The 57,671-nt window shown below is 55.1% G+C and carries 51 protein-coding genes, 1 tRNA gene and 1 pseudogene (2 of these 53 cut by a window edge); 25 read left to right on the forward strand and 28 right to left on the reverse strand.

The window, feature by feature from the left end:
* A protein-coding gene (locus tag ACQE3D_RS21425; RefSeq protein ID WP_313730533.1) for a TonB-dependent receptor plug domain-containing protein crosses the window boundary here: on the forward strand, positions 1-51 show its 3' portion. Its footprint begins 1,935 nt before the window's first position; the window shows 51 of its 1,986 coding nt (coding positions 1,936-1,986); the start codon falls outside the window, past its left edge; it ends in the stop codon at positions 49-51.
* 80 nt (positions 52-131) lie between these two features.
* On the opposite strand, the gene ahcY is transcribed toward ACQE3D_RS21425, so the two are convergent.
* The 7 genes from ahcY to rpsU form a co-directional block, all read right to left on the reverse strand.
* Positions 132-1,424 (reverse strand): adenosylhomocysteinase, encoded by a 1,293-nt coding sequence (gene ahcY / locus ACQE3D_RS21430; RefSeq protein WP_313730532.1) that lies wholly within the window; start codon positions 1,422-1,424, stop codon positions 132-134.
* A gap of 14 nt (positions 1,425-1,438) precedes the next feature.
* Complete coding sequence (gene metK / locus ACQE3D_RS21435; RefSeq protein ID WP_313730531.1) at positions 1,439-2,599, reverse strand: methionine adenosyltransferase; 1,161 nt, start codon at positions 2,597-2,599, stop codon at positions 1,439-1,441.
* Between the two features lie 66 nt (positions 2,600-2,665).
* Positions 2,666-2,742, reverse strand: a tRNA-Ile gene (locus ACQE3D_RS21440).
* Between the two features lie 5 nt (positions 2,743-2,747).
* Positions 2,748-4,559 (reverse strand): RNA polymerase sigma factor RpoD, encoded by a 1,812-nt coding sequence (gene rpoD, locus ACQE3D_RS21445; RefSeq protein ID WP_313730530.1) that lies wholly within the window; start codon positions 4,557-4,559, stop codon positions 2,748-2,750.
* Between the two features lie 148 nt (positions 4,560-4,707).
* Positions 4,708-6,426 (reverse strand): DNA primase, encoded by a 1,719-nt coding sequence (gene dnaG, locus ACQE3D_RS21450; protein WP_313730529.1) that lies wholly within the window; start codon positions 6,424-6,426, stop codon positions 4,708-4,710.
* Positions 6,427-6,443: 17 nt separating this feature from the next.
* Entirely contained in the window at positions 6,444-6,893 is a 450-nt protein-coding gene (locus ACQE3D_RS21455) for a GatB/YqeY domain-containing protein (RefSeq protein WP_313730527.1), read from the reverse strand.
* A gap of 8 nt (positions 6,894-6,901) precedes the next feature.
* Entirely contained in the window at positions 6,902-7,135 is a 234-nt protein-coding gene (gene rpsU, locus ACQE3D_RS21460) for a 30S ribosomal protein S21 (protein ID WP_020483611.1), read from the reverse strand.
* A gap of 102 nt (positions 7,136-7,237) precedes the next feature.
* On the opposite strand from rpsU, the gene tsaD reads away from it, so the two are divergent.
* Entirely contained in the window at positions 7,238-8,248 is a 1,011-nt protein-coding gene (gene tsaD / locus ACQE3D_RS21465; RefSeq protein ID WP_313730526.1) for a tRNA (adenosine(37)-N6)-threonylcarbamoyltransferase complex transferase subunit TsaD, read from the forward strand.
* Positions 8,249-8,258: 10 nt separating this feature from the next.
* On the opposite strand, the gene plsY is transcribed toward tsaD, so the two are convergent.
* Positions 8,259-8,831 carry a glycerol-3-phosphate 1-O-acyltransferase PlsY gene (gene plsY / locus ACQE3D_RS21470; protein WP_313730524.1) on the reverse strand — a complete coding sequence of 191 codons (573 nt, stop codon included), beginning with the start codon at positions 8,829-8,831 and terminating at the stop codon, positions 8,259-8,261.
* Positions 8,832-8,920: 89 nt separating this feature from the next.
* Here plsY and folB point away from each other — a divergent pair, with 89 nt between their 5' ends.
* On the forward strand, positions 8,921-9,274 hold the full coding sequence (folB, locus tag ACQE3D_RS21475; protein ID WP_064031714.1) for a dihydroneopterin aldolase: 354 nt from the start codon (positions 8,921-8,923) through the stop codon (positions 9,272-9,274).
* Positions 9,275-9,277: 3 nt separating this feature from the next.
* Positions 9,278-9,769, forward strand: a complete 492-nt coding sequence (gene folK, locus ACQE3D_RS21480) for a 2-amino-4-hydroxy-6-hydroxymethyldihydropteridine diphosphokinase (RefSeq protein ID WP_313730523.1) — start codon at positions 9,278-9,280, stop codon at positions 9,767-9,769.
* Between the two features lie 2 nt (positions 9,770-9,771).
* Here the strand turns inward: folK and ACQE3D_RS21485 are convergent, their stop codons facing one another.
* A complete protein-coding gene (locus tag ACQE3D_RS21485; protein WP_313730522.1) occupies positions 9,772-10,497 on the reverse strand; it encodes a pteridine reductase in 726 nt (241 codons plus the stop codon).
* 8 nt (positions 10,498-10,505) lie between these two features.
* On the reverse strand, positions 10,506-10,793 hold the full coding sequence (locus ACQE3D_RS21490) for a hypothetical protein (RefSeq protein WP_313730521.1): 288 nt from the start codon (positions 10,791-10,793) through the stop codon (positions 10,506-10,508).
* Between the two features lie 178 nt (positions 10,794-10,971).
* Between ACQE3D_RS21490 and ACQE3D_RS21495 the strand changes: the two genes are divergently transcribed.
* Complete coding sequence (locus ACQE3D_RS21495) at positions 10,972-11,388, forward strand: hypothetical protein (protein ID WP_064031718.1); 417 nt, start codon at positions 10,972-10,974, stop codon at positions 11,386-11,388.
* A gap of 59 nt (positions 11,389-11,447) precedes the next feature.
* On the opposite strand, the gene ACQE3D_RS21500 is transcribed toward ACQE3D_RS21495, so the two are convergent.
* The gene (locus ACQE3D_RS21500) at positions 11,448-11,792 is read right to left on the reverse strand and encodes a DUF2782 domain-containing protein (RefSeq protein ID WP_064031719.1); all 345 of its coding nucleotides are present in this window, start codon (positions 11,790-11,792) and stop codon (positions 11,448-11,450) included.
* Positions 11,793-12,276: 484 nt separating this feature from the next.
* On the opposite strand from ACQE3D_RS21500, the gene ACQE3D_RS21505 reads away from it, so the two are divergent.
* From ACQE3D_RS21505 to ACQE3D_RS21570, 14 genes are all read left to right on the forward strand, one after another.
* Positions 12,277-13,395, forward strand: a complete 1,119-nt coding sequence (locus ACQE3D_RS21505) for a calcium-binding protein (RefSeq protein WP_313730519.1) — start codon at positions 12,277-12,279, stop codon at positions 13,393-13,395.
* Between the two features lie 137 nt (positions 13,396-13,532).
* Entirely contained in the window at positions 13,533-16,202 is a 2,670-nt protein-coding gene (locus ACQE3D_RS21510; RefSeq protein ID WP_313730518.1) for a glycosyltransferase family 2 protein, read from the forward strand.
* Positions 16,203-16,212: 10 nt separating this feature from the next.
* Positions 16,213-18,522, forward strand: a complete 2,310-nt coding sequence (locus tag ACQE3D_RS21515; protein ID WP_313730517.1) for a glycosyltransferase family 2 protein — start codon at positions 16,213-16,215, stop codon at positions 18,520-18,522.
* Positions 18,523-18,540: 18 nt separating this feature from the next.
* Positions 18,541-19,761 carry a glycosyltransferase gene (locus ACQE3D_RS21520; RefSeq protein ID WP_313730515.1) on the forward strand — a complete coding sequence of 407 codons (1,221 nt, stop codon included), beginning with the start codon at positions 18,541-18,543 and terminating at the stop codon, positions 19,759-19,761.
* A 203-nt stretch (positions 19,762-19,964) separates the two neighbouring features.
* Entirely contained in the window at positions 19,965-20,723 is a 759-nt protein-coding gene (locus ACQE3D_RS21525; RefSeq protein WP_313730514.1) for a phytanoyl-CoA dioxygenase family protein, read from the forward strand.
* Between the two features lie 37 nt (positions 20,724-20,760).
* Positions 20,761-22,623, forward strand: coding sequence for a glycosyltransferase family 61 protein (locus ACQE3D_RS21530; RefSeq protein ID WP_313730513.1), 1,863 nt, complete (start codon positions 20,761-20,763; stop codon positions 22,621-22,623).
* A 60-nt stretch (positions 22,624-22,683) separates the two neighbouring features.
* Positions 22,684-23,610: a sulfotransferase family protein gene (locus ACQE3D_RS21535; protein WP_313730512.1), complete on the forward strand. Its 927-nt coding sequence runs from the start codon at positions 22,684-22,686 to the stop codon at positions 23,608-23,610.
* Positions 23,611-23,665: 55 nt separating this feature from the next.
* Positions 23,666-25,033 carry a hypothetical protein gene (locus tag ACQE3D_RS21540; protein WP_427500996.1) on the forward strand — a complete coding sequence of 456 codons (1,368 nt, stop codon included), beginning with the start codon at positions 23,666-23,668 and terminating at the stop codon, positions 25,031-25,033.
* 36 nt (positions 25,034-25,069) lie between these two features.
* A complete protein-coding gene (locus tag ACQE3D_RS21545) occupies positions 25,070-25,819 on the forward strand; it encodes a hypothetical protein (RefSeq protein ID WP_064031728.1) in 750 nt (249 codons plus the stop codon).
* A gap of 21 nt (positions 25,820-25,840) precedes the next feature.
* Complete coding sequence (locus tag ACQE3D_RS21550) at positions 25,841-26,515, forward strand: acetyltransferase (protein ID WP_313730510.1); 675 nt, start codon at positions 25,841-25,843, stop codon at positions 26,513-26,515.
* Positions 26,512-27,444: a hypothetical protein gene (locus ACQE3D_RS21555; protein WP_313730509.1), complete on the forward strand. Its 933-nt coding sequence runs from the start codon at positions 26,512-26,514 to the stop codon at positions 27,442-27,444. The genes ACQE3D_RS21550 and ACQE3D_RS21555 overlap by 4 nt, the downstream gene beginning before the upstream one ends.
* A complete protein-coding gene (locus ACQE3D_RS21560; RefSeq protein ID WP_313730508.1) occupies positions 27,441-28,418 on the forward strand; it encodes a GNAT family N-acetyltransferase in 978 nt (325 codons plus the stop codon). The genes ACQE3D_RS21555 and ACQE3D_RS21560 overlap by 4 nt, the downstream gene beginning before the upstream one ends.
* A complete protein-coding gene (locus tag ACQE3D_RS21565) occupies positions 28,408-28,824 on the forward strand; it encodes a sugar 3,4-ketoisomerase (RefSeq protein WP_064031731.1) in 417 nt (138 codons plus the stop codon). The genes ACQE3D_RS21560 and ACQE3D_RS21565 overlap by 11 nt, the downstream gene beginning before the upstream one ends.
* Positions 28,821-29,927: a DegT/DnrJ/EryC1/StrS family aminotransferase gene (locus tag ACQE3D_RS21570; RefSeq protein WP_313730507.1), complete on the forward strand. Its 1,107-nt coding sequence runs from the start codon at positions 28,821-28,823 to the stop codon at positions 29,925-29,927. Before ACQE3D_RS21565 ends, ACQE3D_RS21570 begins: the two co-directional genes overlap by 4 nt.
* Before the next feature lie 92 nt (positions 29,928-30,019).
* On the opposite strand, the gene ACQE3D_RS21575 is transcribed toward ACQE3D_RS21570, so the two are convergent.
* The 9 genes from ACQE3D_RS21575 to pip all read right to left on the reverse strand — a co-directional run bounded on the left by ACQE3D_RS21575 (position 30,020) and on the right by pip (position 40,978).
* Entirely contained in the window at positions 30,020-31,357 is a 1,338-nt protein-coding gene (locus ACQE3D_RS21575; protein WP_313730506.1) for a TolC family outer membrane protein, read from the reverse strand.
* Between the two features lie 3 nt (positions 31,358-31,360).
* Positions 31,361-32,650, reverse strand: coding sequence for an HlyD family type I secretion periplasmic adaptor subunit (locus ACQE3D_RS21580; RefSeq protein ID WP_313730505.1), 1,290 nt, complete (start codon positions 32,648-32,650; stop codon positions 31,361-31,363).
* A gap of 70 nt (positions 32,651-32,720) precedes the next feature.
* Complete coding sequence (locus tag ACQE3D_RS21585) at positions 32,721-34,418, reverse strand: type I secretion system permease/ATPase (protein ID WP_313730504.1); 1,698 nt, start codon at positions 34,416-34,418, stop codon at positions 32,721-32,723.
* 195 nt (positions 34,419-34,613) lie between these two features.
* Positions 34,614-35,951 (reverse strand): hypothetical protein, encoded by a 1,338-nt coding sequence (locus ACQE3D_RS21590; protein ID WP_313730503.1) that lies wholly within the window; start codon positions 35,949-35,951, stop codon positions 34,614-34,616.
* 111 nt (positions 35,952-36,062) lie between these two features.
* Complete coding sequence (locus ACQE3D_RS21595) at positions 36,063-36,341, reverse strand: hypothetical protein (RefSeq protein ID WP_064031736.1); 279 nt, start codon at positions 36,339-36,341, stop codon at positions 36,063-36,065.
* 72 nt (positions 36,342-36,413) lie between these two features.
* Positions 36,414-38,426, reverse strand: a complete 2,013-nt coding sequence (gene tkt, locus ACQE3D_RS21600; RefSeq protein WP_313730502.1) for a transketolase — start codon at positions 38,424-38,426, stop codon at positions 36,414-36,416.
* A 151-nt stretch (positions 38,427-38,577) separates the two neighbouring features.
* Positions 38,578-39,225: a 3-hexulose-6-phosphate synthase gene (hxlA, locus tag ACQE3D_RS21605; RefSeq protein ID WP_064024493.1), complete on the reverse strand. Its 648-nt coding sequence runs from the start codon at positions 39,223-39,225 to the stop codon at positions 38,578-38,580.
* Positions 39,226-39,445: 220 nt separating this feature from the next.
* Positions 39,446-40,030, reverse strand: a complete 585-nt coding sequence (locus ACQE3D_RS21610; protein WP_313730501.1) for a UbiX family flavin prenyltransferase — start codon at positions 40,028-40,030, stop codon at positions 39,446-39,448.
* Positions 40,031-40,033: 3 nt separating this feature from the next.
* Positions 40,034-40,978, reverse strand: coding sequence for a prolyl aminopeptidase (pip, locus tag ACQE3D_RS21615; RefSeq protein ID WP_409521132.1), 945 nt, complete (start codon positions 40,976-40,978; stop codon positions 40,034-40,036).
* A 320-nt stretch (positions 40,979-41,298) separates the two neighbouring features.
* Between pip and ACQE3D_RS21620 the strand changes: the two genes are divergently transcribed.
* Entirely contained in the window at positions 41,299-42,021 is a 723-nt protein-coding gene (locus ACQE3D_RS21620; protein ID WP_313730499.1) for a glutathione S-transferase family protein, read from the forward strand.
* On the opposite strand, the gene ACQE3D_RS21625 is transcribed toward ACQE3D_RS21620, so the two are convergent.
* Positions 42,018-42,938 carry a LysR family transcriptional regulator gene (locus tag ACQE3D_RS21625; protein ID WP_313730498.1) on the reverse strand — a complete coding sequence of 307 codons (921 nt, stop codon included), beginning with the start codon at positions 42,936-42,938 and terminating at the stop codon, positions 42,018-42,020. The two genes, ACQE3D_RS21620 and ACQE3D_RS21625, sit on opposite strands and share 4 nt — an antisense overlap.
* Positions 42,939-43,222: 284 nt before the next feature.
* Here ACQE3D_RS21625 and ACQE3D_RS21630 point away from each other — a divergent pair, with 284 nt between their 5' ends.
* Both ACQE3D_RS21630 and ACQE3D_RS21635 read left to right on the forward strand, forming a co-directional pair.
* Positions 43,223-43,705, forward strand: coding sequence for a tautomerase family protein (locus tag ACQE3D_RS21630; RefSeq protein WP_313730497.1), 483 nt, complete (start codon positions 43,223-43,225; stop codon positions 43,703-43,705).
* 217 nt (positions 43,706-43,922) lie between these two features.
* Positions 43,923-44,438, forward strand: a pseudogene (locus tag ACQE3D_RS21635) (aldehyde dehydrogenase family protein).
* A 67-nt stretch (positions 44,439-44,505) separates the two neighbouring features.
* Here ACQE3D_RS21635 and ACQE3D_RS21640 read toward each other — a convergent pair.
* Entirely contained in the window at positions 44,506-45,384 is an 879-nt protein-coding gene (locus tag ACQE3D_RS21640) for a hypothetical protein (RefSeq protein ID WP_064024507.1), read from the reverse strand.
* Between the two features lie 311 nt (positions 45,385-45,695).
* Between ACQE3D_RS21640 and thiO the strand changes: the two genes are divergently transcribed.
* Positions 45,696-46,799 carry a glycine oxidase ThiO gene (gene thiO / locus ACQE3D_RS21645; RefSeq protein ID WP_313730496.1) on the forward strand — a complete coding sequence of 368 codons (1,104 nt, stop codon included), beginning with the start codon at positions 45,696-45,698 and terminating at the stop codon, positions 46,797-46,799.
* A complete protein-coding gene (locus ACQE3D_RS21650) occupies positions 46,796-47,809 on the forward strand; it encodes a quinone-dependent dihydroorotate dehydrogenase (protein WP_313730495.1) in 1,014 nt (337 codons plus the stop codon). The genes thiO and ACQE3D_RS21650 overlap by 4 nt, the downstream gene beginning before the upstream one ends.
* 117 nt (positions 47,810-47,926) lie before the next feature.
* Here ACQE3D_RS21650 and ACQE3D_RS21655 read toward each other — a convergent pair whose 3' ends face one another.
* The 4 genes from ACQE3D_RS21655 to ACQE3D_RS21670 form a co-directional block, all read right to left on the reverse strand.
* Positions 47,927-49,390, reverse strand: a complete 1,464-nt coding sequence (locus tag ACQE3D_RS21655) for a TolC family protein (protein ID WP_313730494.1) — start codon at positions 49,388-49,390, stop codon at positions 47,927-47,929.
* A gap of 80 nt (positions 49,391-49,470) precedes the next feature.
* Positions 49,471-52,596: an efflux RND transporter permease subunit gene (locus ACQE3D_RS21660; protein ID WP_313730493.1), complete on the reverse strand. Its 3,126-nt coding sequence runs from the start codon at positions 52,594-52,596 to the stop codon at positions 49,471-49,473.
* Positions 52,593-53,732, reverse strand: a complete 1,140-nt coding sequence (locus ACQE3D_RS21665) for an efflux RND transporter periplasmic adaptor subunit (RefSeq protein ID WP_313730492.1) — start codon at positions 53,730-53,732, stop codon at positions 52,593-52,595. Before ACQE3D_RS21665 ends, ACQE3D_RS21660 begins: the two co-directional genes overlap by 4 nt.
* Before the next feature lie 43 nt (positions 53,733-53,775).
* Complete coding sequence (locus ACQE3D_RS21670) at positions 53,776-54,591, reverse strand: oxidoreductase (RefSeq protein ID WP_313730491.1); 816 nt, start codon at positions 54,589-54,591, stop codon at positions 53,776-53,778.
* 101 nt (positions 54,592-54,692) lie between these two features.
* Here ACQE3D_RS21670 and ACQE3D_RS21675 point away from each other — a divergent pair, with 101 nt between their 5' ends.
* Positions 54,693-55,136: a winged helix-turn-helix transcriptional regulator gene (locus ACQE3D_RS21675; protein WP_064024519.1), complete on the forward strand. Its 444-nt coding sequence runs from the start codon at positions 54,693-54,695 to the stop codon at positions 55,134-55,136.
* A gap of 643 nt (positions 55,137-55,779) precedes the next feature.
* Here the strand turns inward: ACQE3D_RS21675 and pmbA are convergent.
* Positions 55,780-57,111 (reverse strand): metalloprotease PmbA, encoded by a 1,332-nt coding sequence (pmbA, locus tag ACQE3D_RS21680; RefSeq protein WP_313730490.1) that lies wholly within the window; start codon positions 57,109-57,111, stop codon positions 55,780-55,782.
* 51 nt (positions 57,112-57,162) lie between these two features.
* Positions 57,163-57,671, reverse strand: partial view of a metalloprotease TldD gene (tldD, locus tag ACQE3D_RS21685; RefSeq protein ID WP_313730489.1) — the final stretch only. The gene runs 931 nt beyond the window's last position; the window shows 509 of its 1,440 coding nt (coding positions 932-1,440); its start codon lies off the right edge, out of view; it ends in the stop codon at positions 57,163-57,165.

Below are 57,671 nucleotides of genomic sequence, written 5' to 3' on the forward strand. Positions count from 1 at the left end.
TTGAAAATGAATGGCCGAGAGTTTCGCCTAAAAGCCGAAATTCGGTTTTGAGCTACGCCGCCGGGAATCTACCGAATAATCAGACCACAAAAAAGGGGGCCTACGCCCCCTTTTTTATTACTATCCCGCTATTAATAACGGTAATGGTCCTGCTTGTAGGGTCCATCCACCTTGACGTTAATATAAGCTGCCTGCTCTGCGGTCAACTTGGTCAATTTCACGCCGATTTGCGCCAAATGCAGGCTGGCGACCTTCTCGTCCAACTTTTTAGGCAGCACATAGACTTTGTTTTCATAGGCCGAGGCGTTGTTCCAGAGCTCGATTTGCGCCAAAACCTGGTTGCAGAACGAATTGGACATCACGAAACTCGGGTGGCCGGTTGCGCAACCCAAATTTACCAATCGGCCTTCCGCTAACACAATGATGCGCTTACCGTCCGGGAAGATGACGTGATCGACTTGCGGCTTGATGTTTTCCCAGGGATATTGGCGCAACGAGGCAATATCGATCTCGGAATCGAAGTGGCCGATATTGCAGACGATGGCTTGGTCGCGCATCGCCTTCATGTGTTCATGGGTAATCACGTGAACGTTGCCGGTCGCGGTGACGAAGATATTGGCCAGGGCGGCAGCCTCATCCATCGTCACCACCCGGTAGCCTTCCATCGCGGCTTGCAACGCGCAAATCGGGTCGATTTCGGTAATCAAGACAGTGGCACCCAAGCCGCGCAAGGATTGCGCGCAACCCTTACCGACATCGCCATAACCGCAAACCACCGCGATTTTACCCGCCACCATGACGTCGGTCGCGCGCTTGATGCCGTCAACCAGCGATTCGCGGCAGCCGTACAGATTGTCGAATTTGGATTTGGTCACCGAATCGTTGACGTTGAACGCCGGCACCTTTAATGAACCCTTGGCGACCCGTTCGGTCAGCCGCAATACCCCGGTCGTGGTTTCTTCCGACAAACCTTTAACATCGGCCATCAGCTCGGGAAACTTGTCGTGCATCATATTGGTGAGGTCGCCGCCGTCGTCCAATATCATGTTCGGCCGCCAGCCGTTGGGTCCCAGAATCGTTTGTTCGATGCACCATTCGGCTTCGGCTTCGGTTTCGCCTTTCCAAGCAAACACCGGAATGCCGGCCGCCGCGATCGCCGCCGCCGCGTGGTCCTGGGTCGAAAAGATGTTGCACGACGACCAGCGAATTTCGGCACCCAGCGCGGTCAAGGTTTCGATCAGCACCGCCGTTTGGATGGTCATGTGCAAACAACCGGCGATACGCGCACCTTTCAACGGTTGCGACGCGCCATATTCGGCGCGCAGGGCCATCAAACCCGGCATTTCGGTTTCGGCGATTTGAATTTCCTTCCGGCCCCAGTCCGCCAGAGCCATATCGGCGACTTTGTAATCGTTTTGCGTCATTTCAATCTCCTTGATTAAACGCCGGCCGCATCTTTCAATGCTTCGGCCTTGTCGGTTTTTTCCCAACTGAAGCTGGCTTCGTTGCGGCCGAAATGACCGTAAGACGCCGTGGGACGATAAATCGGTTTCAACAACCCCAATTGGGCGATCAAACCTTTCGGACGCAAGTCGAAGTGTTCGCGAACGATTTGGACCAAACGCGATTCTTCAATTTTACCGGTACCGAAGGTTTCGACCGTAATCGAAGTTGGCTCGGCAACGCCGATCGCATAGGAAACCTGAATCTCGCAACGCTCGGCAAGACCGGCCGCGACGATGTTTTTTGCGACGTAACGCGCCATATAGGCCGCGGATCGGTCGACTTTCGACGGGTCCTTTCCGGAAAACGCGCCGCCACCGTGACGAGCCATACCGCCATAGGTATCGACGATAATTTTCCGACCGGTCAAACCGCAGTCGCCGACCGGGCCGCCGATGATGAATTGACCTGTCGGGTTAATGAAGTATTTGGTGTCTTTATGCAGCCATTCTTTCGGCAAGGTTGGCAGGATGATTTCATCCATCACCGCTTCTTCCAACAATTTCCCACCGACCTCCGGCGAATGCTGAGTCGACAGCACTACGGCATCAATCGCCACCGGCTTATTGTTTTCGTAGCGGAATGTGACCTGGCTTTTCGCGTCCGGACGCAGCCAAGGCAAGGTCTTGTTTTTGCGAACTTGCGCTTGGCGTTCCACCAACCGGTGCGCATAAGTAATTGGCGCGGGCATCAGCACATCGGTTTCGTTACTGGCATAACCAAACATTAAACCTTGGTCGCCGGCACCCTGTTCATGATTTTCGGATTCGTCGACGCCCAAGGCAATATCGGCGGACTGCTTGCCAATGGCATTCAATACCGCGCAGCTGTTACCGTCGAAACCGATATCGCCGTGGTCGTAACCGATTTCGCAAACCACCTTTCTGACCAACTCTTCGGTGTCGACCCAAGCGCTGGTAGTCACCTCGCCGGCCAACACAACCATTCCGGTCTTAACGAGTGTTTCGCAGGCCACCCGTGCCCTAGGATCTTGGGCCAGAATCGCGTCGACAATGGCATCGGATATTTGGTCGGCGACTTTGTCGGGATGACCTTCCGATACCGATTCAGAGGTAAAGAGATAGCTTTTGTTCACGGTGATGGACCTCGCAATAAACGTGGCGGACATAGAAAAGGCCGCGAGAACGGCCTAGGATATCAATGGTGGGCCCTGTAGGACTTGAACCTACGACCTGCCGATTATGAGTCGGAAGCTCTGACCAACTGAGCTAAGGGCCCCGGTATTATTCATCAAGGAAACAGCGAAGTTGTTCCGAACGGGATGGGTGACGCAGTTTTCTCAGCGCTTTAGCTTCGATCTGCCGGATTCGTTCGCGGGTAACGTCAAATTGCTTACCGACTTCTTCCAATGTATGGTCGGTATTCATATTAATACCGAAGCGCATACGCAACACTTTCGCTTCCCTTGCCGTCAATCCAGCCAATACGTTTTGAGTGGACTCGCGAAGGCCAGCGATTGTAGCAGATTCTATCGGAGATAACATCTTCGAATCCTCGATAAAATCCCCCAAATGCGAATCCTCGTCGTCGCCGATCGGCGTTTCCATCGAAATCGGCTCCTTGGCTATTTTCAGAACCTTGCGAATTTTATCTTCCGGCATCTCCATCCGCTCCGCCAACTCCTCCGGAGTAGCCTCCCTGCCAAGCTCTTGCAGGATTTGTCTCGAAACCCGATTCAGCTTATTGATGGTCTCGATCATATGCACCGGAATTCGAATCGTTCTGGCCTGATCGGCGATAGAACGAGTAATCGCTTGGCGTATCCACCAAGTCGCATACGTTGAAAACTTATACCCGCGGCGATATTCGAATTTGTCGACGGCCTTCATCAAACCAATATTGCCTTCTTGAATCAAATCAAGAAATTGCAAGCCACGATTGGTATATTTTTTAGCTATCGAAATCACCAACCGCAAGTTCGCTTCGATCATTTCCTTTTTTGCGCGCCGAGCTTTAGCCTCGCCGAGCGAGATATTCCGACAAATATTTTTCAACACCGAGATGCTCAAGCCATACCGAGCCTCGATATCGGCCAGTTTTTGTTGCACGGCGACAACATACTCGCGATGCTCGTTTAAAACCCCAGCATAGGCAGGATGTTGCTGGACATAATGATCTAACCAAGCGATATTGGCTTCATTTTCAGCAAACGCATTGATAAAGTCTTTGCGTGGCACCTTCGCCTTTTTAACGAAGACTTCCAGCACCGCTTTCTCTTCCTCCCGAATTTGAGCGATCAGCTCTTCGGAAATAGAAACCATTCTTTTCAAATATTGCGGAGTCCATTTGAACTCGCTAAAAATCTCGTCCAATGCGTCGAACAGTTTCTCGGTTTTGTCATGCCCGTAACCATGCTTCTTAATCGAAGCGGTTACTGATTTAAGCGCTTTTATGAGCTGATCGACTTTTTCCTTGACTTCATCGTAATCGACGACCTTAGATTCCTCTTCCGCTTCCTCCGTCGGCGCGTCAATATCGACAGCCTCGACTTCGATCTCCGCCTCGATTTCCGACAAATCAACGAAACCGGTTACTAAATCACCCAATCGCACACCAGACTCTTCGTCCTTGACCGAATCGAACGTCTCGATAAACGATTCAACGATAAAGCCGGAGCGGGAGATAGCCCCTACAACTTGCCGCTGACCCTCTTCTATTCGCTTGGCGATTTTTAATTCTTCTTCGCGGGTTAAGAGCTCAACAGACCCCATTTCGCGCATGTACAGGCGTACCGGATCAGTGGTTCTACCAAATTCACTATCCACCGACGCCAATGCCGCAACCTCGGCCACTTCCTCGTCGTCGTCCGCGGTGACAACCGCGTCCGAGGCAATCAACGAATCATCATCGTCTGGCGCAACCTCATAAACTTGAATGCCCATGTCGTTGATCATGCCGATAATATCGTCGATCTGCTCGGGATCGATGATATCGCTCGGCAGGTGGTCATTGACCTCCGCATAGGTCAAATAACCTTGCGCCTTGCCTTTCGCTATCAGCTGTTTAAGTTGAGATTGCTGTTGTTCTTGATTCATTCTTCACTCACAATACGTTTTCAGCACCAAGCGCCGCAGAACCGGTAATTATATCTCGAAAGCCTGCCACGGTCACCCCCTATAAAACCACTCCCCGATCCGTTTTTAAGCGCTACAGCGCATCATACGATTAGGCTTCCAGAGAGAATCAACCTTCCCGCAACAAACCGCGCAGCTGCTCTCTCTCCGCGTCACTCAAGCCCTCTTTGGCCTCCTTTTCGATCAGCCGATTCAACAACAGAGTCCGTCCTTGTTTCACAAGCTGATGCAGCGCCCCCTCGAACTCGGCAACTTCACCGCCCTCCGGCAAACCCAAATCGACAACTCCGAGAGCACCGACGATTTTTTCCTGATCAGTATTCCGGTACCGTTCAATTAAAATGGCGCTGCTTCCGGGTTTTTCAAGCGCAATCGTCGTCAACAGATCACGCAGCAACTCGGCACCAGGAAAATCCAACCCATTCAACGATTCATCCGGAATCTCAGCAGCCTTGGCAACATTTGGATATTGCAACAATAAAGCAATCACCTTGCGCGCCAAGCTCATTTGCTTGCCACCACCCCGCCTTACGGGATTGGGCATCGTCGTTTTAAGTGTAGCCGCGTTTTCAACAAGCTCCACCGCGGACAACTGGTACAACCGAGCCAACATCATGTCTTTGAAAAATCCCGGCTGCACCTTGTCGATCAAAGGCTTCGCCTTGCTCGCCAACCCCGAACGACCTTCGACGGTCGCCAAATCGAGCCCATCGGTGACATTCTCGAACAAGTAGTCGGAAAGGACTCGCGCCGTTGCAATTCGTTCCATGAATTTGGATAAATTTTCAGCCCTGATCAACGAATCGGGATCATGTCCTTGAGGCAATAACATAATTTTAATCTGCCTTCCGTCCCGCAAGCACGGTAAGGCCGCCTCAACCCCCTTCCAAGCCGCCTGACGGCCAGCATTGTCGCCGTCGAAACAAAAGACCAATTCGGAGGTATATCGAAATAATAAATCGACATGCGCCTTGGATAGCGCCGTACCCAACGCGGCCACGGAATTCACCACACCGAATTGAGTGAGCGCGATCACATCCATGTAGCCCTCGACCACAAGAATCCGCTCGGGTTTGCCGTTCTCGCTTAACAGTTCGCAGAGCCCATACAACTCTCTGCCCTTTGAGAACACCGACGTTTCCGGCGAATTCAAATATTTAGGCAGACTGTCATCCAAAACTCGTCCGCCGAATCCGATCACGCGCTTACGCTTGTCGCGAATAGGAAACATCAACCGCCCCCGGAAACGATCATAAGCCTTGCCATCGTCCTTAACGACCAACATACCCGCTTCGATCAAGGCTTCGCGAGGGAGCCGCCCGAGCAACGCATCCCAGCGATCCGGCGCATAACCGAGCATGAATGTCCTGGCCACATCGTCACCAACCCCGCGAGCACGCAGGTACTCGACAGCCCGACCCGCCTCCGGACTATTGCACAACTGCTCGACGTAAAACCCGGCGACTTTTTCCAGCACCTCGTAAACGGAAGTAAGATTGCGAGACTGCGTCGCATCGGACGACTGAAACTCCCTCGGCACCTCGACACCGGCAAATGCCGCCAAATCCTCGACTGCCTCGACAAAACCGAGATGACTGAAATCCATCAAAAAACTAATGGCGTTGCCGCTGGCACCACAACCGAAGCAGTGATAAATCTGCCGATTGCGGTTAACTGAAAAACTGGGAGTCTTCTCGGTGTGAAACGGACAACGGGCTACAAAATTCGAGCCCGTTTTCTTGAGGGGAACATGGGAGTCTATCAGGTCGACAATATCGACCCTGACCAACAAATCGTCGATAAACTGGCGGGGTATCCTGCCGGACATATTACCGCCGCAAAGGATTACGCAGTCAGCCGAGCCTTGATTCTCGCACTGACTTGAGCCATGTCGGCACGTCCTTGCATTTTGGGCTTGAGCACATTCATAACAGCGCCCATGTCCTTTATCGTTGCCGCACCGGTTTCGGCTATCGCACCGGCGACCAACGCATCGATTTCGTCATCGCTTAAAGGCTGCGGCAAGAAATCCTGGATAACCAGCACTTCGGCCTCCTCTATTTCCGCCAAGTCGGTGCGCCCGGCATCGCGAAATTGCCGAATCGACTCGCGCCTCTGCTTGAGCATTTTATCGAGCACGATCAACACCCGATCATCGCCCAGCTCAACCCGCTCGTCGACTTCGACTTGCTTGATGGCGGCCATAATCAGACGAATCACGCCCAACCTGGCTTTATCGCCGCCTTTCATCGCGGCTTTCATCTCTTCCTTGATACGCTCCTTTAAAGCATCCATGGCCAGACTTAAATTTGCGGACGACCGCGACGCAGATTTTTCAGCGCATAACGCTCGCGAGCCAGCTTTTTCAAATGACGTTTTACAGCGGCGGCGCCTTTGCGTTTACGCTCGGTGGTCGGTTTTTCGTAGAACTCGCGACGACGAACCTCGGCCAATACACCGGCTTTTTCACAAGCGCGCTTGAAGCGACGAATCGCGATATCGAAGTGTTCGTTCTCTTTAACTTTTACTGAAGGCATTAGCAATAATCCGAATTGTGTTAGTATCTGGTTGAAGCCTAGGGCATGCTACCCATGTGAAACGTTCGATTATACCGACAATTTCCATTTCTTCAAAAACTAATGTATGTCTTAGGGATAGAAACCTCGTGCGACGAAACAGCTGTCGCCGTTTATCACTCGAATCGAGGCTTGATTGCCCACACTTTGCACAGCCAGATTCCCACGCACCGCGAATACGGCGGCGTGGTTCCGGAACTGGCATCCAGAGATCACATCCGCAAGCTGGTGCCGCTGATCAAGTGCGTATTGGCAGAAGCCAATTTATCAGCTGACTCGATTAACGGGATTGCCTATACAGCCGGCCCCGGCCTGATGGGCGCTTTGCTGGTGGGTGCCGCCGCAGCCCGCGGCCTGGCCTGGAGCTGGCAAATCCCTGCAATCGCCGTTCATCACATGGAAGGCCACCTGCTGGCGCCAATGCTGGAGGCGGAACCGCCGGAGTTTCCGTTCGTCGCTCTGTTGATTTCCGGCGGCCACACGCTGTTAATCGAGGTGGAAGGGATAGGCCGCTACCGGCTGCTGGGCGAGTCACTGGACGATGCCGCCGGCGAAGCCTTCGACAAAACCGCTAAAATGCTGGGCCTAGCTTATCCGGGCGGACCCAAGTTGGCCGAACTGGCGACTTTTGGCCGGGAGCGCTTCAAGTTTCCAAGACCGATGACGGATCGCCCCGGACTGGACTTCAGTTTTAGCGGCCTAAAAACTTTCACGATGAACGCGTTGGCCGCTACCGAGCAAACCCAGCAAGATAAAGCCGACATCGCCTACGCCTTTCAACAAGCGGTCGCCGACACCTTGCAGATCAAATGCCGGCGCGCATTGCAGCAAACCGGGCTAAAAACCCTGGTCGTCGCCGGCGGCGTCAGCGCGAACCAAGCGATTCGAGCTCAATTGCAAACGCTAACCGACCGAACCGGCTGCCGCATTTATTTTCCAAGGCCGGAGTTTTGCACCGACAACGGCGCCATGATCGCTTACGCGGGTTGCCAGCGCCTATTGGCTGGCCAGCACCAAAACCTGGAGATTTTCGCCAGGCCGCGCTGGCCGATGGAAGAATTGCTAACGATCTAAGCGTTTGCGATCAGAATTCCCGACCCGCCAGCAAACGCTGAATATTGCTGCGATGCCGCCACAGCAACACAGAGGAAATCAGCGCGAAAGTGGCAATCAAGTATACGTCGCCAACGATCAACCAGACGTAGAATGGTGTCAATATGGCGGCGACCAGCGCCGACAACGACGAAATCTTACCGATTTTATAAACCAACAACCAAGTACCTGAAACCGCCAACCCCAATAACCACGCAACACCCAAGGTCACGCCCAGCGACGTGGCCACCCCTTTTCCACCCTTGAATCCGAAAAAGACCGGATACAAGTGACCGAGAAACGCCGCGAACACCACAGCCGACAGCACCATCGTGTCTACGCCGAGCGCCTTGGCGATCAGCACCGGAATCAAGCCTTTCAAGGCGTCGCCGGCCAACGTAATCGCCGCGGCCTTCTTACCGCCTATCCGCATCACATTGGTCGCACCGGGATTGCCTGATCCGTTCTCCCTCGGGTCCGCCAGCCCCATCAATTTGCAAACTATAATCGCGCTGGATACCGACCCGGTCAGATAAGCAAAAGGCACCAGCAACCATTCCATCATTCAAACAACCTCGTTTCGATACTTGTGTAGGCCGGCCGGATACTCGATACTGGCCGCTTTGAAGAAAATATCATAACCGGAAAGCAACGATGGACATCATCTTTTTAGGCGGTCTTGAGATCGATACATTGATCGGCATTTACGAATGGGAGCGAAAAATCAAGCAAAAAGTGGTGCTCGATATCGAGATGGGCTTCGACATCCGCCCCGCCGCCGCCAGCGACGATATCGCCCATGCCCTGGACTATAAAACCGTTTCCGACCGGGTTGTCGCCTTCGTCGAAGACAGCGAGTTCTTTCTGGTGGAAACTCTGATCGAAGAAATCGCCAAACTACTGCGCAGCGAATTCCCCATTCCCTGGGTACGCATTACTCTTAACAAAAAAGGCGCGATCAGCCGAGCCCGCGACGTCGGCATCGTAATAGAACGAGGCCAGAGATAGACCATGCCGACCGGATACATTAGCATCGGCAGCAACATCGACAAGGAAGTCCACATCCCGTCCAGCTTAAGGGCGCTGCAAGCCCAGTTTGGCGATCTGACGGTCTCGAGCATTTACGAATCGGAACCGGTCGGCTTCAGCGGCGATAGCTTTTACAATCTGGTCGCCAGCTTCGACTCCGACCTTCCGGCTAAAGCGGTGGCAAAACTGCTCCGCCAAATCGAACTGGATCACGGCCGCAGCCGCGACAGCCAAAAGTTCTCGGCCCGAACCTTGGATCTGGATTTGATTTTGTACGGCAGCGACATAATTAGCGACGGCCGCCTGCGAATTCCCCGAGACGAAATCGAACGCTACGCCTTCGTGCTGGAGCCACTGGCCGAAATCGCGCCTAACGAAACCCACCCGGTCTGCGGCCGCCGTTTCGGCGAACTGTGGGAGGCTTTCGACAAGACGCTAGCCAGCCAAACCAAACTAGGCCCGGCGGAATACTGAACTCAACGATTCAAACCGCGACCGCCGTCCACCGTCAGAACCTGACCGGTCACGTAGTCCGCGGTCAGCAAATACCGGACCGCCCCGGCAATATCGTCCGGGTCGCCACGCCGACCTAACGCCACCCGCTGAAGAATTTCGGCTTGGGCCGCTTCGGATCCGGTTTGTTCCGGCCACAAAATCGCCCCTGGCGCGACCGCGTTCACCCTGACCTCCGGCGCCAACTCCTTGGCCAGACAGCGCGTCATCGCTACCAGACCTGCTTTGGCGATACTGTAAACCGAATAGCCCGGCAAACCCGTTTCGGCATGTATATCGGCAATATTGACGATGCTGCCGCGCCGGCGCCTCAAACCCGCCGCCAGCGACTGGCACAAAAAATACGGCGCTTTCAGGTTAGCCGCCATCAAATCGTCCCAATCGCTTTCCGCGACCCTTCCGAACGGCGTCGGTAAAAACGCCGAAGCATTGTTCACCAACGCATCGACACCACCCAAATCAGCGACAAACTCGATCAGGTTGCCGCGCTGATCCGCCTCCGCCAAATCGGCCTTTACGGTGAAGGCCGAATCGGGTCGAACGTCGTTTAACGCCCCGGCGAGCTCCAACGCGGCGGCTTCCGACCGGTAATAATGCAGCACGACATTCCAACCGGCTTCGTGCAAGGAACTGGCGCAAGCAGCACCGATGCGGCGGGCCGCACCGGTGATTAAAACAGTTTTCGACACCGAAACAGTTATTTATCGACCGCGGACAAACTGGCGATCAGCTTGCCTCGAATCAAATAGCAGACCGCCAACGAGCACAACACCGGCAATTGGGTGAGCAGGAATTCGACCACCGAATGCTTAGGCACCATGCCGGCCAAAGGCACGACAATCAGCATTTTGGATAGCCACCACGTCAGCCAATAACCAATCAAGCCGATAATCGGCCAGTTCAACAAAGGACCGCCGTGATTTTTCGCGGTCATGTAAAACCAAATCAACGTCAAAATGCCGCACAACTTCGCCAAAAACAACATACCCCCTCCCCTTACTATTGTTATAAATTCGCAAATCAACCGACTCGCGCCCAATGTAATCAAAAGCACCCGGGACTTCAATGCCAAGCCCATCGGCGCCATAGGCCCGAATTTCAATCTTCCGGGCTTCGGACTTATAATCTGGACACTTTGACAATAAGAACATGAGGAAACACCCATGCGCATCCCCAAGTTACTCACCATTCTTGCGCTGACCGGCATCACTCAGCAGGCTTGGTCGCAATCCACTGAAAGCCACGGCGGGCACGGCGGCGGCTCGGCCGGCGGCGGTGGCGGAGACAACTGCATCAAGGCAAAAATCACTCGTTACCACCCCGAACATTTGGCAACGGTCGCGCCTGGCGCGGAATTTTCGTTCGCGGTATCGGGAAGCAACGGCCCTGGCCACATCCATGTCAGCATCCGGCAACAACCGGTCGACGTCGAAATCGAGGACAAAGACACCTTTTATTGGGTCAAAGGTCATCTTCCCGTAGATCTGAAAAATGCGGCGGTCCGGATTTCGGTCACCGCCAAGGCTAAGGCCGGCAAATGCGATGCGGAAGGCGGCTGGCTGCTAAAAGTGAGCGAATAACACCGCGTTCAGCGATTGTCGATGGCAGCCACCCTAATCGCCATCGACCACCCCGGCCGTCAATCCCATTCGAATAAGATCCACTGGTTGACATTGGTGTTCTTATCCAAATCGTTTTTCTTCACGTCCATTTCCCCGTCGCCGTTGGTGTCCAGCATGTAGTAGGGCGGCCCAACATCGGGTTGCACCTTAACCATGACCAATTTGCCGTTACGGCGATACTCGTGAATGATGTCCCGGCCCTTGCGGGTGATCGTAATATCCGGCGCCATTTCTTCACCCGACTGAATCGGCATCGGCAAATCGGGTGGCTCCGGCACAGGCGCCAATTCATCCGGCGCTGGTTCGGCCAGAACGAGTCCGGACGCGAACAAAATAAGGATCAAGCGAAATAGCTGGCGCATTGGAGCCTCTGAAATTTTCGGTGAGTTATCATGATAAACCATTTCGCCGTGCCTTATCGCGGAGCACTTTGATCAAAAAAATCATCAACGGACCGGCGTAGCCCGACGCGCCAATCACCTCGGCGCGCCTAAACGGACGCAAAGCAATATAATCTGCGAAACCACCCAAGCCGGGGTGCCTAACCAAACCACCGCTTCGTATGCGCACCAAACGATTCAGCCCTTTGACACCGGCTTTCGCGCTAACGCCAGCCTAAATTCGGCTAACCAGATTCGACACCGAATTTGCGATGGCCGTTAAAAAAATTTGGCATCGCCTTGCAAAAAAAAAAAGCGAATCTATACTGCCTGCACAGTTGTTTCGCTAGGAATGTTAGACAGTGCACTCCCGGAACCACGGCCCAGCCAAGCCGTTAACGGTAGTAGCGATTTAATGCACGCCATGCGACAGCCTAATTATTAAGAAAATACAAGGGGCTAACGAATGTCTTCAAATTACGATAACGACCAGAGCACCAGTGCATTGACCGAATTGCAAGATTCCGGTCTTGTCGACGGAGCGTTTTTATCCGCGCTGGACAGAGAGCGTGGCGACACCTTGAGTGTCATTGTCGATCCGGAAACCAGTCTCGTAGACCAAATTCCATCCGGCTCGGACGTGGTCTGGATTCAAGGCGGCGGCGACTTCAGCTTGGACGGCTTAAGCCGCTCGGTGATTCGAGACATGAACGCGCTGATTTTCTCGACCCAAACCAACGTCACCCTTGACCTGTCCAGCCTGTTCAGAGGCTCGGTGATATTCGGCGCGGGCGACGACTTCCTGACGTATTCCGGCCGCATTGCTCAAAACGTTCAAGGCGGCGACGGTAACGACTCCGTCATTGGCGGCACCGGCAGCGACACCGTTAAAGGCGGCGCCGGCGAGGACAGCGTCGTCAGCGGCAACGGCAAGGACATCGTCGACGCCGGCGACGGCGACGATACCGTCGATAGCGGCACCGGTAACGACAGCATCCTCTGCGGCGCCGGAAACGACAGTATCACCGCCGGCACCGGCAACGATACCATCGTCACGGGCCTTGGCGACGACACGATCGTCTCCGGCACCGGTAAAGACAGCATAATCGGCAGCTCAGGCAACAATTATCTGGATGGCGGCAGCGGCAACGACAAAATTACCGGCGGCGGCGGCAACGACGTATTGATCGGCGGCGACGGCAACGACAGCATCATCAGCGGCACCGGCAACGATACGATCTTTGGCGGCGCCGGCACAGACACGATCACGGTCGGAGACGGCAGCGATATCGTCGACGCAGGTACCGGCAACGATAAAATCGTCGTCCAATCCAGCGAAATCAACGACGACTCGACCACGATTACCATCGACGGCGGCGCCGGTAGAGACGTACTCGATTTGTTCGGCGTACACATCACCAGCGGCTCGGTCGACACCGCGGCCAATACCGCTACCGTGGTTCTGGCCGATGGCACGACCTTGGACATCAGCAATGTCGAGCGCTTTATTGGTAATTTCGATAGCGATGCGCACGCCGAAAATATCAGTCTGACCGGCCTGGGAAATTTCTTGGATAGCCTGTAATGACGCTTCCGACTAATTAAAACCCCATTGAAAGGTGCCGAACATTCGGCACCTTTTTTTTGCCTGACGAATTTTTTGCCTACATTGGCGCAGGTCGGATTGCGTCGGCCTTGCCCCCAAAAAAGTCCCGGCCTGTTTTGACGAGATCAACCCCACTGCCCCTGCTTTCCGCCGAAGCGATAGGCCTCGATGACCGCGACCGAACCGTCGGCGGCGAACCGTCGCATACCCTCGATTTTGTCGATACCGCCGCCCGATTGTTGCGCAGCGGCCACCCCTACCACGCATGGCGACTGATCGACAGAGTAACGCGCGTCTACCAACTTAAGTCGGTCGATTTGACGCTTTTGCAAGCCAAGGCGCTCGAGCACTGCCGACAACCCAATGCCGCGGTGGAATTATTGTTCAACGCGAGAAGGCGGTTTCCGGACAATGACACGTTGATCGCGTATTTGCTGGAACTGCTGGAAGCGCATCCCCTGCCGCCCAACCCCGCTTCGCGGCAGCTGGCCTGGGCGGCCTTGGCCAGACACGATCAACCGGTGGATGTATTACGGGCGGCGCGGATTCTGACCCGATTCAAGGATGCACCGGTCGGCGCTTGCCGCTTCGACGGCGAAACCCTCAGCGGTTGGCTGTTGAACGCCGAGCGGCAACCGCCGCTCAGCGTGGTTCTCGACGGCATCGATTACACGCTGAAACCGTTTCTGGCGACCCCGCTGTTAAACCGGAACGGCTTGGGCGGCGAACGCGACGGATTTTCCTTTAAACTCCCCAATCGCCCCCGACACATCCGGGTCCATTTGGCGAATAAAGATCTGGCCGGGTCGCCGCTGGTTTTCAGCGGCGCGTCCGATGTCGCGTCCAGCGGCGATGCCGCTTTGACAATAGCGGAGCAAGACGGCGCCGTTGACGTGATCGTGCCGGTCTATAAAGGTTACGCGGAAACCAAGGCTTGTCTGAAGTCGGTTTTAACCGCCGCCAATCGCACCGCCTACCGCTTGATTGTCGTCGACGACGCAAGCCCCGATCCTTTGTTGGCAACTTATTTGCGCAAACTGGCGGACCAAGGCCGTATCACACTAGTAAAACAAGCCGTCAACGCCGGCTTCGTCCAATCCGTCGATCGCGGCCTACGGCTCGGCCCGCATCGCGATGCGATACTGCTCAACGCCGACACCGTGGTACACGGCGATTGGCTGGACCGCTTGCGCGACGCCGCATATCTGGCCAACGATATCGGCACCGTCACGCCATTCAGCAACAACGGCGAACTGGTCAGCTACCCGACGCCGATGCGCGCTTGGGCCTTGCCCAAGCCGGCGGTGTTGCAACGTTTGGATCGTCTCTTCGCCGAACTGCCCGCCGACAGCATTGTGGATATTCCGGTTGGCGTCGGTTTTTGTTTATACATCAAACGCCAATGTCTAACCGAAGCCGGCGGATTCGATAGCCGCATGATCGAACGCGGTTACGGGGAAGACACCGAGTTTTGCCTACGCGCCGAACGGCGGGGTTGGCGTAACGTTTGCACGCCGCGAGTGTTCGTCGGTCACGCCGGTAGCGTGTCTTTCGGGACTGAAAAAGCCGATCTGGCGGCCAAGAATGTCGCCAAGATCTACGCTAGATACCCGGACCATTCGGATCAATACGACCGCTTCCTATCGGAAGATCCGTTGCGGCCGATACGGCTAGCCTTGCAGCGGCAATTTTTACCAATGCGGTCCGGCAAACGCGCGGAGTTGGCCCTACTGCCCACCGCCCAGCCCGACGATTTGCGAGGAGAATGGTTGGCGCAAGGCCTAAGCCAAACCGCCACGTTTACCCTGCAGGCGTCGCGCGCGGCGGACGGCGCACTGTCCCTCTCCTTGCAAAGCACTCGAACCGAAACGCCGCTGTCGTTGCACTACCGCTGGCCGGATGACGAGCAGCCACTGTGGCAAGACCTGTCCCGGCTGAACCTCGCCCGCATCGATATTTACGATTTGGCCGATTGGCCTTTTCAACTATGGCCGGGGCTGATCGAACTCGCTATTCCCTACCGGATCTTTTTAAGCGATTATGCCGCGTATTGCCCCCGGATCACGCTGACGCGAACGGACGCGGCGTTTTGCGGCGATCCTCCGAATATCACAGCTTGCGTCGAATGTATCGAACGCTATGGCAGCCGACTGCCCGACCTGAATAGTCCAGCGGATTTGCGCCAGGGTTCGCGGCAATTGCTGGCAAACGCCAGCGGCGTTTATTTGGCGTCGCGGGACGGGTTAAACCGTTTTCGGCGGCGTTTTCCGGAAGTTCGGTTTCGCTACCGAGCCCCAAACTGGGCAAGCGATCGCGACACCGCCGAAAACACCCCTCCGTTACCTCGGGACCGACACCTGCGCATCGCCGTCATACAGGCCGCGCCCGGTGGCGACGATTTCGAAGCGCTTTTGAAGATGTCCCGATGGCTGGCGGCTCGGCGGCTGAATGCGGAATTGATCGTATTCGGCGAAAGCGTGGATGACGGCGCGCTACTGGCAACCGGCCGGGCGTGGGCGGTCGGCGCGCTCGCCTACCGGGAAATTCCGAGGATGCTCGCGCTGCATCGGTGCTCGTTAATACTCGACGCCAGCCGCTGGCCGCAAATCGAACCCATAGCGTGGCGGCTGGCAAAAACCTGCGGTCTGCCAATCGCCGCGCCCGCCATCGGGACTTATGCCGATTTACTGGACCCAACGGCTGGCGACATACCATTGGCTCCCGACGCGACGGCCGAAAATTGGCTGAACGCCATACTCTCCGCCCATCCCGTTATTTCGCAATGAACGACCCGACATGAGTTTCCAAGGCGAATTAACCGATTTCAGCGACGGCTATTTGTCGGGCTGGGTCTGCGACGCCACGCGGTTACAGGAACGCGTCGTCGTCGAAATCCATGGCGACGACTATCCGTTGGCGCTAATCCACGCTCATTTTTGGATACCGCAATCGCAGACCATCGGGGATGGTTGCTACGGCTTTCGCGTCGCATTACCGGTCTCGAAATTGCGCGGCATTAGTCGCTTGCGCGCCAGAGTCGCCAATAGCGAATTCTGGCTGAACGGCACGATTTATCTGAACCGAACCCAAACTCGACCGACCTCGACACTGCTCGGCAGCGTCGCTAATACACGAGGATTGAAACTCACCGGCTGGGCCTGGAATTCCGCCAGACCGGATCAAGCGGTACGCCTGAGTGTTTTCGTGGACGATAAATTGATCGGGGAGGTCCACGCCGATCAGCGGCGGACGGATTTGATCGAGATGGGTTTAGGCAACGGCCGGCACGGTTTTAGTTACACCTTGCCGTTTGCCTATGCCGACGGCGACAGCCACGAAGTCCGGGTATTGAACGAACAAGGCCAAAACCTGCCTGGCAGCCCATTCACGGTGGCCACGGCCCCGCTATTGCTGGAGCAACTCGTCGAGGCGGACCGCGTGTTGTTGCCTGATCAACGGCGCCTGCTCGCGAAACAGTTCTTAAAATACCGAGATTATTTGCCGATGTCGGTGGATTTTTCGGCGTATCCGGATTGGGCCGCATGCTATCCGCCTGAAGCGATCCGGACTCCGCTCGACAGCCAACAAGACTTATTGATCGTGGTGTTTGGCGACGGTGATTTGCAAAAAACCTTGGATAGCTTGTCTGCGCAAAGCTGGCAGGGTTTCGAGGTATTGGCACAGGGCCAAGGCAACTTCGCCGATTCCCGCCTGACCGTGGTCGATAGCCGAGCGTGGCCCGAAGCCATCAGACATAAATTAAGCCAACACGACGGCTTGTTGAGCTTTATCGAGGCGGGCGACACTTTGCCGGAATCGGCGCTAGCCCGAATCGGCAGCGTGTTCGCCGATCCGGCGGTTCGGATAGCCTACAGCGATTGCCTGCTGCATCGTCAGCCGCCGACCATCGAACCCTGGTTCAAGCCGGACTGGGACCTGAATTTGTTCCTGAGCCAAGACCTGCTCCAGCATCTATTCGCGGTGCGAAGCGGGCTACTGCCGCAGGACTCGGTGTGGCTGGAACACCCTGAGTGCTGGCCGTGGCTGGCGGTCCGCGCGCTTCCCGACCGGGAGCGAACCGCGTCGGCGATCAAACACCTGCCGGAAGTGTTATACCACCGTCATCAAGCCAGTCGCTCCCCAGCATTGGACGAGGCGATTGCCGAGTGCCTGCCCGCAATCGCGCCAGGCAGCCGCATCGAAACCCGACTCGCCGAGAACGCGTTCAGAGTCATTCGCTGGCGGCAACCGGAAATGTGGCCCAAGGTCAGCTTGATCATTCCGACACGCGATCATCACGCCTTGCTAAAGAAATGTATCGACAGCTTGAAAAAAACCGATTATCCCGATCTGGAAATCATCGTCGTCGACAACGACTCGCAAGACAAAGCAACCCTCAAGTATTTATCCCAACTTAAAAAAGCCGGCATTCGCATCATTCCCTACCCGCATCGCTTCAATTACTCAGCGATTAATAACCATGCGGTTACCCTAGCAACAGGCGAAATAATCGGCTTAATCAACGACGATATCGAGGCGATCCATGCTGACTGGTTAAAAAACATGGTTACCCAGTTGCTAAGGCCGGACATCGGCGCGGTCGGCGCAAAGTTGTTATGGCCCAACGGCATGGTCCAACATGGCGGCGTTTTGCTGGGATTACACGGTTTAGCCGGCCATATCGGCAACTTGTGGGACGAATCCGATTTGGGATATTTCGGCTATAATCAGTTAATCCGCGAAGTTAGCGCGGTTACCGCCGCCTGTTTAATCTGCCGAAAATCGGATTATTTGGCATTGGGCGGCCTGGATGCCCAGGCGTTTCCGGTAGCGTTCAATGACGTGGATTTTTGTTTGCGGCTTGGAGACTCGGGCAAAAAAATCGTCTGGACGCCTGAAGCCAAATTATGGCATGCGGAATCGGCCAGTCGAGGACGGGACGATACGCCGGAAAAACGCGCCCGACTGGAGAAGGAAAAATCGGCATTGCGCGGACGCTGGGCGAACCGACTGTTTTTCGACCCCTACTATAATAACAATCTTAACTTGGACCGCTATTCGCACGATGGCTTGGCATTTCCGCCTCGAACTCGCCGGCATCGCTAGCCCCAACTGTCCTTTCCTATGAAAATCCTATTTATTCATCAAAATTTTCCAGCCCAATTCCTGCAAATCGCCACGCATTTAGCCAAGGACACAAAAAATCAAGTCATGGCGATTCGCCAAGCGCCGAATGTCGAAATCGCGAACATCAGTACTATCGCATACACTCCGTCTCGCAGTAGCAACCCGGATATTCATCCATTGATGAGCGAATGGGAAGCCAAAATTCTGCGAGCGGAAGCCACCGCCAAGGCCGCCGACCTGCTAAAAAGCCAAGGTTTCCAGCCCGATATCGTGATGGTGCATCCCGGCTGGGGCGAGGCGCTGTTGTTGCGCGATATCTGGCCCCATGCAAAATACTTGGGATATTTAGAATATTTTTACGCGGCGACCGGCCAGGACTTTAATTTCGATCCTGAATTCAAAACCGACGATGTCGAAAAGCTCGCTAAGTTGCGCTTGAAAAATACCGTCAATCTGCACGCGCTGCACGACATCGATGCCGGGATTTCTCCGACCCATTGGCAGCGGAGCACCTACCCCGCATGGGCTCAATCCAAAATCGACGTGATTCATGAGGGTATCGACACGAACTACTTTAGCCCAGATGCCACTCGAACCCTGACGATTCCAAACAAGGGCATAACGCTTGGCGGACAAGACGAGATCATCACGTTTGTCGCCCGCTATCTTGAGCCCACGCGCGGATTTCATGTCTTTATGCGTGCCCTCCCGGAACTATTGAAGCGTCGACCCGACGCGCACGTCATCATCATAGGTAGTGAAACCGGCGGCTACGGTCCCGGTCCCCACGGCCACGACTCCTGGCTGGCCATGCTGATGCGGGAAGTCGGTTCCCACTTGGACCCGAACCGGGTTCACATCCTCGGCCGCCTCGCCAAGGCGGATTACCGTAACGTTTTACAACTCTCGAAAGTACATGTGTACTTAACCTATCCGTTTTTATTGTCGTGGTCGCTGCTGGAAGTCATGGCGACGGGCCCCATCATCGTTGCCTCCGATACCGCACCGGTAAGAGAACTGATTCAGGATGGCAAAAACGGCTTGTTGTTCGATTTCTTTGATCAAGAGGGCTTGGTCAACCGAGTGGTCGAAGCGTTAAGCCTACCCAAACGAAAAGCTAACTCGCTTTCCAAAGCCGCCAGAAAAACTATAGTGACTCAGTATGATCTTGAGCAATGTTTGCACAAGTGGACCACCAAAATCATGGCGTCAATTTAAAAGCGCTTGAATCTATCGTGGATTATCGCACCACCAACTCAACTCTAGAGCGGACTTAAACTTGGAAGCAAGCACAACCGTTTGTTTCCGAAGAACTTGAATCCCCATTAATCGAGGACAATATAATGAGAGCCGAAGCAGAAAAACTCAATTTGGCCGTTCACGGCGTATACGAACGCCATAAAAACGAGACCGATATCGAAATGCACTTGGAAGAAGTCTCTAGAAACGGCTTCTCGGTAATAAAATCCGCTCTAACGGTAGAAGAAGTCGATTATACCCGGCAAAAGCTGGACGAAATCTATCAGCAGCAAGTCGACGAATTCGGGCTAGACAATCTGATTGCTCTAAAAGATCGGTATATCGTACGCTCCATGCTGGCCTACGACGATTTTTTTCTGCATAAAATTGCCTGTAATGAAAAAATCTTACCGGTGATTAAAAAGGCGCTAGGCAACAATATTAGCCTTTCCTCCCAAGTCGGTATATTAAACCCACCCGACGATACTCTTTATCAAACTGCTTGGCATCGCGAACTGCAATATCAACACTTTACGATTTCTCGTCCGATTGCGTTGCAATCGCTATTCTGTATCGATCCATTTAACGCGACGACCGGCGGCACGTTTTTCCTGCCCGGCTCCCATCTCCATGAGCCTTTTCCTTCGGACGAGTACGCTAAAAAGCATGAAATTCAAATCATAGCGGACCCAGGCGATGCCGTAATATTCGACGCGCTCGCTTACCACCGCGCCGGGGTTAACGTATCACCGAATATTAGAAGAGCCATTAACAATCTCTACACCCTGCCCATTATTCAACAGCAAATTAATTTCTCGCGCATGATGAACGGCCGCTTCAAAGACGACCCTTTTCTCGCGGGCTTATTAGGCTACCGCTGGGAAACCGCCGACTCGGTTCTTGCTTGGCGGCAAAGTCATTTAAACAATAAAAAAGCCTAACTCAAGAATTAGTATTCGATAAACACCATCCAATACCATGTATAAAAATTTTTTTGACATAAGCGCATACACCGATGAAGAGTTAGCTGTCATTGAGAAATTATTGGTATTCGATAAAAAAGCTTATTTAGAGAAGTTCCCCGATGTCGCCAATACGAAAACCGATCCTCTGATCCACTTTCTTACCCAAGGCATGTACGAAGGCCGTTTCCCTTGGTCGATAAATACTCAAACAGCTCAAGAACAGCAAGCGCGATTACTGTCGTCGCAAACGAGCCTTCGGGACATTTTGGGCTTTGACGAGGAATTCTACAAAAAGCAATACCCCGATGTAACGCAAAACCATTTCCGACACTTCATATTGAACGGCATCCGCGAAAATCGTTTGCCGTTCAATTTCAACGACAACGTGGATAGCGAAACCCTCACTTGGAATATCTTGTCGAGGTTCAATATTGCATGCGACAACTCGCTCGACCGGCAACTGCGTTTCGAGGTTAAAAACGGCCCCGCGCTATTGCAAGCCCTGTTCGACGAAGCCAGTAAAAAAGGCCTTGTACCGAAAACCTATCGCAATAATTATTGGTTGGCTCTAGCAATTGCCTTCTCCGCCTGCGGATATTTTGGAGCATCCGCACTTTGCTATAACTATTTTTTCAACTATTTCTTACCCATGCCGCACCTGAATAACTGGCGCGAAGGTGTATACGTCGTTGGAAAAATACACAAAATAGTTCAATTTTCTCAAAATCGTCGCTGGTTTGTTAAAAAGCTTTCCGCGGCATCCAGCATTTCGGTCCCAGACCCGCATTTTCTGAATCGGCCTAACAACACCATTGGCGAAGTTGAAATTCACCCGCTACCGACACCGTATTACTGTATATTGGAAAACGTGGTACTAATTGGCGGTAGCGCCATGATCATCGCTAATAGCCACGATTTACTTTACGACCATCTTGACGATACTACCGACAACACTTCCGAAATTAAATGCCATTACATACTTCATGCCGTCAATAATGTTTGCGCGGTAAAATATACTTACACGGACTTGTATGTACCCGAAGCGTTTTCGCTCATGCACGATCATGGTCACAATTACTTCCATTGGATAATTGAGGTTCTACCCCGATACTTATTAGCCAGAAAGAATGGACTCGCTTGTAATGCTACTTTTTTAATCGATGAAAAAATTGGCAAACTTCAGGAAGCCGTCATCCGTCTAATTTTAGGAAACGACGCCATAGTCATCAAGGTTGCGCGAAATGCCTCGGTGAAGGTTGGAAAACTCCATTGGGTATCGGACCTATCGATCAATACGGTTCGCACCCTGCAGCTACCTAAAAAAAGTGACATTTTAATTTCGCCCACAGCCGTCGAGTTATTAAAGGAACTCGCGGCCGATCATGCCATGCAAGGCATTGCTAAATATGAGCGGATATTAATTACTCGCACTAACGTCGAATTTCGCCGTTTAGTGAACCGCGAACTCTGCCGTGAAATGCTTATCCGCGAGGGTTTTTGGGATTTCGACCCTGGCCGCGCTTCGTTCGAAGAACAAATCCGCGTATTTTCTAATGCTAAAATCATTGTCTCGGAAGCAGGGGCCGCTCAAGCGAATCTGGTATTTTGCCGCCCTGGAACGATAGTCGTGGTTTTAGTGAATGGTTATAAGAACAGCAACTATTTCTATCTTGCCGAAATGGCCCAAATAGCGAAATTAAAACTGGTCTTCTTTGAATGCTTTAGACTGGACGGCTCCCACGAATTAGGCGTGCATGACGACATGATCGTGAATATCAGCGATCTAAGAAACCATATAAACAATTTAACCAACTCCGCAAACTCGTCTGGAAAACGTGAAAAACGTCAGTCCAAGCAGCCGACTATCCTTAATTGATAGAATTCACTCTGATCTATCAATTACTGGCTTTACAATCAATTCCATTTAAACTACCAAATGAAACGTGTTTTTATTGGCGGCATGGGTCGCTCGGGCACTACCATTACACTAAATGCACTGTATCGACATGGCGCCCTCTATGCCGTACCGATTGAAACCAAATTTCTGGTTGAAAACGACGGTTTTTACGACCTAATACAGGCGATTACCGATGATTTTTCGACCGCGGGCACGCCCATGGCTGTTAAACGCTTTGAACATTTGATGCGTAATCTAGTAACTGGCGTCGAACCCTCGGAGAGCTTCACAGCTCAAGCGAGGTTTTCATCGGATATTTTCGAGCACTACGAAGGAGCCGTCGATTGTTTGCTGGAAATGGTGTTATGCCGAAACTTTTATCCGCAAAGAGAGCCGGTACTCAACGCGATGCGGCATTTTATTGCCTATACTTTCGACCATGCCACCACCATTTCCGATAAGGCTGGCTGGGTGGAAAAAACGCCGGCAAACTTTTGGCGATTGGAGTTTCTGCGAGAGCTTTATCCGGATTGTTATTTTGTCCACCTGATTCGAGACCCGCGCATGATTATGTGGAGCCTGATGGAAAAGGGCTGGATATCCACCGAAGTTGCCAGAGCTGCGATACGCTTCGAGAACATGATTGCCGCGCTAGTGCTTAAACGGAGAGAGTTGCTTAAATCCCCCCGATTTATCGAGGTCAGACTGGAAGATTTAGCGAACCCGGAAACGCTCGGCGGCACGCTGAATCAATTGGCGAATCAGCTGGATCTTGAACCGTTTCCCTCTCCGGCAATCGCATCGGTCGCCGAAACCATTTCAACCTACGAAAAATCTCGGGATGCGCGCGGTCATAGCATTAGCTACTCGAAAGACGAGGCACTGACGATTAATCAACTACTCATGCCGTGGATTTTAGAATTGGGATATTCTCCGGTATTCCCGGCGAATTTGATTTCCGGATAATATACACCCAGCTAAGACAATAACTTTCCAATTTTCAAAACAGCAGGAATGATCAATGGTTGAGGATATTCAACAGTTTATCCGGTCACAGCAAGCGGCAATAAGAAAAAACGATCTCGAACAATTTCTGCAATCGATGACCCAGTTTTTCATCGAACTAGGAAGCTCTCAACCAATGCAAGGCCTACACTTGGTCTCTTCGAAATTCGACCAAATGTGTCAAGATGTCGGCCGCTTGTCAGCTTTCGAGCTGCTAACCAAAGCCGAGGAACTACCCAACGAGCCTCATCATATAATATTGGTTACCGAACTGTACTGCCTAGGCGGGCATCTGGAAATAGTTCGCGATATTATACGGACAAGCCAACTGCCAATATTACTAGTTGCCAGTAATATTAATAACCGCAAGAAGCCCGTGATGGCGACTATCTTGGACGAGTCCAATCTAATTGGGTTCATTAATGCCGACAACCAAAGTTTTCTGGATAAATTGCGCACGGTGCAGACCGCGTTAGCCAACCCTCACACCAATTCCGTTTACATGCTGTCGCACGGTTACGACGCGGTAGCCACGGCGGCAATCGCTTCGGATACCGATAAAACAGTGCTTTTTATGCACCACTGCGACCATTATCCAGCCTTAGGTTGTTACTTGGAGGGTGCGCACCATATCGATTTGCATAATGTCGGCTTTTTACGCTGCAGAAATGAATTCGACATCCAGCAAAACCGTTATTTATGCCTGAGTTCCGCAGGCTTTGCCTATCATCTAAACGCTCAAAGGAATTTTGCATCCCCCCGACTGAAAACCGCTTCTTGCGGCGGCTTGCATAAACTCAAAAGCCTACCTTATCATCTCGATTACCTGGAAGTCATTCTGCATGTATTGTTACACCACGACGCCATTCATTTTCATATCGGCCATTTGAGTGACGAGTATTTACAGAATATTTATAATACACTGAGTCGGAATGGGCTAGCCGATTCAAGATTTATTTACTTAGGCCCCGCGCCGAATCTACCGGAGATATTGACTCAACTGGAAGTCGATATTTATCTCCCAACATTACCGTTGTCGGGCGGCAAGGCGATTATCGACGCGATGGCGGCGGGAATCCCGATAGTGGCTCACCAAAATGCGCGCGACCGGCTATGGGGCAGCACCGACTTAATTTATCCGGGGGCACCCACCTGGGATTCTCTGGACAAATTGGACGACATCATTCAACGCATGGACGAGTCATTCTGGCTGGATCAATCTCGACAGAGCCGAGCGTATTTCGAACGCTACCACAGTGAAAGCCTATTCGTTTCGCAATTGGCGCAAGGTGGCGCGCAGATGGGTAGCCAGGATATTCCATCATTAAATCCCTACCGTCCGGAAATAGCCTATAGCTTGCTTTATTCGGGATTCCGGCAATGATTTTCCCGGCGGTTTGCTTTATTTTTCAGGATAGCCATGTCGGACAATAATCTGTTTGAAAACTTGAATTTCGATAAATTCCGCGAATTGGCGAAATCCGACCAATTAAGCCGACACGAGAAAGTCGGCTTTCCGGACAGTTACCGCGAAGGCAAGGAACCGCTGATTTTTTCCGACGTATGCAACAAGCTGCTCAATCTGCGGCAGCGCGGCAAAACAGTATTGGAGATCGGTCCGGGCTGCAGTCAACTGCCAGTGCTTCTGGAAAAACTGTGCGCGGACCAAGACCATCGGCTATTGCTGGCCGATAGCCAGGAAATGCTGGATTTGCTGCCGGATGCTCCAAATACGGTTAAATACCCCGGCTGCTATCCGAATTTACCGGCTTTATTTACGCAATATACCGGGCGCATCGATGTCATCATCTGTTATAGCGTCATCCAATATATTTTCCTCGAAGGCAATTTGTGGAATTTTGTTGACCTATCCTTATCGCTATTATCGGAAGGCGGAGAAATACTGTTAGGCGATATTCCCAATTCAACCATGCGCAAGCGTTTTTTCTCGAGCAGTGCCGGTATCGCTTGCCATAAAGCCTATGTCGGAAAGGACGAAACGCCCACGGTGACGTTCAATACTTTGGATCCCGGCGCGATGGACGATTCGGTGGTTCTGGCAATACTAGCGCGAGTTCGAGCCCAAGGTTTTCACGGCTGGGTGGTGCCTCAGGCGGCGGATTTGCCAATGGCCAATCGCCGCGAAGACATTTTGATCAAAAGACCTTAATTTGCCGAGATGAATACCGCCATGAAACAACGAAAACTGATTATTGTCGGCGCATCCGGATTCGCCGACATCGCCCAAGAATATTTCGAAGCCGATAGCCCATATAGCGTGGTCGGCTTTGCGGTGGAAAGCGCCTTTTTAACGGGCGACACCAAGAACGGTTTGCCGCTGATGCCGTTCGAATCCATGACGGAGCATTTTTCGCCAGCCGATCACGATGTATTCGTGGCGGTCACCTATACCCAGCTAAACCGTCTGCGCGCTCGCCTGACGCAGCAGGCAAAAGCCGCCGGATATCGATTGGCGTCTTACATCAGTACTCGCGCGTTCGTTTGGCCCAATGCCCGGATCGGCGAGCATTGTTTTATTTTCGAAGACAATACCGTGCAACCTTTTGTCAGCATCGGTAACGACGTTATTTTATGGAGCGGCAACCATATCGGCCATCATTCCTCGCTCGGCGATCATTGTTTTATCTCCTCTCACGTCGTCATCTCCGGTTTCTGCCACATTGGTGAAAACAGCTTTTTAGGCGTGAACTCCACGCTCGCGAACAATTTGACGATAGGCAAGGACAACTGGATCGGGCCGGGTATCGTGCTAACGCAAAACACCGAAGACGGCGCTTTGTACGGAGCGGCAATGCCTGCACCATCCAAAGTCAGCTCGCTCCGTTTTTTCAAGGTTAAAGCATGACGATGCACTGGCGAAAACTCGGCATCGTTTATGCGCCTCCCGGCGACCAGGATTGGGCAACCAGCCATGCGATGGTACCGACTCCATTGCAAATATCGCCCGAGGTGATCCGGGTTTTCGTGACTTTCTGCGACGCCAACGGTTTGGGTAGACCGGGTTTCGTCGATGTGGATGCCAACGATCCCACCCGAGTATTGCGGGTCTCCGAACGCCCGCTACTAGACCTGGGTACCCCAGGAAGCTTCGACGAGAACGGTTTGCTGACGTGCTCGGTGCTACCGATGGGCGGCCAACGCCTGTTTCTGTATTACGCCGGTTTCGAATTGGGTACCAAAATCCGCTACCGCCTGTTAACCGGGCTAGCCATCAGCGACGACGGCGGCGAAACTTTCCACCGCCATTCCAGCGTTCCGGTGTTGGAACGCTCCGACCAAGAGCGGCATATTCGCGGCGGCCCCTGGGCCTTGCTCGATCAAGGCGTCGTCCGGTTGTGGTACGTGGCGGGTAGCGACTGGATCGAGTTGAACGGTAAAAGCATGCCGGTTTACGATTTGCGTTATGTCGAATCCAAGGACGGCGTGCATTTCCCCAGCCACGGCCAGGTGCAGCTTCGTGTCGAGGAAGCCGACGAGCACGGCTTCGGCCGCCCCTGCGTGATCAGAAAACCCGGCGGCGGGTTTCGGCTATTTTACTCGGTGCGCCGGCGGTCTTTCGCCGCCTACCGATTAGGTTATGCGGAGTCGGCGGACGGGATACATTGGCGGCGCATGGATGCGCATCTGAACCTGGACGTTTCGCCCGGCGAATTCGATTCGGATGCGATTATGTACGCGGCGCCTATCCAGATTGGCGAGCAGCTCTACGTGTTTTATAACGGCAACCACTTTGGACGCGATGGCTTTGCCTGCGCGCGGCTGGAGCGGGAATGACGTTACAAGTGCGTGCTTACGGCGAAGCGGACGCCGAGGATTGGGATAGCTTTTGCGACGATTCGCTGCAATCCACGCTACTGCATACCCGGCGGTTTTTATCCTATCACGGTAGTCGTTTCGTCGACCAATCGCTGATCATCTACGACGAACATGGCTGGCTGGGCCTGTTGCCGGCTGCCTTGCAACCGGACGATGAAGCTTGCGTGGTCAGCCATCCCGGCGCGACTTACGGGGGCATCGTGCAGCAGGGCCAACTACGTGGGGAGCGGATGATAGAAGCCCTGCGGACCTGTTGCCGCTATTATCGAAGCCAATGCAAACAACGCCTATTGTACAAGGCGGTACCGGCCTTTTATCACCGCCAACCGGCGCAAGACGATCTATACGCGCTGTTCCGACTCAACGCGCACCGCTACCGCTGCGATCTCTCGAGCTCGATTGACCTGACGACGCCGCGCGGGCGGATCAGCGAACGGCGGCGGCGCAGTTTGAATAAAGCGCGGAAAAATCAGATAGGCTTATCCGGAGACATGGCCCTACTGGGCGAATTTTGGCAGGTATTAACCGAGAATTTGGCGCGAAAACATGGCACCGGGCCGGTTCATAGCTTGAGCGAAATCACGATGCTCGCCGAGCGTTTTCCCGATCAAATTCAAATCGTTTGCGGCACCCACCAAGACCAAGTCGTCGCCGGCGTTTTATTGTTTATCACCGCGACCTGTATTCATACCCAATATATCGCCGCGAATGACATCGGCTATCAATTTTCCGCACTGGACGCGGTGTTCGACTTCTGCATTACCAAGGCCGTCAGCGACGGAAAGCGTTGGCTCGATTTCGGTATCTGCAACGAACAGGCCGGCAAAGTGCTGAATGAGGGACTTTATAAATTCAAAACGGAATTTGGCGGAGGAGGAACCGTACATGAGTTCTTCGAGATCCCATTAACCGGAGAAGAAAATGTCGATTAACGATTGCAAAATCATCGAATTACCCCGCATCCCGGATGCCCGCGGCAACTTGACCTTTATCGAGGCGGGGCGCCATGTTCCGTTCGAGATCAAGCGTACTTATTACTTGTATGATGTTCCCGGCGGCGCGACGCGCGCCGCGCATGGTCATAAGACATTACAGCAACTGATGATCGCGATGTCGGGCAGCTTTGACGTAACCTTGGACGACGGCTTCGAAAAGAAACTGTTTCATTTAAATCGCTCCTATTACGGCTTATATATCGCCCCAGGCATGTGGCGCGACTTGGACAATTTTTCATCCGGCGCGGTCTGCTTGGTCCTGGCTTCGGAGTTTTACACCGAAGAAGATTATTACCGCGACTACGACGTCTTCCTGAAGGCCGCTAGAGAAAAGCGCCGATGATTCCGTTTCTGGATTTAAAAACGCCCAATCTGGCATTGCAAAACGAGTTGGAGCAAAGCTTTAAACGCGTCTTGGCCTCCGGTTGGTTCATTCTCGGCGAAGAAGTCGAGCGGTTCGAAGCGGAATTCGCCAGCTATTGCGAAGCCGAACATTGCGTGGGCGTCGGTAACGGACTCGATGCATTAGCGTTGGCACTTTCCGCCCAAGGAATAGGCGTCGGCGATGAGGTTATCGTGCCGTCCAACACGTTTATTGCAACCTGGTTGGCGGTTACCCGCACCGGAGCAACCATCATCCCGGTCGAGCCCGATGCTCGCACTTACAATTTGGACCCGTCGCGTATCGAAGCGGCGGTGACCTCGCGCACTCGAGCCATCATTCCGGTCCATCTGTACGGCCAGGTCGCCGATATGGATGCCGTTATGCGCATCGCCGATAAGCACCAGCTGTTCGTTCTGGAGGATGCCGCGCAAGCGCAAGGCGCGTTATATTACGGCAAAAAAGCCGGTAGCCTGGGCCATGCGGCCGCCACCAGCTTCTATCCCGGCAAGAATTTGGGCGCGCTCGGCGATGCCGGCGCCGTGGTCACCAACGATAGAGAATTGGCCGAAAAAATTCGGCGACTTCGCAATTACGGCTCCACGATCAAATACCAACACGACACACTGGGTCAAAACAGCCGCCTGGATGAATTACAAGCCGCTTTCTTACGTGTCAAACTCAAGGTATTGGATGAAAACAATCGGCAACGGCGGGAAATCGCACGCCGCTACCACGTCGGATTCGACAGCCTGATTCAGCGAGATTCAAATCTAATCCGGCCGTTTGTCCCGGACTGGGCGGATCCGGTTTGGCACTTGTACGTCGTATTAAGTCCCCAACGCGACGCCTTACAGCAGCATTTGCAGGCCGCCGGAATTGGCACGATGATTCACTACCCTATTCCTCCGCATCGCCAGGCTTGTTATCCTGAGTTTGCCGAATTTTCATTGCCGATTGCCGAGAAACTTGCTCAAGAGTGCCTGAGCCTACCCATGTGGCCAGGCATGCTCGACACCGAAGTGGACACGGTTATCGATGCCATCGCCGGCTTTCACCGCTAACACACGTCCGGTTCGAAGCTCTCGGTGCGGCTAGCCGAGAGTTCGCCGGAATTACCGGGATATACCCAAGCGTGATAACCAAAATCGCGCGGCTATTTTTCAGGGTTCGGGACTGAAGAAGCTTGCACCGGCTTCTCCAACCAAGTATTGACTTCCTGCAAGTTTTCCTCGCTGATAGCGCCGATGGCCTGTAAAAATCTGAAGCGATTTTTAATATACGCGTATTTGCTCTGCAACAAATCGCGCCTGGCTCGAAACTCGGTTTGCTGGGCGACTAAAACGTCACCGATGGTGGCAACACCGTATTTATAGGCACTCTGCATCGCATCGTGGGACTTTTGAGCGGATTCCAACGCCTTGATCGAAGCCTTAATCCGCCTGACGTTGGCGTTCGACGTCAAAAACGCATCGCTGGTTTCCTTGACCACGGTCCGTAACTTTTCTTCCTCGGCGTGGCGATTCAGTGCCAAGCGGCTTTCCGCTTCGCGAACCTGATGCATGGTCGTACCGCCGCTAAAGATCGGCACGTTGACGTTAATCGCCGCGACTTGAGTTTGGGTTTGATTGGACAGCAGGGTACTTTGATAACCGGTGTTGGTATCGTAGTAGTTAAGCTGTAGGTCGACCACCGGTAGGTGGCGGGATTTCTGGGCGACGAGGTCGTTGTCGGCCGCCTCGATGGCTTTCTGCTGCGCGGCCAGGGCCGGATTATCGTTTGTTGCCACGGCGATCCAGTCGTCCAACTTACCTTCCAATTCCTTGTATTCAATGTTTTCGCGCAAGGTTAGTAGACTGTCCGGCTCCTGGTTGGTCAACTCCCTCAAGTTTTGCTTAGCCGAGGAAACCAAGCTTTCGGCTTCGATTTGGTCCGCCTCGATTTTATCCAGTTGCGCTTCGACCTCGTAAACATCGGTGATTTTGACTAACTGCTTGGCAAACCGCTTTTGCACCTGCTGCAATTGCTGTTGAATCGCAAGCTTCTCGGTTTGAATGAAGCGAAGTTGATCCTCCGCTTCCAAAACGCCAAAGTAGCGTTCAACGACACTGAACATTAAAAGATTGCTCACATCGGTGCGCTCGAGTTCGTATTGCGATTCGGCTACCCGCGCCCGCCGCCAGGTCCAGAATTTGGCAAAATCGATCAGTGTCTGATTCAGCGACAGATAATAACGAGTGCCCGAATAACTCAAATCGCTATTTCGCACGTTCAACCGATTTTCCGACCAATTCGCGGTTCCGGTAACTTGCGGCAGCATTTGGCCCAAGGCTTGGCCGGTTTGCGCAGCGCCGATATCGACTTTGACGTCGGCCGACTTAAGCGACGGTGCCGCCTGCAATGCTTGCTGATACACCGTCAGCAAGTCGTCGGCGCATGCCCGACCCGCCAACGTAACAGCCAAGCCCAACAAGATCAACTTAGTCGAGCGCATCGCTCAATCCTCTCGGAAAGCCCGCGCGAACGCGTCGGTGATGGGTTGCATCAGATACTCCACGACGGTGCGCTCGCCGGTCCGGATCATCACCTCCACCGGCATGCCGGGTACCAATTCCAGGTTTTTCAGTTTTTGCAAGCTCTCCGGCGTCAATTCCACCTCGGCCTGATAATAAGCTGCGTCGGCCTTTTCATCGACGAAACGATCGGCCGAAATATGAATAACCTTACCTTCGGTAGTCGGCGTCAACGCTTGCTTAAACGCACTGAACCTGACCTCGGCGACCAAGCCCAAACGTATCCGATCGATGTCCAACGGCGATACCCGCGCATCGATGATCAAATCTTCTTGTTGCGGCACGATGTCGAGTATTGGACTGCCAGCCATCACCACGCCGCCCTGGGTATGTATCGCCAAACCCATCACCCGCCCGCCAACCGGAGCCTTGATCTCGATCCGGCTAACCTTGTCGGCGGTCGCCGCCAAGCGTTGATTAACGTCGAATAGCTGGGATTGAACTTCGCTCAATTTCTCGGACACCTCTTCTTGAAACTTCTTTTCGAGCTGCAGTATCTCCAGCTTGGTTTCGCCGATCTGAATTTCGGCGGCCGCGATCTGCGACGTTAACGAAGCGATGTCGCCCGAGTTACTGGCATGATTGCGTTCGGTGTCACGCAAGCGTTGTTTGTCGGCAAACCCCTCGGCCAACAACTCTTTTAAATCCTTCGCCTCTTCGCCGTAAGACTCGGACAATGCTTGCTTGCTCTGGCGCTGACCTTTAATCCCGACGATTTGCGTACTGAGCTGGTTGATCTTTTGTTTCAGAACCGAAATTTGCCCTTCGAAGGCCACACGCCTGGCTGAAAATAGCTCGGTCTCGCTAGTTCTGGCTTCCGCGACGCGGCTATCGTCCAAGCGGCTCAAATTGTCGGGGAATTCAATGCGGGCTTTCCGATCGCGCTCGGCTTCCAATCGGGCCAATTGCGCGGACAGCGTGATCGATTGGCCTCGAAGTACTTCCAATTGCGAGCGGGCTTCGGTACCGTCCAGCGTCAGCAAAATATCGCCTTCCCGGACGATGTCGCCGTCCTTGACGAAGATTTGATGCACGATGCCGCCGTCCAGGTGCTGCACGGTTTTACGGTGAGATTTGACGGTGATGACGCCGGAGGCCAACGCCGCCCCGTCGATCGGCGCCCAATAACTCCACAGCGCGAATAAACTAAACGCCACTAACAAAATGATGACGCCGATCAGGCGTATCGGCCTATCGTCGACGACCGGCGTCATTACGGCGCTCGGTTTGACGGACGGGGACAAATTCTTCACATCCATGGGCGGGCAAAGCGATCGATACCGGTCACGACGCTTGCGACTGGGCTTGTTGTTGCAAATGGGCGAGCACTTGGTCTCGCGGCCCGTAAACCGCCAACTTGCCTTCATTCAAGATCATTAACTTATCCACGTTGGACAAAACGCTGTTTCGATGGGTAATCAGAATCACGGTAGCCCCCTTTTGTTTCAGCAAAACCAGCGCTTGAGCCAGCGCCTGCTCGCCTTGTTCGTCCAAATTCGAATTGGGTTCGTCGAGCACGACGACGACGGGCTCGCCGTAAAGAGCCCGCGCCAGCCCGATACGTTGACGCTGACCGCCCGACAAAGCGCCGCCGTTTGCGCCGATGACGGTGTCGTAGCCGTTGGGCAAATGCAATATCAGGTCATGCACGCCGGCCATTTTCGCCGCCTCGACGACTTTAACTGCATCGACTTCGCCAAACCGGGCGATATTTTCGCCGATCGTGCCTTCGAACAATTCTATATCCTGCGGCAAATAACCTAGGTAAGGCCCCAATTCATTGCGATTCCAGGCATGGACATCGGCCTGATCCAGGCGGATCTTCCCGCCGGAGGTGGGCCAGATGCCGAGCAAGGCGCGAGCCAACGTCGATTTACCGGCGCCGCTAGCGCCGAGAACGCCGACGATGTCGCCGGCATTGATCGCTAAGCTTATCCCTTTGATCACCGGCGCGTTAGCGCCGGGCGGCGTTACGACGGCGCCCTCCAACTGAAAACTTCCGCGCGGTGTAGGTAAGGTCATTCGCGTGGGTTCGGCGGGAATCCGCTGCAAGATTTCATTCAACCGCCGATATTGACCGCGCGCATTGACAAATCCCTTCCAGTTGGCGATCAACATGTCGATAGGCGCGATCGAGCGCCCCAACAATATCGAACCGGCGATCATCAATCCTGGGGTGATTTCTTTTTGTATCACCAGATAAGCTCCCAAGCCCAAAATGAGCGACTGCGACGCCAGCCTGATTACCTTGGAAAACGCCCCGACCAAGCCGGCGCGCGAACTCGCGAGTCCTTGCAAAATCAAGACGTGGTTAGCGGCCGCCAGCCAGCGCTGTTTGATATTCTCAGCCATGCCCATCGATTCGATTACTTCGGCATTGCGGAGGTTTTTATTCACCAAGGCCCGTCCGGCTATCGCCACCTTGTTGGCCTCGTCCAAAGTCGCGGCGGTGACTTTTTCGTTGACGACGGCAATCAAGACCATCAAAACTGCCGTCGCGACTGCAAACCAACCATATAGCGGGTGAAAAATGAACATCACGCCGAGATAGATCGGCATCCACGGCGCATCGAAAAATGCGAACAAGCCATTGCCGGTCAAAAATTGACGCAACGCGGTCAGATCGTCTAGCGGCTGCGATGTCGCCCTCTGTCCGCCGGAATACAGCGCTTGTTTGTAAGCGACCTGAAACAATCGTTCGTTTAACAGCAGCTCCAAACGGCTACTGACCCTTACCAGTATCTGGGAACGGACCCATTCCAAACCGCTCATCGTCGCGAACAAAATCAACATGATCAAGCTCAACATCAGCAAGGTCGACAGATTTCCGGTCGCCACCACTCGGTCATATACTTGCAGCATATACAACGGCGAGGTCAACATCAACATATTGATAATCAAGCTAAAACCGGCGGCGGATAAAAAAGCCCCTTTACAGAGTTTAAGAGCAATTTGAATGTCGGTGGGTTGGGAAATGCTCACGACGCGTTGAAAGAATACTGGCCAAAGTTAGCCCTCCAAGAGTAGCATGATTTTGGCTGTTACCTAGGGAATGTTGTTTTTTACCTACGCAACGGGACGTCTCCGCCACTTGACGATAAAAAGCCGCCGAATTTCGGCGAAAAAAAACCGGCGTCCCGAAAAGAGTACGCCGGCTTTGGGTGCCGTCAAGCGGGATTAGCCCTGCTTGCGCAAGTACTTCTCGACACCGGTCGTTCTGGTATAGCTAACTTCGTCGGATTGTAACGCCTGTCTGGCTACGTATTTTGACACGCCTGACACGCTAGGCACCTCTCTATCCGCCACTTCCTGCTTGGCCATGTATTTGGCGACCCCAGTCACTTCGCCGGCGGCCTTTTCTTCGACGGCGTGTTTCGCAAGATATTTGGAAACCGTACTGACCACCACCTCGGGCTTGACTTCCAGCCGCTGCTTGGCGACATACTTGGCAACACCGGTCAATGTCGGCAATTGTTTAGCTAAGACGGATTGCTTGGCTAAATAACGCGCCACGCCGGTAACCGGCGCGGCCTGGCTTTGCAGTTGCAATTGTCTGGCCAAATATTTAGCGACACCGGTTGGCTTCGGCGCCAGTTCGGCCGCCGCGGATTGACGGGCCAGATAGCGATCCACCGCCGAACCTTCGACAATGACTTCGGCGGCAAATGCGATTTCCTCGGCTTGTTCCTGCTTCATCAATGCCTCCGCTTTTTCAGCTTGCAATTTGGCTTCCGCTTCGGCGTAGCGAGCCACCAAAGCCAACGCCGCGGCTTTACGCGCAGCCAACTCCTGTTCGGCAACGAATTTGGCGACCCCGGTTAACGGCGCCTGCTCTTTCAATAACTTGTCTTGCCGAGCCAGATATTTTTCGACGCCGCTCAAAACAGGTACATCCTTGGAAACCAGCGCCTGCTTAGCCAAGTACTTGCTAACGGAGGTTGCCGCCGGCACATCCTTAGCCGCCAAGTCTTTTTTTAGCACGTATTTAGCGACGCCAGTCACCGCTGGAGATTCGGCCATATTTTGCCGAATAACATATTTGGCAACCCCGGTTACCGAATGGTCTTCCCTATCGTGCATGGTGACGTATTTGGATACGCCGGTAATCGGCGCGGCCTTGGACTGGATTGATTCCTTGATCAGATACTTAGCGACTCGGGTAACCGGATGTTCAGCTTGCAGACTCAAATACTTTTCGACACCGGTCGGTACCGGCTCGGGCTCGACAACCTCGACGGCTTCGACGACCTCCTCCTCAATCACTTCTGCTTCGGCCTCCGCTTCCGGCTCGACCGCCGCCGGCTCAAGAGCCGCCAGATAGCGAGCCACGCCGGTCAATGCCGGTTCGTCGTCGGCCGTTTGCGGCTCCAGCCGTTGTAGGTAACGCGCCACGCCGGTCAATTGCGTGCCTCCGTCTTCGCTATTACCCTCGGAGGTACCGCCACCGCCGGGCTTATCGAAGAAAAAGCTCGGCAACAAGCCGAATAAGCTATTCATCAAACTATTATTTGCCATTTGAGAATACTCCTGAATGTTATCGTTGTTATTTTAATCGACCGGTCAACCTGAACTGGCCGGTTGGATTAACCCGAACCGCGCCGCAAGCCTGGCCCGCCGAACTGAGTATTACGACCCGGTGCCGCTAAACACGACTTTGGGTTGAAAGCTGGAGGCCGGATATTTGGGATCGGCTTCCGATTGCGTCTGCGCCTGCTGATTGACGCACGGCACCGCTGCGGCGCTTGTCGGAGCCGAGCTCGCGGTCGGCGCGGCTTCGGCAAGCGCCGGATCGCGGTAAACCACCTTGGGCTGAAAATCGGCCGCCGGATAGTCCTGGGCCTGCGCGGCCGCGGCGGTCAACAGTAACGCAACGAAAAATCCTCGTTTCAATTCCACGCTTTTCATAGTGCTCACCTTCCTCTTCCGTATGAATCGCCCCTGCCCGGCGGACAGGGACGTTTGACAAGTTACCGGCTATTAAAGCACGGCGTCCACATTAGCGACGACATTATCCACGGTAAAGCCGAACTCTTTGAAGAGTTGGCCGGCCGGGGCCGATTCGCCGAAGCGGTCCAGGCCAACCACTCGGCCTTGGCTGCCCGCGTATTTCCACCAGCTATCGGTCACGCCGGCTTCGACTACCACTCGCGCGGTCACGCTCGGCGGCAGTACGCTGTCTTTGTACGCCTGATCTTGCGCTTCGAACACGTTGGTCGACGGCATGGACACCACGCGGATGTTTTTGCCTTTGGCGCTCAACGCTTCGGCCGCTTTCGCCGCCAGTTCGACTTCGGAGCCGGTGGCGATGATGATGGCGTCCGGATTGCCTTCGCCGCTCAGGATGTAGCCGCCTTTGGCGATCGCGTCGATCTGGGCTTGGCTGCGCGGCATGTGCGGCAGGTTTTGCCGGGAGAAGATCAGGGTGCTCGGGCCGTCGGTGCGTTCGATCGCGGCTTTCCAGCTGACCGCCGATTCCACCGCGTCGCACGGACGCCAGACTTGCATGTTGGGGATCATGCGCAACGTGGCGGTTTGTTCGATCGGTTGGTGGGTCGGGCCGTCTTCGCCCAGACCGATGGAGTCGTGGGTGTAGACGAAGATGGTCGGCGCTTTCATCAGCGCGGCCATCCGCAACGCGTTACGGGCGTATTCCGAGAACATCAGGAAGGTGGCGCCGTAGGGTTTGAAGCCGCCGTGCAGGGCGATGCCGTTCATGATGGCGCTCATGCCGAACTCGCGCACGCCGTAGTAGGCGTAGTTGCCGTCGTGGCCCGCAGCGTTGATGTCTTTGCAGCCTTTCCACAGGGTCAGGTTGGAACCGGCCAGGTCGGCGGAGCCGCCCAAGAGTTCGGGCAACAGTGGGCCGAAGCCGTTCAGGGTGTTTTGCGAGGCTTTGCGGCTGGCGATGGTTTCGGCTTTGGCGTTGACGTCGGCGATGAAGGCGTTGGCTTTTTCGCTCCAGTCGCCGGGCAGTTGGCCTTTGACGACGCGGCGTTCGAATTCGGCGGCCAGGGCCGGATGCGCGGCTTGGTAGGCGGCGAATTGGGCGTTCCAGGCGGCTTCGCGTTCGGCGCCCTTGGCTTTGGCGTCCCATCCGGCGTAGATGTCGGCGGGGATTTCGAATGGGGCGTGCGACCATCCGAGTTTTTCACGGGTGGCGGCGACTTCGGCTTCACCGAGGGCGGCTCCGTGGCATTCTTCCTTGCCTTGTTTGTTCGGCGAGCCGAAACCGATGATGGTTTGGCAGCAGATGATGGATGGTTTGTCGGTGACGGCTTTAGCGGCTTCGATGGCTTTTTTCACGGCTTCGGGGTCGTGGCCGTCGACTTTGGGGATGACGTGCCAGCCGTAGGCTTCGAAGCGTTTCGGGGTGTCGTCCAGGAACCAGCCGTGGACGTCGCCGTGACCGCGGACTTCGCCGTCGATGGAGATGTTGTTGTCGTCGTAGATGGCGATCAGTTTACCCAGGCCCATGGAGCCGGCCAGCGAGCAGGCTTCGTGGGAGATGCCTTCCATCAGGCAGCCGTCGCCCAGGAACACGTAGGTGTGGTGGTCGACGATGTCGTGGCCGGGACGGTTGAATTGACCGGCCAGCGCGCGTTCGGCGATGGCGAAACCGACGGCATTGGTGATGCCTTGGCCCAAAGGACCGGTGGTGGTTTCGACGCCGTCGGTGTAGCCGTATTCGGGGTGACCCGGGGTTTTGGAGTGCAGTTGACGGAACTGTTTCAACTGGTCGATCGGCAGGTTATAGCCGCTCAGGTGCAACAGCGAGTAAATCAGCATGGAGCCGTGACCGTTGGACAGCACGAAGCGGTCGCGATTCGGCCATTTGGGATTGGTGGGGTTGTGGCTCAGAAAATCGTTCCACAATACTTCAGCGATGTCGGCCATGCCCATTGGCGCACCAGGGTGGCCGGAGTTGGCTTTTTGGACGGCGTCCATGCTGAGTGCGCGTATGGCGTTCGCTAAGTCTCGGCGCGAAGGCATTGGTGTATCTCCTTTAAATATCGATAATGACAGCGGGTGCTCTTGGCACCGCTTTTCAAAAACTGGGGTTTAAAACGTAAGAAAGGACGAGTGGCGTTAGCCACCCGTCCTTGCTACTTACTGTTAACGCTTAGGTCTTGCCAAGACAGTCTTATGCAGACGCGGCGTCAACCAGTTCGCGGATTTCTTTTGCCGCGGTCGCAGGGCATGCGGCACCGTAGATTGCCGCGCCGACCACGATGATGTTAGCACCGGCTTTAACGGTTTGATCGATAGTGGCTGGTTTGATACCGCCGGCAACGGAAACGCGAACGTTCAGGCCCAGGTTGGCAACTTCAGCCAAGTCTGTGAAAGGCGTTTGGCCGGCCGCTTGTGCGTCCAAACCGGTGTGAACACCCATGATTTGCGCGCCCAATTTCGCGGATTCGCGAGCGCATTCGCCTTTGTTAGGTACGTTGATCAGGTCGACTTGAACTTCGGCGCTATATTTTTTAGCCGCTTTGATCACGCCACCAATGGTAGCCAGACCGGAAACGCCCAATACGGTGCAGATGTCCGCGCCGGCAGCGTAGAAAGCACCGGCTTCGTATTCGCCGGCATCCATGGTTTTCAGGTCAACCAGCAGCAGTTGGTTAGGGAAACGTTGTCTCAATTCCTTGACCAGATTGATACCGTTGTATTTGATGCAAGGGGTACCGATTTCGAAGATATCGACGTAAGGTGCGACTTTGTCGGCCAACGCAACGGTTTGGTCGAAATCCAGTGAGTCCAACGCCATTTGAATTAATGGTCTTGCCATACTTATGTGCTCCGATTGTTATAGTTACAGTTATTGTTTTTAAGGCGACCCTTACAACAAAGCTCCCGTTTCCCAGCAAGATTCGAGAGCCTAGCAAGCCTTTGTTGACGGGCAAAATAATCGAGTGCGGCAACTCTAAATCAGAACCGGCACCCTGTCAATTCGCGACGGGCCAAATAAACGCAAAAAACTCCGGGAATCGATTGGATTTGATCGCGACTCAGCCTTCCAGGCCGATCCAGGGCTTATACAGACCGGCGGCATCGACGCCGAACATATCCAATATGCGGCCGACCCCCTCGTCAACCATTGCCCGCAGCGAATCGGATTTATTGTAAAACGCCGGCATCGGCGGAAATATGATGCCGCCCATCTCGGTAACCGCCGCCATGTTGCGGATGTGCGCCAAATTTAACGGGGTTTCGCGGGGCACCAGCACTGTTTTACGGCGTTCCTTCAGTGCCACGTCGGCCGCCCGCGAAATCAGATTGTCGCCAAAACCGTGCGCCACCGCCGCCAGGGTTTTCATCGAACACGGCGCAATGACAACTCCCTCGGTCTTGAAGGAGCCGCTTGCAATACTGGAGGCAATATCGTTGATGCCGTGCGTCACGTCGGCGAGCGCATACAGCGCCGCCCTATCCATGTCCAATTCGTATTTCAGATTGACCAGCCCCGCCGAGGAAATCACCAGGTGCGTTTCCCATTCCGGCCGTTCTCGGAGTATCTCCAGCATCCTGATACCGTAGATAGCGCCGGTTGCGCCGGTCATTGCGATCACCAAGCGTTTTTTCGTATCCGCCATGTTTTAGCCCAACAGCCCAGCCATCCGATCGGCCGCCGCCACCAAGGCGCCGATCATTTCCTCGCCGCGAGCAACGTGTCCGGCGTTGGGCAGCACGATATATTCGGCATGAGGCAATGCGCGATGTAAGGCCCAACCCGCCTCCAACGGACAGGTTAAATCGTTCTGCCCGTGGATGATCGAACAGGGAATCTCGCTCAAGAGTCCGCAATTCGCCAATAGCTGATTTTCAGAGAGAAAATAGCGATTTCGGGCGTAATGCAGCTCCATCCTGACTTGCAACACCTCACGTTCACCGGCCGGCTCTGCACTCGCGATGAACTCATTACCCAAAGCGACCTGGCCGCCCCAGTCCTGCCAACCTTTCGCCGCGCGCCGGGCAAGGCTCCCGTCGCCACCGAATACCGAGCTCAACAGATTAGGCAGAACCTCCTGTTTCTCCTTGGCATCGACACTATCCAGCAAACCTTGCCAAGCTTGCGGATAAATCCGATTGGCGCCATTGCCGAGAAACCAATCCATATCGGCCGCACGCGCCAAAAACACGCCCCGCAGCACCATGCCCGAGACCTTTTCGGGGAAACGCTGCGCATAAAGCAAAGCCAAGGTAGCCCCCCACGAACCGCCAAACAGCAACCACCGTTCCACGCGCAAGCGAATTCTGATCCGCTCGATGTCGTCGACCAAATCCAGCGCTGTATTCGCCGCCAACTCGCCAAACGGCAGAGACTGGCCGCAGCCGCGTTGGTCGAGCAAGACGATGTGATAGCGCTCCGGATCGAAGTAGCGCCGATGTTCCGGCTTGGTACCGGAACACGGTCCACCGTGCAGAAAGATCACCGGGATACCAGCGGGATTGCCGGATTGTTCGACATACACCCGATGCATCGAATCCGTGTCGAGAAAGAAGCTGTGAAAGGGCGATATTTCAGGGTAAAGCGTTCTCATCATTTAATTCAACGCTGTTAAACGAACCGAGTTAAGCGCTTGGCACTCGGCATGTGAAGGAATCGGCGCGCGCTCGGTTTTTGATTTCGTTGGCCGGGAAGTCATTTTTCGGGCATCGGCAGGATAAAAAGGCACCGACAGCGGCGACGGATTTTTGAGACAACCGATTGACAAGTGCCGCCATCTCAATCAAATCGAATCTGTGTAGTATAACATCAGAGAAACTCGCATCAGGCCTGTAAAACCGACTACTCCCAATGGCCCGCTACCCTCGGAAATGACCGACTACGAAATGCCCCAAAACCTAGACGAAACAACAAATGATTGTTCTTCATCAATTTCCCAGAGCCTGGCATATCCCCAACCCCGGCCAGTTTTGCACGAAGCTGGAAACCTATCTGCGGATGGCCGAAATCGAGTACCGGATCGTGGAAACGCTACCGATATACGCGCCGCTAGGCAAATTGCCCTACATCGACCACGACGGCCGCAAAATCGCCGATAGCCGGATCATCATCGCCCATCTGCAACAGAATTTCGGCAACCGGCCGGACCAAACCCTTTCCGACCGGCAAAAAGCCCAAGCCCTTGCCTGGCAACGGCTGCTGGAAGAGCATTTGTATTGGGTCTGCATGTACAGCCGCTGGCAAACCGGGGCGGAGAATTGGCGCATCAACAAACAGGCAATTTTTCGAAGCCTGCCGCCGCTCCTTGCCGACGGGGTCGCCAGCCTTTACCGCCTGCGGATCAAAAGCCAGATTCGCGGCCACGGCATCGGTCGCTTACCGGCCGCACAAATATTCGAGTTGGGCCGGCAGGACGTGGCCGCGTTGGCCGCTGCCTTAGCGGACCAACCCTATTTGCTCGGCGAGCAACCCGCCAGCGTCGACGCGTCCGCCTACGGCATCTTGATCAACCTACTGGCCTGCCCTGTTGCCTCGCCGGTCAAGGACTATGCGCTGGCGCAACCGGCCTTGACCGATTACTGCCGGCGCATGCAGTCGCGCTACTTTCCGGAACTGGGCGAGCCGCGATTCGTTTAAGCCGTCAACTCGACGCAAGCGGCGCGGATCTCGCTGCGCAACCAACGGTTGGCCGGCTCCTGGTCTTGCAACGGATGCCAGACCATGACCGTGGCGTAATCCGGCAAATCCAACGGTAACGGCACCCATTGCAGAGGCTGGTTTTGCGCGATTTGCAAGGCGGTACGCTTAGGAAAGGCCATGACCATATCGGTTTGGGCCACAATCAACGGCGCCGACAGAAAATGCGAAACCGTCAATGCCACCCGCCGCTCCAGACCGCGCTCGGCCAGCCAACTATCAACTTGGCCGCTACCGGAGCCGGCGCCAGACAGCATGATGTGCGGCAAGCCGATGTATTGCTCCAGCGTCAATTCCCGATTCACGACCGGATGACCGACCCGCGCCACGCAAACCATGCAATCGTCGAACAAGGCCAGACAATGCAGATGCTTCGGCGGATTCAGCATCACCTCGAAACCCAACACCAGATCGATTTCGCCTTGTTCCAACGCATCGAGCGGAAACCGGCTACTGGTACGTTTGAAACGAATGTCCACGCCCGGCGCCTGACGGGCGATGCGCGGTGCCAGTTTAGGCAAGAGCAAGGCTTCCACGTAATCGGTGGCGGCAATCGCGAACGCGCGCCGGCTGCCAGCCGGATCGAACGGGGCCGGCGCCCTGATCAAACCTTCCACCTCTTTCAGCACCACGGAGACCGGATCGACCAGTGCCAAGGCCCGCGCGGTAGGCACCATGCCGGCCGGGGTTTTCACCAGCAACGGGTCTTCCAACTGTTGCCGTAAGCGCTGCAGTACATGGCTCATCGCCGACTGACTGATGAACATTTTCTCCGCTGCCCGCGACACGCTACGTTCTCGCATCAGCCAATCGAAAGCGACCAGTAAATTCAAATCGAAGCTGCGTAAATCGGCCATGGTCGGAATACCCAAAACCGCGGAATGTTAACGACGCGCCGGGAAGACCGGCATCGAAAATATTCATCCGCGTATGAATATTCGCCATTTTACGCTTGGCTCCAGCCGGCCTAAAGTAATCCCCGACGCCGCCATTCGGCTTGCATCCCCCCAAGGATTTCGCAAACCTGGACTAACGACGCGTCGCCCGAGTTCGGATCGCCGCCGGCGCCAGGCGACCGAATTCGGATTTTAGCGGCCCCCAAACCGGCCCGTCCCAATACTTCAAATTCAGGAGAATCACCATGCCTTTGTGGAAAGTCTACCATCCGACCGGCGCCTTCAGTGCCGAAGACAAACAAGAACTCGCCGAGCGCATCACCGGCATCTACGCCGGCGTGCCCATCCCCAAGTTTTACGTCGTAATCCTGTTCGAGGCCATCGATAAGGGCAATTGCTACGTCGGCGGCAAACCGCATAACCAATTCGTTCGCTTCAAGGTGGACCAGATCGCCAGAACCATTCCCGGGCCTATCCTACGCGAATGGTGGATCCGCACCCTGGACGCCGTAGTCGCCCCGTATGTGAAGGAGCGCGGTTACGACTGGGAAATTTCGATCGACGAAACGCCGTTCGATTTGTGGTCGCTGCAAGGCGAATTGCCGCCGCCGTTCGAATCGGTCGCCGAAAAGCGCTGGGTGGCCGAGAACAAGGCCAGTCCTTACACGCTACAGGAGAAACTGCCGGTCAACCTGATGCTGACGCCGGGCCTGACCGATCGCGCCTAAACCGAATGCGGCCGGCTCCGCGCGGGCCGGCCTTTCGCCATCTTGAATCGGGACTCCACCTTGAGTTACCAATCCATCAACCTCGCCAGCGGTGAACTCATCGCCAGCTATCCCGCAATATCAGACGCGGAACGGGAGAGCGCCGTCGCCGGTGCCGAGCGAGCATGCCGAAGCACCGCTGGCTTCGGAAAAAACCTCGAACCTGCTGCTGGAGTAAATCGATCGGGCCCGCCAAGCCGGAGCGGCGATCGGATTGGGCGGCGACCGCCTCGACCGGCCCGGCTATTTTATGGAACCCACGGTGATTACGGGGATAGACGAACGCAATCCGGTGTTTAACCGGGAATTGTTCGATCCGGCCGCAGCTTTCCACGTCGTCGACAGCACGGCAAGCGCGATTGCGTTAGCGAATGCTACACCCTTCGGCCTCGGCACTTAGGTATTCATGGCCGGTATCGAGCGTGGGCGCGCCGTTGCCGCGCAAATCGACTGCGGCATAGTGTTCGTCAACCAACCGGCGCGGACCGCGCCGGAACTGCCGTTCGGCAGACTCAACAACTCCGGTTTCGGCCGCGAGCTAAGCGAACGCGGATTTTACGAATTCGTCAACGAGAAACCGGTCAATTTGGCACAGGCGGGCGCCCGCCTTTGGGGCCCGGTGGCTGACTCAGCGGAATATCAAGATGCCACCACGAACAAGTTGCAAGCCAAAGCCATCCTAATGCGCCGATAACCAATTGAGCATAAAAAAAGGGAAGGCTTTGACACCTTCCCTTTTTGGGTAACGCGGGGTTTACAAATTAAAATTTGAAACCAACGTAACCGCCAGTACTGAAACCGTCGGTTGGCGTACCATCAACTTTGCTCGTTGAATAATGGTAACGAACATCGGTACCCAGAGTGATACCTCTGAAAATATCGTATTCCACACCACCGCCGAATTGCATGCCGGCGTTCAACACGGAAACCGCGTTGGAAGGAACACCCAGAATATTGATATCAAGACCGACGGGGATGATCCATGGACGCAATTTGCTGTCGTGCATGAATTTGATTTTTGGTGAAGCGTTGATCCGCAAGCGAGAATCGGTGGACTGATGCGGACTTACAGTCGCATTTACCGCAGTCACGGTACCCAGTGTATTCAAGCCTTTACCAAACTCAGAGTACTCAACACCAATCTCAACGCCGAATGAAGTGTCATCCATCAAGCCGAATAAATCGTTGTTGACATTAAAGTCAAACGCACCGCCAAAGTAAAAGCCATCTGAATTCATATTGTTAGACAGCAATGCGCCATCGTTCAGAACGCTGTCGTTGTCTCCACGGGCGTGATCCAGTTTTTGCCAACCACCACGGACTGCAACCAAATTATCTTTGGCATGCGAGGTTTCGGGAGCTGATTTAACAGACGCCATCCAATGATCTAACTCTTGGATTTTGGCGGTTTCGGTAGAGGATTTAGCGGAAGAAGCCGTTTTAACCCGGTTCAACTCGGCTTGCATGGCTTGCATTTGTTCAGCCATTTGTTGCATTTGAGCTTCCAACGCTTCGGTTTTTCTAGCGGCGGCATCGGCCACGCGCTCGGCGCTGGCGCCCGCTGCTTGGGCTTGCGCGCCAACCAGTGTCAAAGTCGCCGCAGCAACGCCTAGCGCTAATTTGGTTTTGGTAAAACTCATAGTCGTTCCCCCCAAGGGTTGTTATTGTTAAGACTGCATTGGCTGGAATGCAACACAGGATTTCTTCACGCGGGCAATAATAGCAGCAAAAAACCAGCCGTACAAGTTTTACGTCTTTTTTTTGCGAATTAAAATTTAATTAGAATTCATTGATTTACATCAAAATCATAATCTATATTCAATGTTTGTCTATTTTTCACAACAGCCGTTTGTTTTTTTACACTCCGCGAAAGCCAACCCACCTATTCCGCGACGGGCCGGCTTCGTGATAACTTAAAAAAGATTCGCCCTTGCCAATCTTCCGCACCCGCATGACGCAAAATCTGGACATACTCATCATCGGCGGCGGCATCAGCGGCCTGCTGGCCGCGCGCGAACTCCGCCTGGCCGGACGCGATGTCGCCATCATCGACAAATCCCTCGCGGGTCGGGAAGCGTCCTGGGCCGGCGGCGGCATTTTGCTGCCGATTTACCCTTGGCGACAAGCCGACGCCATTTCCAAACTGGCGACAGCCAGTATCGAAACCTATCCGCAGCTGTGCCGCGAGCTGCACCAAGCGACCGGCATCGATCCGGAATGGCGGGATTGCGGCATGCTGATCAGCCAAAACCCCGACCATGCAGCCGCCACGGCGTGGTGCGAGCGCTACGCCATTCGCCATCAAACACCGCCGACAGACTTCGCCGCAGGGCTGCATGCCGACTGGCAGGAACCGTTATGGCTACCGGACATTGCCCAAGCCCGCAATCCTCGGTTGCTGAAATCGCTGCAAGCTTGGCTACGCCAACAAGGCGTCGAGTTTATCGAGAATGCCGACATTACTTCGCTGACGATACGCGGCCGCCGAGCCGCAAAAGTGCAAACCGCCGACCGCACACTGGCTATGCGGGAGCTCGTGGTCAGCGCCGGCGCCTGGACGGCCAACTTACTAAATGCTTTGCTACCCGAGCAAGCGCTGGATTTGCGCATTCAGCCGGTACGCGGGCAAATGCTGCTGTTCGAGGCCGAACCGGAAACCCTACCCTGCATGGTGCTCGACGGCGATCACTACCTGATTCCGCGCGGTGACGGCCGCATCCTGGCCGGCAGCACCGTGGAGCAAGCCGGCTTTGAGAAAGCGACGACCGAATCGGCCGGCCGGGCGCTTTTCGAATTCGCGACACGATTGCTGCCGGCTTTGAAAGACTTCCCGGTCGCTCATCATTGGGCCGGCTTGCGTCCCGGCAGCCCCGACGGAGTCCCGTATATCGGCCCCCATCCCGATATCGACAATCTGTACGTCAACGCCGGACATTTTCGCAACGGCTTGGTGATGGGCCCCGCGGCCGCCCGCTTGTTGAGCGATCTCATGCTGAACCGACCAACCGCGCTGAATCCCAGCCCCTACTTACCCAAACGCCTGCCGCCACCATGAACCTGTATCCCTTGCTACGTCCCTTGCTGTTTTCGCTGCCGCCGGAAACCGCCCACCATGCCACCCTGCAACTGCTGCAAGTTGCCCATGCCAGCGGCGTCAGCACCCTGACCCGGCCGGCCGCGCCGGACAAACCGGTCGATGTGATGGGCTTGCATTTCAAGAATCCGCTGGGACTGGCCGCCGGCCTGGATAAAAACGGTGATTACATCGATGCGCTGGCCGAGCTAGGTTTTGGCTTTATCGAAATCGGCACCGTCACCCCACGCCCGCAACCCGGCAACCCCAAGCCACGCCTATTCCGTCTGCCTGAACATCAAGCCATCATCAATCGGATGGGCTTTAATAATCTGGGTATCGACCATTTACTGGCACAAGTCGGCAAATGCCAGTATCGCGGCATTTTGGGCATCAATATCGGCAAAAACGCCGACACTCCTTTAGAGAAAGCTACCGAAGACTATCTGATCGGCTTGCGGAAAAGCTACACCGCGGCAAGCTACATCACCATTAATATTTCCTCGCCCAACACCAAGAACTTACGCCAATTGCAACAAGGCGACGAGATCAAGCAATTGTTAAGCGCGTTGAAGGAAGAACAACTGAAACTTCAGGCGGCGCAGGGCAAATACACACCCATCGCGGTGAAAATCGCCCCGGATTTAAGTGATGAGGAAATCAGCCACATCGCGGCATTGCTGTTGGAATTTGCTATCGACGGTGTGATTGCCACCAACACCACCATCGCCCGCGATAAAATTCAAGGCCATATTCACGCCGACGAAGCAGGCGGCTTGAGTGGTGCGCCGGTCAAGGATAGTTCGACTCGCGTCGTAAACGGTTTGGCGGCGGAATTACAAGGCAAACTACCGATTATTGCAGCCGGCGGCATATTGAGCGGCGCGGACGCCCAGGAGAAATTAGCCGCCGGCGCCAGCTTGGTGCAGATTTATAGCGGCTTAATCTATCGAGGTCCCGAATTGATTGATGAGATATTAAACGCCATCTAATTTGGTCGGACGCCCGATCTGACCTTATCGAATTTAACGGTTGGTAAGGTCATCTTATCCTTGTTTATCTTCCGCGCCTTCCCAAGTACCGCCCCCGCATGCCCTAACCGACGTCGATTAGCGTGCCGAGGCATTTTCGATGGCGTTTACCGGCGAATCAAGCACCCAACCGCCGCCGAAAGCCCGGTATAGCGACACCATCGCTACGCTGACCGCTGTTTCGGCTTTGGCACGTTCATCGCTGAGTTCCAGCTTGCTGCGCTGCGCATCCAGAACGGCGAGATAGGTAGCTGCACCGCGCTGATACAGCGCATCGACCAGCCGGTAAGCTTTTTCCGCCGAGGCTTCCGCTTCGGTCAATCGGCCTGAGCTATCCGCGGCGGAACGATGGGCGACGAAAGCGTTTTCCACATCTTCCAACGCCAGCAAAAAGGTTTTCTCGTAATTGGCCGCGACTTGTTCCAGCCGGGCATCGGCGGCGGTGATATAGGCGCGGATGCGACCGGCGTTGAAGATCGGCGCGGAAAGGCCCGAGCCCAGCGCATAAACGCTATCGGCCAGACTCGGAAAACCGCCGACCGCCAGCGCGCCGAGACCGCCGCTGGCCGACAGCACCAGCTTCGGATAAAGATCGGCCCGCGCCGAACCCAGGCTGGCCGCCGCCGCGCTGACTTCGGTTTGCGCCAGGCGCAGATCCGGCCGCTGTGTCAACAAATCGGCCGGCAGCAGGTTCGGCATGGCCGGCGCTTGCTTGGGTAACGGGCCAACAGCGGCCAAGCGGTTTCCTAGGCTCTCCGGCTGCTCGCCCAATAACACGCCCAAACGATGGATCAGGTTTTGCTCGGCGTTAACCAAACCCGGCAGCATCGCCTCGGTACCCTGCAACAAGGTTTGCTGACGGGCAAGGTCTGCCTCGTTAGCCAGTCCGGCTTTAACAAATGCCTGCAATGTCCGCAAGCGTTCGCGTTGCAAGGCAATATTGTTTTGCAGAATGCCTATGCGTTGCTGCACACCGCGCAGTTCCAGATAATTGGTCGCCACCTGCGCCAACAGACCGACTTGCGCCGCATGCAAGCCTTCCTGGCTGCCTTCGGCTTGCGCGGCGGCGGCTTCCGCTTCGAGATGCCGGCCGCCGAACACGTCGATTTCCCAGCGCGCCGCCAAGCCGCCGCTGACCGCATCTGCGGTCGGCGTAATCAATTTGATACCTTGCCCGCTAGGCACGCCGACGATTCGGTCGATGCGTTTTTCCCGGCTGCCGGACAGTGAGAAATCCAGGCTGGGATACAACGCCGCTTCGGCAACGGTGACCATCGCGCTGGCTTCGCGGACGCGAGCGGTGGCGATTTTCAGATCGTGGTTGGCGGCCAAGGCTTGGTCTATCAACTCGTTCAGCAAGGGATCGTTGAAACCTTGCCACCAAGTCTTTAGGTCAACTGCTTCGGTGGATTGGACTATAGGCGCGTGTTGCCAGATTGCCGGGCTATTGAGCGCTACTTGATCGCCGACGCGAGTCGGCGTACAGGCAATTAGACTAGCCAGGGACAGAATGGTTAGTGGTGTTAAATATCGATTATTCATTGCAAGACTCCGAGGTCTTATACGCCAAAATGTAGGTTGGGTTAGCGAAGCGTAACCCAACAAAATCAAAATGTTGGATTTCATTTTCCCCTCACCCCCAACCCCTCTCCCGCGAGGAGAGGGGCTTTTATGCCCCCGTCGGGAGAGGGCGCTTTGGCATCTCCACGCTCCACCCTAAACCAAGCCGCATACAGCGCCGGCAGGAAGAAAACCGTCAACACAGTCGCTACCGTCAGCCCTCCCATGATGGCGATGGCCTGCGGGCCAAAGAAGTCGTTGCGCGACAATGGGATCATCGCCAGGATCGCCGCCGCCGCAGTCAGCATGATCGGCCTGAATCGCCGCACCGTCGATTCGACGATGGCCGACCAGGTATCGAGCCCGGATTTTTCATCCTGATCGATTTGATCCACCAAAATCACCGAGTTGCGCATGATCATGCCGGCCAGGGCCAGGATGCCGAGCAAGGCCACGAAACCGAACGGCGCCCGGAACAACAGCAAGGCGAAGGCCGCGCCGATCACGCCCAGCGGCGCGGTGCTGAACACCATGAAAGTCCTGGACAGATTCTGCAACTGCATCATTAACAAGATCAGCGTGACGATCAGCACCAGCGGAATCCAGATCAGAATCGACTTCTGCGCGTTCACCGCGTCTTCCTTGGAACCGCCGGTTTCAATGAAATATCCGACCGGCAGGCTATCCTGAATCGGTTTAAGTTTCGGGACGATTTCCGCCGCCACATCCGGGGCCATCTTGCCGTCGGCCACGTCGGCGCGTACCGAGATAGTCGGGAAGCGGTTGCGCCGCCAGCGCACGCCGTCCTCGAACACGGTCTCGAATTTGACGAACTGCGACAGCGATACCGACTTGCCATTGGCCGTGCGCACTGCAACGTCCGGCAATTCGTCAGCGGCGGTGCGCAATTCGGGACTGGCCCGCCAGACGATGTCGATCAATTTATCCTGCTCGCGCAATTGCCCGACCGGGATGCCGGTGTAATGTGCCTGCAAGGCTTGCGACAGGCTGGCCGTCGATACGCCCAGGGCGCGGGCCTTGTCCTGATCTAGCATCAGTCGGAACGACGGCATACGGTCATGCCAATCGTCGTTGACATCCACGGTGCCGGGATGGTTACGCACGACTTCGGCCACCCGGTCGGCGATGTCGCGCACTATGTTAGGGCTTTCGCCAAGCACCCGGAACGCCAACGGATAATCCATCGGCGGCCCGACATTGAGGCGCTTCACCCGGCCCCTGACATTCGGAAAATCCGTCTCAAGAATCTGCCGGACGCGCTGCATCACCCGTTCGCGTGCCTGGTTATCCTTGGTCATCACCACCAATTCGGCCAGATTGGTATTCGCCAGTTGCTGCACGATTAACATAAAAAACCTCGGCGTGCCGCTGCCAACATAGCTGGCGACGTGTTCCACATCCTCGTCCTTGGCTAACAGCGCTTCCATGCGTTTGGCGGCGGCTTCGGTTTGCTCGAAGGCACTGCCCTCCGGCAGCCACAGGTTGACGATGACTTCCGGGCGGTTGGACAGCGGGAAGAACTGTTCGGGGACGTGGGTTAAAGCCACAACCCCTAGACCGAACAAGGCCAGCGTGGCGATAATGACTTTTTTGCGGTGCGCGACGCAGGCATCCACCCAGCGCCGCAAGCGGTTGTAGAACGGCGTATCGAACAAGTCGTGGATAGGGCCATCGGCGCTGGCATGCACCTTGAGGATCAAAAATCCCAAATACGGGGTGAACACCACCGCGCCGATCCAGGACAGAATCAGGGAAATGCCGACCACCTGAAAAATCGCCACGGTATATTCGCCGGCCGAGGATTGCGCCAAACCCACCGGCAGGAAGCCGGCGATGGTGATCAAGGTGCCGGTCAGCATCGGAAAGGCGGTGGCAGTGTACGCGTAAGTAGCGGCGCGCATCCGGTCCCAACCTTCTTCCAGCTTGCGGGCCATCATCTCGACGGCAATCATCGCGTCGTCCACCAACAGGCCCAACGCCAGAATCAAAGCCCCCAAGGAAATCCGTTGCAGATCGATGCCGCACAGCAGCATGACCAGCAAGGTAGCGGCCAGTACCAGCGGCACGGTCAGCGCCACCACGGACCCGGTGCGCCAACCCAAGCTTAAGAAACTGACCACCAACACGGTAGCCAGGGCTTCGAAAAAGGTTTGGCCGAATTCCGCCATCTGGTTTTTCACCACATGCGCTTGATTGGCGACCGGCTCCACGTCCATGCCCAACGGCAATTCGTTTTTGATGCCGGCCAGTGTGTCTTCCAAGGTTTTTCCCAGGTCGATCACGTTGCCTTTTTTGTTCATCGTCACGCCGAGGCCGAGGGCCGGTTTGCCGTTGAAACGCATCTTGAATTCCGCGGGATCGATATAGCCGCGCGTCACCTTGGCAAAATCGCCGACCTTGAAGGTGCGATTAGCGATACGTACCGCCATATTAGCGACGCTGTCCGCCGAGTCGAACGAGCCGGTCAGGCGTATCGGCAGATTGCGCTGCGCGGAAAATACCGTGCCGGCCGGCGCCATGCCGTTCTGGGCCTGCAAGGCTTGAGCAACCACCGCCGTATCCAGGCCCAGTTCGGCCAGCTTTTTGTCGGAAAACTCGACGAAAATCTTTTCGTCCTGTACGCCGATCAGGTCGACCTTCTCGACATCCTTGACCCGCAACAATTGTTGGCGGACCGAATCGGCCGCCAATTTCAGGTCGGCATAACTGAAACCTTCGCCGGAAAAGGCGTAAATCAGACTATAGGTATCGCCGAATTCGTCGTTGAAAAACGGCCCTATGCTGCCGGGCGGCAGCGTCATACGGATATCATCGACTTTCTTGCGCACTTGATACCAAAGCTCGGGAATTTCCTTGGGCGGCGTATCTTCGCGCGGGGTGACGAAAATCACCGATTCGCCGGGTTTGGAATAGCTGCGCAGGTAATCTAGGTCAGGCAGCTCCTGGATTTTCTTTTCCAGTCTGTCGGTCAACTGTTGCTCGACTTCCAGCGCAGTGGCGCCGGGGTAGAGGGTTTTGACCACCATGATTCGAAACGTGAACGGCGGATCTTCCTGCTGGCCCAGCTTGAAATACGCGAATAGCCCGCCGAGCACCACCAATGCCAGCATGAAGCCGGTGAAGGGGCGATGTTTTAGCACCCACTCGCTGAGGTTGAATGCTTTCATAGCTGTGCCTTATTTAGATTTTCCTGGCCACCGTGATTCTTAGGCAATCCCGATCCTTCCGGCAAGCGAACAGCTTGCCCCTCGGCCAGACGTTGCACGCCGGCGCTGACCAGCAACTGGCCGGCGGCGAGGCCCTCGACGGCAACGCGTTCGCCGGTCAGTGTTTCTCCCAGCCGCACCGGCACGGAATTGACGGTGGCCGCCTGCTCGTCGACCAACCAGACTAAGCGATGATCGGGCTGATTTTGCGGGGTATAGACGGCGGAAAGCGGGATGGCGATACCCGACGCAGTATTAGCCGCGATATGAACGGTCGCGGTCATGCCCAATTGTGCGGCGTCCAGCCCTTCCAGCAAGCTTGCCTTGACGCGATAGGTGCGACTGGCAGGGTCGGCGGCCGAGGCGATTTCGCGGATTCTGGCCTTCAGCAGCCGTTCGTCGTCTAACCACAACGACACATTAACGACTTGTTGGCGCTTGATTTCCGCCAGCCTGTGCTCGGGCACGTCGAAATGGATTTCCTTTTCGTCGAGCTGGGCCAGCGTCACCACGGCCTGGCCGGCCGCCAGCACTTGCCCGGCCTCGACAGCCAACGCCGTGACCACGCCATCGCGGTCGGCATGCAATTCGGTATAGCTCAGCTGGTTGTTCGCCTCAGCCAATTTCGCTTCCAGAGCCGCCGTCCGCTCCCGCGCCGTGGTATAAGCGGTTTCGTGCCGCTCGAACTCCGGCGGACTGATGACTTGCTGAACCAACAGTTCGCGGTATCTCACCAGATCGTCGCGCAAGAACGTGCTGTCGGCCTGCGCGGAAGCCAGCTGAGCTTTAAGGCTCTGCACGGCGAGGCGGTAATCGTTGCCGTCCAGTATCGCTAGCAACTGACCCTTACCCACTGGGTCGCCAACATCAACTTTGCGCTCCAGCAGTTTACCGGCCACCCGGAAGGATAAGGGCGTCTCGATTCTGGCCCGGACTTCCCCGGCAAAACTTCTGGCACCGGCGACGGTGTTCTGCTCGATTCGAAACACCTTTACCGGGCGGACAACCGCTGACGTTGGTTTGTCCTGGTCGCTGCATCCGGCGCTTATCATCAGCGGCAGTAACAATCCGGCTAGAAGCCTGTGCTTAGTCGTCATGGAATTCTTCGATAAATGAATCATGTCGTTATCCTTCAATGATTCAGACTATCGGCAGCTGGTTAAACTGGCGCAAGCTCTTGTCTACCAAGGCTTCCGGGAGGAAACGGCGCAGAAAACGCACTTGGGTTGCCTGTTTTCCGGCGGTATAGCGCCTTTTGGGAGCCGCGGCAGTCGCGGCTTTCAACACCGTATCGGCGACCACCTCCGGAGCATCGCCCGCGTTCACGCCCTTGCGCATCAGCGCTTCCATGCCGGTACGCACCGAGTCGTAGACGGCCAGCGGTTGATCGGGCTTGGTTAAGCTGGATTCGAACGCGGTGCGGGTATATCCCGGTTCAACCAAAACAACCCGGATGCCGAAGCTGCGCAGTTCGTGGTCCAGCGATTCGGAATAGCCTTCGACCGCATGCTTGGTCGCGGCATACAGTGCGTTGTAAGGCGCTGGGATAAAACCAAGGGCTGAGCTGATATTGACGATTCTGCCTTTTCCTTGGTTGCGCATGGTCGGCAACACGGCATTGGTCACGCGGGTAATGCCGAACAGGTTGACGTCGAACAAGGCCTGAGCCTGAGCGGTTGACGACTCTTCCGCCCCTCCGAGCAAGCCGACGCCGGCATTATTGACCAACAGGTCGATGCGGCCGGCCTGCTTCAATACCTCGGCTACCGTGTTGTTTACCGAAGCTTCGTCGGTCACGTCGCAACTCAGCATGGTGATGCCGTCGACGCTTGCAGCTGCCTTGCGGCTGGTGCCGAATACCCGGTAACCCGCTTTTTGCATGGCCTTGGCCGTTACCAGTCCAATGCCCGAGGATGCACCGGTGATCAAGGCTACGGCATGGTGTTTAGTGTTCATATCGAATCTCCCGTGGTGTGGATTGTCTGTCGCTTAAGTGTTACTATCATTTCGATAGCAATGTTACTATCATTTTGAAATTAAGTCACTACTAAAAACGTATGAACGACAAAAATATTTGCGCGGACCCTTGTCCGATCGCTCGCTGCCTGGCTTTTCTGGGTGACGCCTGGAGCTTGTTGATTCTGCGGGACGCCCATTTCGGCCTGACCCGCTTCGACCAATTTCGAAAAAGTCTCGGCATCGCACCGACGATGCTGACCCGGCGCTTGGCGACGCTAACTGAGGAAGGCATGCTGGAAAAGCGGCTGTATTCGGAGCGGCCGCCGCGTGAAGAGTATGTGTTGACCGATGCCGGCCGGGATTTTCTGCCGGTGCTTGTCATGATCGGGGCTTGGGGGCACCAGTATCGCGGCGGCGGACCGCTGGTGCGGATTCAGGATGTCGAAACGGGGGAAGATATTAAGCCGGTGACCATCGACGCGGTCACGGGGGCAAGGATAGGAACTCGCCCGCTACGCTTTGTGTTGCCTGATGTCGACTGATCGATTAAAGCGTCAAATGGGTAGCGTCACTATTTGCTTGATGTCGCCGGTTTTATTAACCCAACCCAATTTATCGCGGGTATACCGTTCGAGCTGAGCTCGGCTAAGCCCAGGCTGGCTAGCCCTTCGACGGGTTCGGGGCGAACGGTATTTTAAGGGCCGGGTTAATAACGCTAACGCAGCGCATCAACCGCCACCTCGAATGCAGACAACGATGCCGGCGATGGGGACAATACCTGCAACGGCGGCGACACTCTGGGCATCATTTCTGAAGAGCCGGCACGATCCGCCCGTCGGCGACATGCTGTTCGGCCATATCCGCGGGCAGGTAGGCCCAAGTCGGCTCCGAATATAGCGGTGGCGTGATTCAACGTCCACTGCTCGGACGCTAAGCACCCCGGACTGCCGGCTTGACGCAGCCATCGTCGCGAAATTATCGTCACGGTTCATCGGTGCCTCTTGCTACAGGCCACGAATAACGAAACAAATGAGTTAACGGCATGACTGAAATTGCGCTCAATAACGTCTTAGCCCCGCCAAACCGTCTTGATAGCGTTTCCGGTTAAAAGAGCCTACAAGCTCTTCCGCCCAATTTCATATTCGCCAGGGACGAACGTCACCCTAAAGCCATTGGCATTAAGATTTATTCACCCGCTATGGCCATCTGCTCCAACAGGATAGAGCCGACTCGCAGATTGCCGCGCAGATCCACGTCGTTGCCGATCGCAACGACGTTGCGCAACATGTTTTTCAGGTTCCCGGCGATCGTGATTTCCTGCACCGGATATTGAATTTGGCCATTTTCGACCCAGAAACCCGACGCACCCCGCGAGTAGTCGCCCGTCACCCGGTTGATGCCCTGCCCCATCAACTCGGTGACCAGCAAACCGGTATCCAGCAAAGCCAACATACCGGCGAAATCGCGTTCGCCCGGTTCGACGATCAGATTATGCACGCCGCCGGCATTGCCGGTGGTGCGCATACCCAGTTTGCGCGCCGAATAAGTACTCAGTACATAGGATTCCAGGACGCCGCCACGCACAATGTCACGGGCCTGAGTGGTCACACCCTCGGCATCGTAACTGGCACTGCCCAACGCGCCTGGCAGCAAGGGTTCTTCATGAATGCGGACGAAATCCGGCATTACTTGAGTGTGCAGGGAGTCGAGCAAAAACGACGACTTACGGTATAAATTGCCGCCGCTGACCGCGCCGATCAAGGCACCTATCAAACCCGACGCCATTTCCGCCGCGAACAATACCGGACATTGCCGCGTGCTCAGGCTGCGGGCGCCCAATCGGGCCACCGTCCGTTGCGCCGCCTTGCGTCCCACCAACTCCGGCGCTTCCAAGAATTGCGGATTGCGCGCCACGCTATACCAATAATCGCGCTGCATGCCGTCGTTGGCACCGGCCAGCACCGAACAGCTCAACGAGTGCCGGCTGGATTGATAACCTTGCAAAAAACCCTGCGAATTACCGAACACCCGCGTTCCGGAATGACTGTTGACGGTGGCGCCTTCCGAATTGCTGATCGCCGCATCGTACTCGCGCGCCGCGTTCTCGCACGCCACCGCCAACTCGATGGCTTGCGAGGCTTCGATTGCCCAAGGGTGGTAAATATCCAGATCGACCGCCGATCGCGCCAAGTCCTCCGGGTCAGGCAGGCCGGCGAAATCGTCGGCACTGGCGTAGCGGGCGATGCTGCAGGCCGCCTTAACCGTTTCGGTCAACGACGCGGCGGAAATATCGTTGGTGCTGGCCGAACCTTTTTGCTTGCCAAAGTAAACCGTGACACCGATTCCCTGGTCGCAGTGATACTCGATGGTTTCGACTTCGCCCAAGCGGGCCGATACCGATAAACCGTTGTCGATGCTGAAGCCCGCCTCCGCGGCATCGGCGCCTTGGCGCTTGGCTTCGTCCAACAGTTGCTGAACGACATCTTTTAAGCGATTGATTTCTTGTTGATTTTGCAAGTTGAGTATCCTTGAAAGCTGGTTTCGGCCGAAGATCGGTTCGGGATCGGCTTAAACGCCGGTCCCGCCGACGGTCAAACCGTCAATTTTCAGGGTCGGCTGACCAACGCCGACCGGCACGCTCTGCCCGTCCTTACCGCAGGTGCCGACGCCGCTATCGAGTTGCATGTCGTTACCGACCATGGAAACCTTGGTCAGCACGTCGGGACCGTTGCCGATCAAGGTTGCGCCCTTGACCGGCCGGGTAATTTTGCCGTTTTCGATCAAGTAGGCTTCGCTAGCCGAGAACACAAATTTGCCGGAGGTAATGTCAACCTGTCCGCCGCCGAAATTGCGGGCATACAACCCCTTGGACACCGAGCGGATGATTTCTTCCGGATCGCTTTGCCCCGGCAGCATGTAGGTATTGGTCATCCGCGGCATCGGCAAGTGGGCGTAGGATTCGCGGCGGCCGTTACCGGTCGGCTTGACCCCCATCAAATGGGCGTTCAACCGGTCCTGCATGTAACCGCGCAGGATGCCGTTTTCGATCAATACCGTATTCTCGGTCGGCGTGCCTT

Source organism: Methylomonas sp. MS20 (assembly GCF_050275925.1).
Taxonomy (GTDB): domain Bacteria; phylum Pseudomonadota; class Gammaproteobacteria; order Methylococcales; family Methylomonadaceae; genus Methylomonas; species Methylomonas koyamae_A.

Coding starts and splice junctions, on each gene's coding strand:
- ahcY (WP_313730532.1), bottom strand. CDS start 1,424: ATGACGCAAAACGATTACAAAGTCGCCGATATGGCTCTGGCGGACTGG.
- rpoD (WP_313730530.1), bottom strand. CDS start 4,559: ATGAATCAAGAACAACAGCAATCTCAACTTAAACAGCTGATAGCGAAA.
- dnaG (WP_313730529.1), bottom strand. CDS start 6,426: ATGTCCGGCAGGATACCCCGCCAGTTTATCGACGATTTGTTGGTCAGG.
- ACQE3D_RS21455 (WP_313730527.1), bottom strand. CDS start 6,893: ATGGATGCTTTAAAGGAGCGTATCAAGGAAGAGATGAAAGCCGCGATG.
- rpsU (WP_020483611.1), bottom strand. CDS start 7,135: ATGCCTTCAGTAAAAGTTAAAGAGAACGAACACTTCGATATCGCGATT.
- tsaD (WP_313730526.1), top strand. CDS start 7,238: ATGTATGTCTTAGGGATAGAAACCTCGTGCGACGAAACAGCTGTCGCC.
- plsY (WP_313730524.1), bottom strand. CDS start 8,831: ATGATGGAATGGTTGCTGGTGCCTTTTGCTTATCTGACCGGGTCGGTA.
- folB (WP_064031714.1), top strand. CDS start 8,921: ATGGACATCATCTTTTTAGGCGGTCTTGAGATCGATACATTGATCGGC.
- folK (WP_313730523.1), top strand. CDS start 9,278: ATGCCGACCGGATACATTAGCATCGGCAGCAACATCGACAAGGAAGTC.
- ACQE3D_RS21490 (WP_313730521.1), bottom strand. CDS start 10,793: ATGTTGTTTTTGGCGAAGTTGTGCGGCATTTTGACGTTGATTTGGTTT.
- ACQE3D_RS21495 (WP_064031718.1), top strand. CDS start 10,972: ATGCGCATCCCCAAGTTACTCACCATTCTTGCGCTGACCGGCATCACT.
- ACQE3D_RS21500 (WP_064031719.1), bottom strand. CDS start 11,792: ATGCGCCAGCTATTTCGCTTGATCCTTATTTTGTTCGCGTCCGGACTC.
- ACQE3D_RS21505 (WP_313730519.1), top strand. CDS start 12,277: ATGTCTTCAAATTACGATAACGACCAGAGCACCAGTGCATTGACCGAA.
- ACQE3D_RS21515 (WP_313730517.1), top strand. CDS start 16,213: ATGAGTTTCCAAGGCGAATTAACCGATTTCAGCGACGGCTATTTGTCG.
- ACQE3D_RS21520 (WP_313730515.1), top strand. CDS start 18,541: ATGAAAATCCTATTTATTCATCAAAATTTTCCAGCCCAATTCCTGCAA.
- ACQE3D_RS21525 (WP_313730514.1), top strand. CDS start 19,965: ATGCACTTGGAAGAAGTCTCTAGAAACGGCTTCTCGGTAATAAAATCC.
- ACQE3D_RS21530 (WP_313730513.1), top strand. CDS start 20,761: ATGTATAAAAATTTTTTTGACATAAGCGCATACACCGATGAAGAGTTA.
- ACQE3D_RS21535 (WP_313730512.1), top strand. CDS start 22,684: ATGAAACGTGTTTTTATTGGCGGCATGGGTCGCTCGGGCACTACCATT.
- ACQE3D_RS21540 (WP_427500996.1), top strand. CDS start 23,666: ATGGTTGAGGATATTCAACAGTTTATCCGGTCACAGCAAGCGGCAATA.
- ACQE3D_RS21545 (WP_064031728.1), top strand. CDS start 25,070: ATGTCGGACAATAATCTGTTTGAAAACTTGAATTTCGATAAATTCCGC.
- ACQE3D_RS21550 (WP_313730510.1), top strand. CDS start 25,841: ATGAAACAACGAAAACTGATTATTGTCGGCGCATCCGGATTCGCCGAC.
- ACQE3D_RS21555 (WP_313730509.1), top strand. CDS start 26,512: ATGACGATGCACTGGCGAAAACTCGGCATCGTTTATGCGCCTCCCGGC.
- ACQE3D_RS21560 (WP_313730508.1), top strand. CDS start 27,441: ATGACGTTACAAGTGCGTGCTTACGGCGAAGCGGACGCCGAGGATTGG.
- ACQE3D_RS21565 (WP_064031731.1), top strand. CDS start 28,408: ATGTCGATTAACGATTGCAAAATCATCGAATTACCCCGCATCCCGGAT.
- ACQE3D_RS21570 (WP_313730507.1), top strand. CDS start 28,821: ATGATTCCGTTTCTGGATTTAAAAACGCCCAATCTGGCATTGCAAAAC.
- ACQE3D_RS21575 (WP_313730506.1), bottom strand. CDS start 31,357: ATGCGCTCGACTAAGTTGATCTTGTTGGGCTTGGCTGTTACGTTGGCG.
- ACQE3D_RS21580 (WP_313730505.1), bottom strand. CDS start 32,650: ATGACGCCGGTCGTCGACGATAGGCCGATACGCCTGATCGGCGTCATC.
- ACQE3D_RS21590 (WP_313730503.1), bottom strand. CDS start 35,951: ATGGCAAATAATAGTTTGATGAATAGCTTATTCGGCTTGTTGCCGAGC.
- ACQE3D_RS21595 (WP_064031736.1), bottom strand. CDS start 36,341: ATGAAAAGCGTGGAATTGAAACGAGGATTTTTCGTTGCGTTACTGTTG.
- tkt (WP_313730502.1), bottom strand. CDS start 38,426: ATGCCTTCGCGCCGAGACTTAGCGAACGCCATACGCGCACTCAGCATG.
- hxlA (WP_064024493.1), bottom strand. CDS start 39,225: ATGGCAAGACCATTAATTCAAATGGCGTTGGACTCACTGGATTTCGAC.
- ACQE3D_RS21610 (WP_313730501.1), bottom strand. CDS start 40,030: ATGGCGGATACGAAAAAACGCTTGGTGATCGCAATGACCGGCGCAACC.
- pip (WP_409521132.1), bottom strand. CDS start 40,978: ATGAGAACGCTTTACCCTGAAATATCGCCCTTTCACAGCTTCTTTCTC.
- ACQE3D_RS21620 (WP_313730499.1), top strand. CDS start 41,299: ATGATTGTTCTTCATCAATTTCCCAGAGCCTGGCATATCCCCAACCCC.
- ACQE3D_RS21625 (WP_313730498.1), bottom strand. CDS start 42,938: ATGGCCGATTTACGCAGCTTCGATTTGAATTTACTGGTCGCTTTCGAT.
- ACQE3D_RS21630 (WP_313730497.1), top strand. CDS start 43,223: ATGCCTTTGTGGAAAGTCTACCATCCGACCGGCGCCTTCAGTGCCGAA.
- ACQE3D_RS21640 (WP_064024507.1), bottom strand. CDS start 45,384: ATGAGTTTTACCAAAACCAAATTAGCGCTAGGCGTTGCTGCGGCGACT.
- thiO (WP_313730496.1), top strand. CDS start 45,696: ATGACGCAAAATCTGGACATACTCATCATCGGCGGCGGCATCAGCGGC.
- ACQE3D_RS21650 (WP_313730495.1), top strand. CDS start 46,796: ATGAACCTGTATCCCTTGCTACGTCCCTTGCTGTTTTCGCTGCCGCCG.
- ACQE3D_RS21655 (WP_313730494.1), bottom strand. CDS start 49,390: ATGAATAATCGATATTTAACACCACTAACCATTCTGTCCCTGGCTAGT.
- ACQE3D_RS21660 (WP_313730493.1), bottom strand. CDS start 52,596: ATGAAAGCATTCAACCTCAGCGAGTGGGTGCTAAAACATCGCCCCTTC.
- ACQE3D_RS21665 (WP_313730492.1), bottom strand. CDS start 53,732: ATGACGACTAAGCACAGGCTTCTAGCCGGATTGTTACTGCCGCTGATG.
- ACQE3D_RS21670 (WP_313730491.1), bottom strand. CDS start 54,591: ATGAACACTAAACACCATGCCGTAGCCTTGATCACCGGTGCATCCTCG.
- ACQE3D_RS21675 (WP_064024519.1), top strand. CDS start 54,693: ATGAACGACAAAAATATTTGCGCGGACCCTTGTCCGATCGCTCGCTGC.